Source organism: Rhodanobacter denitrificans (assembly GCF_003335105.1).
GTDB classification, from domain to species: Bacteria; Pseudomonadota; Gammaproteobacteria; order Xanthomonadales; family Rhodanobacteraceae; genus Rhodanobacter; species Rhodanobacter denitrificans_A.
The window spans coordinates 54904-112574 of the sequence record NZ_QFWQ01000008.1; the positions used below are offsets into that span (position 1 = coordinate 54904).

Annotated in this window: 51 protein-coding genes (2 of these 51 only partly in view); 21 read left to right on the forward strand and 30 right to left on the reverse strand. The window is 68.3% G+C overall.

What is annotated here, in order from left to right:
• The 4 genes from DEO45_RS13325 to lgt all read right to left on the reverse strand — a co-directional run.
• Positions 1–465 carry the start of a Nudix family hydrolase gene (locus DEO45_RS13325; RefSeq protein ID WP_114344832.1) on the reverse strand. 465 nt of this gene lie to the left of the window's left edge, so only the first 465 of its 930 coding nucleotides appear in the window; it begins with the start codon at positions 463–465; its stop codon lies beyond the left edge, outside the window.
• Positions 466–494: 29 nt separating this feature from the next.
• A complete protein-coding gene (locus DEO45_RS13330; RefSeq protein WP_114344526.1) occupies positions 495–983 on the reverse strand; it encodes a dihydrofolate reductase in 489 nt (162 codons plus the stop codon).
• Positions 984–1104: 121 nt separating this feature from the next.
• Positions 1105–1899, reverse strand: a complete 795-nt coding sequence (locus tag DEO45_RS13335; protein WP_114344529.1) for a thymidylate synthase — start codon at positions 1897–1899, stop codon at positions 1105–1107.
• Positions 1900–1921: 22 nt separating this feature from the next.
• A complete protein-coding gene (gene lgt, locus DEO45_RS13340) occupies positions 1922–2737 on the reverse strand; it encodes a prolipoprotein diacylglyceryl transferase (RefSeq protein WP_114344531.1) in 816 nt (271 codons plus the stop codon).
• 222 nt (positions 2738–2959) lie between these two features.
• Between lgt and DEO45_RS13345 the strand changes: the two genes are divergently transcribed.
• The gene (locus DEO45_RS13345) at positions 2960–4924 is read left to right on the forward strand and encodes an alpha/beta hydrolase family protein (RefSeq protein WP_114344533.1); all 1965 of its coding nucleotides are present in this window, start codon (positions 2960–2962) and stop codon (positions 4922–4924) included.
• A gap of 114 nt (positions 4925–5038) precedes the next feature.
• Here DEO45_RS13345 and DEO45_RS13350 read toward each other — a convergent pair whose 3' ends face one another.
• The 4 genes from DEO45_RS13350 to DEO45_RS13365 form a co-directional block, all read right to left on the reverse strand.
• A complete protein-coding gene (locus DEO45_RS13350; protein WP_114344535.1) occupies positions 5039–5542 on the reverse strand; it encodes a TPM domain-containing protein in 504 nt (167 codons plus the stop codon).
• Positions 5542–6417, reverse strand: coding sequence for a TPM domain-containing protein (locus tag DEO45_RS13355; protein WP_428992449.1), 876 nt, complete (start codon positions 6415–6417; stop codon positions 5542–5544). The genes DEO45_RS13350 and DEO45_RS13355 overlap by 1 nt, the downstream gene beginning before the upstream one ends.
• A gap of 2 nt (positions 6418–6419) precedes the next feature.
• Entirely contained in the window at positions 6420–7040 is a 621-nt protein-coding gene (locus tag DEO45_RS13360; protein WP_114344538.1) for a LemA family protein, read from the reverse strand.
• An 84-nt stretch (positions 7041–7124) separates the two neighbouring features.
• Entirely contained in the window at positions 7125–7499 is a 375-nt protein-coding gene (locus DEO45_RS13365) for a diacylglycerol kinase (protein WP_114344541.1), read from the reverse strand.
• 272 nt (positions 7500–7771) lie between these two features.
• Between DEO45_RS13365 and DEO45_RS13370 the strand changes: the two genes are divergently transcribed.
• From DEO45_RS13370 to DEO45_RS13395, 6 genes are all read left to right on the forward strand, one after another.
• Complete coding sequence (locus DEO45_RS13370) at positions 7772–9322, forward strand: peptide MFS transporter (RefSeq protein WP_114344543.1); 1551 nt, start codon at positions 7772–7774, stop codon at positions 9320–9322.
• A gap of 48 nt (positions 9323–9370) precedes the next feature.
• A complete protein-coding gene (locus DEO45_RS13375) occupies positions 9371–10645 on the forward strand; it encodes an ATP-binding protein (RefSeq protein WP_114344836.1) in 1275 nt (424 codons plus the stop codon).
• Between the two features lie 58 nt (positions 10646–10703).
• Positions 10704–11288: a response regulator transcription factor gene (locus tag DEO45_RS13380; protein ID WP_114344546.1), complete on the forward strand. Its 585-nt coding sequence runs from the start codon at positions 10704–10706 to the stop codon at positions 11286–11288.
• 210 nt (positions 11289–11498) lie between these two features.
• Positions 11499–13757 carry a TonB-dependent receptor gene (locus DEO45_RS13385; RefSeq protein WP_114344548.1) on the forward strand — a complete coding sequence of 753 codons (2259 nt, stop codon included), beginning with the start codon at positions 11499–11501 and terminating at the stop codon, positions 13755–13757.
• Complete coding sequence (locus DEO45_RS13390) at positions 13757–14923, forward strand: sialidase family protein (protein WP_114344551.1); 1167 nt, start codon at positions 13757–13759, stop codon at positions 14921–14923. The genes DEO45_RS13385 and DEO45_RS13390 overlap by 1 nt, the downstream gene beginning before the upstream one ends.
• Positions 14920–15393: a hypothetical protein gene (locus tag DEO45_RS13395; RefSeq protein ID WP_114344553.1), complete on the forward strand. Its 474-nt coding sequence runs from the start codon at positions 14920–14922 to the stop codon at positions 15391–15393. Before DEO45_RS13390 ends, DEO45_RS13395 begins: the two co-directional genes overlap by 4 nt.
• On the opposite strand, the gene DEO45_RS13400 is transcribed toward DEO45_RS13395, so the two are convergent.
• The 4 genes from DEO45_RS13400 to DEO45_RS13415 all read right to left on the reverse strand — a co-directional run bounded on the left by DEO45_RS13400 (position 15335) and on the right by DEO45_RS13415 (position 20572).
• Positions 15335–17488, reverse strand: coding sequence for a DUF6311 domain-containing protein (locus DEO45_RS13400; RefSeq protein ID WP_147269698.1), 2154 nt, complete (start codon positions 17486–17488; stop codon positions 15335–15337). The two genes, DEO45_RS13395 and DEO45_RS13400, sit on opposite strands and share 59 nt — an antisense overlap.
• Positions 17489–17569: 81 nt before the next feature.
• On the reverse strand, positions 17570–18565 hold the full coding sequence (locus DEO45_RS13405; RefSeq protein WP_114344558.1) for an isoaspartyl peptidase/L-asparaginase family protein: 996 nt from the start codon (positions 18563–18565) through the stop codon (positions 17570–17572).
• A gap of 98 nt (positions 18566–18663) precedes the next feature.
• Positions 18664–20214, reverse strand: coding sequence for a M56 family metallopeptidase (locus DEO45_RS13410; protein WP_114344560.1), 1551 nt, complete (start codon positions 20212–20214; stop codon positions 18664–18666).
• Positions 20201–20572: a BlaI/MecI/CopY family transcriptional regulator gene (locus DEO45_RS13415; RefSeq protein WP_114344563.1), complete on the reverse strand. Its 372-nt coding sequence runs from the start codon at positions 20570–20572 to the stop codon at positions 20201–20203. The genes DEO45_RS13410 and DEO45_RS13415 overlap by 14 nt, the downstream gene beginning before the upstream one ends.
• A 245-nt stretch (positions 20573–20817) precedes the next feature.
• On the opposite strand from DEO45_RS13415, the gene DEO45_RS16795 reads away from it, so the two are divergent.
• Positions 20818–22179, forward strand: coding sequence for a 3-oxoacid CoA-transferase (locus DEO45_RS16795; protein ID WP_114344566.1), 1362 nt, complete (start codon positions 20818–20820; stop codon positions 22177–22179).
• Positions 22180–22290: 111 nt separating this feature from the next.
• On the opposite strand, the gene DEO45_RS13425 is transcribed toward DEO45_RS16795, so the two are convergent.
• The 3 genes from DEO45_RS13425 to DEO45_RS13435 all read right to left on the reverse strand — a co-directional run bounded on the left by DEO45_RS13425 (position 22291) and on the right by DEO45_RS13435 (position 24791).
• Complete coding sequence (locus DEO45_RS13425) at positions 22291–23283, reverse strand: sensor histidine kinase (protein ID WP_223250870.1); 993 nt, start codon at positions 23281–23283, stop codon at positions 22291–22293.
• Between the two features lie 57 nt (positions 23284–23340).
• Positions 23341–24072, reverse strand: a complete 732-nt coding sequence (locus DEO45_RS13430; protein WP_114344571.1) for a response regulator transcription factor — start codon at positions 24070–24072, stop codon at positions 23341–23343.
• Positions 24073–24179: 107 nt separating this feature from the next.
• Positions 24180–24791: an arylesterase gene (locus tag DEO45_RS13435; protein WP_114344573.1), complete on the reverse strand. Its 612-nt coding sequence runs from the start codon at positions 24789–24791 to the stop codon at positions 24180–24182.
• On the opposite strand from DEO45_RS13435, the gene DEO45_RS13440 reads away from it, so the two are divergent.
• Genes DEO45_RS13440 through DEO45_RS13450 form a run of 3 tightly spaced genes read left to right on the forward strand, consistent with a single transcriptional unit; the run spans position 24790 to position 29145 of the window.
• Complete coding sequence (locus DEO45_RS13440; protein WP_114344576.1) at positions 24790–25491, forward strand: ABC transporter ATP-binding protein; 702 nt, start codon at positions 24790–24792, stop codon at positions 25489–25491. The genes DEO45_RS13435 and DEO45_RS13440 overlap by 2 nt on opposite strands.
• A complete protein-coding gene (locus tag DEO45_RS13445) occupies positions 25488–27971 on the forward strand; it encodes an ABC transporter permease (protein ID WP_114344578.1) in 2484 nt (827 codons plus the stop codon). The genes DEO45_RS13440 and DEO45_RS13445 overlap by 4 nt, the downstream gene beginning before the upstream one ends.
• A gap of 55 nt (positions 27972–28026) precedes the next feature.
• Positions 28027–29145, forward strand: a complete 1119-nt coding sequence (locus DEO45_RS13450; protein WP_114344581.1) for an SLC13 family permease — start codon at positions 28027–28029, stop codon at positions 29143–29145.
• A 9-nt stretch (positions 29146–29154) separates the two neighbouring features.
• On the opposite strand, the gene DEO45_RS13455 is transcribed toward DEO45_RS13450, so the two are convergent.
• Positions 29155–29931, reverse strand: a complete 777-nt coding sequence (locus tag DEO45_RS13455) for a DUF4097 family beta strand repeat-containing protein (protein WP_114344583.1) — start codon at positions 29929–29931, stop codon at positions 29155–29157.
• A gap of 140 nt (positions 29932–30071) precedes the next feature.
• Here DEO45_RS13455 and DEO45_RS13460 point away from each other — a divergent pair, with 140 nt between their 5' ends.
• On the forward strand, positions 30072–30563 hold the full coding sequence (locus DEO45_RS13460; RefSeq protein ID WP_114344585.1) for a hypothetical protein: 492 nt from the start codon (positions 30072–30074) through the stop codon (positions 30561–30563).
• 55 nt (positions 30564–30618) lie between these two features.
• On the opposite strand, the gene mazG is transcribed toward DEO45_RS13460, so the two are convergent.
• From mazG to DEO45_RS13485, 5 genes are read right to left on the reverse strand one after another with little or no spacing between them, the layout of a single operon-like run.
• On the reverse strand, positions 30619–31431 hold the full coding sequence (mazG, locus tag DEO45_RS13465) for a nucleoside triphosphate pyrophosphohydrolase (RefSeq protein ID WP_114344587.1): 813 nt from the start codon (positions 31429–31431) through the stop codon (positions 30619–30621).
• Positions 31428–32234, reverse strand: coding sequence for a 3'(2'),5'-bisphosphate nucleotidase CysQ (gene cysQ / locus DEO45_RS13470; RefSeq protein WP_114344590.1), 807 nt, complete (start codon positions 32232–32234; stop codon positions 31428–31430). Before cysQ ends, mazG begins: the two co-directional genes overlap by 4 nt.
• Positions 32231–32788: an ADP compounds hydrolase NudE gene (gene nudE, locus DEO45_RS13475; protein ID WP_114344592.1), complete on the reverse strand. Its 558-nt coding sequence runs from the start codon at positions 32786–32788 to the stop codon at positions 32231–32233. Before nudE ends, cysQ begins: the two co-directional genes overlap by 4 nt.
• Before the next feature lie 23 nt (positions 32789–32811).
• Positions 32812–33588: an inositol monophosphatase family protein gene (locus DEO45_RS13480; RefSeq protein ID WP_114344594.1), complete on the reverse strand. Its 777-nt coding sequence runs from the start codon at positions 33586–33588 to the stop codon at positions 32812–32814.
• Positions 33589–33603: 15 nt separating this feature from the next.
• Positions 33604–34389, reverse strand: coding sequence for a type II secretion system protein N (locus DEO45_RS13485; RefSeq protein ID WP_114344596.1), 786 nt, complete (start codon positions 34387–34389; stop codon positions 33604–33606).
• A 68-nt stretch (positions 34390–34457) separates the two neighbouring features.
• Here DEO45_RS13485 and DEO45_RS13490 point away from each other — a divergent pair, with 68 nt between their 5' ends.
• Positions 34458–35825, forward strand: a complete 1368-nt coding sequence (locus tag DEO45_RS13490) for an adenosylmethionine--8-amino-7-oxononanoate transaminase (RefSeq protein ID WP_114344598.1) — start codon at positions 34458–34460, stop codon at positions 35823–35825.
• A gap of 12 nt (positions 35826–35837) precedes the next feature.
• On the opposite strand, the gene DEO45_RS13495 is transcribed toward DEO45_RS13490, so the two are convergent.
• Complete coding sequence (locus DEO45_RS13495) at positions 35838–36164, reverse strand: hypothetical protein (RefSeq protein ID WP_189339757.1); 327 nt, start codon at positions 36162–36164, stop codon at positions 35838–35840.
• A gap of 161 nt (positions 36165–36325) precedes the next feature.
• Between DEO45_RS13495 and DEO45_RS13500 the strand changes: the two genes are divergently transcribed.
• Positions 36326–37060 (forward strand): 16S rRNA (uracil(1498)-N(3))-methyltransferase, encoded by a 735-nt coding sequence (locus tag DEO45_RS13500; protein ID WP_114344602.1) that lies wholly within the window; start codon positions 36326–36328, stop codon positions 37058–37060.
• A gap of 16 nt (positions 37061–37076) precedes the next feature.
• Here DEO45_RS13500 and DEO45_RS13505 read toward each other — a convergent pair whose 3' ends face one another.
• From DEO45_RS13505 to pilG, 7 genes are all read right to left on the reverse strand, one after another.
• The gene (locus tag DEO45_RS13505; RefSeq protein ID WP_114344604.1) at positions 37077–37586 is read right to left on the reverse strand and encodes a chemotaxis protein CheW; all 510 of its coding nucleotides are present in this window, start codon (positions 37584–37586) and stop codon (positions 37077–37079) included.
• Positions 37583–39238 (reverse strand): chemotaxis protein CheB, encoded by a 1656-nt coding sequence (locus DEO45_RS13510; protein WP_114344606.1) that lies wholly within the window; start codon positions 39236–39238, stop codon positions 37583–37585. The genes DEO45_RS13505 and DEO45_RS13510 overlap by 4 nt, the downstream gene beginning before the upstream one ends.
• Positions 39231–45212 (reverse strand): Hpt domain-containing protein, encoded by a 5982-nt coding sequence (locus tag DEO45_RS13515; RefSeq protein ID WP_114344609.1) that lies wholly within the window; start codon positions 45210–45212, stop codon positions 39231–39233. The genes DEO45_RS13510 and DEO45_RS13515 overlap by 8 nt, the downstream gene beginning before the upstream one ends.
• A gap of 89 nt (positions 45213–45301) precedes the next feature.
• Positions 45302–47332 (reverse strand): methyl-accepting chemotaxis protein, encoded by a 2031-nt coding sequence (locus DEO45_RS13520; RefSeq protein WP_114344611.1) that lies wholly within the window; start codon positions 47330–47332, stop codon positions 45302–45304.
• 128 nt (positions 47333–47460) lie between these two features.
• A complete protein-coding gene (locus DEO45_RS13525; protein ID WP_114344614.1) occupies positions 47461–48000 on the reverse strand; it encodes a chemotaxis protein CheW in 540 nt (179 codons plus the stop codon).
• Entirely contained in the window at positions 47997–48368 is a 372-nt protein-coding gene (locus tag DEO45_RS13530) for a response regulator (protein WP_114344616.1), read from the reverse strand. The genes DEO45_RS13525 and DEO45_RS13530 overlap by 4 nt, the downstream gene beginning before the upstream one ends.
• 22 nt (positions 48369–48390) lie before the next feature.
• Complete coding sequence (gene pilG, locus DEO45_RS13535) at positions 48391–48789, reverse strand: twitching motility response regulator PilG (protein ID WP_114344619.1); 399 nt, start codon at positions 48787–48789, stop codon at positions 48391–48393.
• A 342-nt stretch (positions 48790–49131) separates the two neighbouring features.
• Between pilG and gshB the strand changes: the two genes are divergently transcribed.
• The 7 genes from gshB (at position 49132) to DEO45_RS13570 (ending at position 55475) form a co-directional block, all read left to right on the forward strand.
• Positions 49132–50109: a glutathione synthase gene (gene gshB / locus DEO45_RS13540; RefSeq protein WP_114344838.1), complete on the forward strand. Its 978-nt coding sequence runs from the start codon at positions 49132–49134 to the stop codon at positions 50107–50109.
• Positions 50106–50975 (forward strand): energy transducer TonB, encoded by an 870-nt coding sequence (locus DEO45_RS13545; RefSeq protein WP_114344621.1) that lies wholly within the window; start codon positions 50106–50108, stop codon positions 50973–50975. The genes gshB and DEO45_RS13545 overlap by 4 nt, the downstream gene beginning before the upstream one ends.
• A 52-nt stretch (positions 50976–51027) precedes the next feature.
• Positions 51028–51597, forward strand: coding sequence for a YqgE/AlgH family protein (locus DEO45_RS13550; RefSeq protein ID WP_114344623.1), 570 nt, complete (start codon positions 51028–51030; stop codon positions 51595–51597).
• The gene (gene ruvX / locus DEO45_RS13555) at positions 51594–52043 is read left to right on the forward strand and encodes a Holliday junction resolvase RuvX (protein WP_114344625.1); all 450 of its coding nucleotides are present in this window, start codon (positions 51594–51596) and stop codon (positions 52041–52043) included. Before DEO45_RS13550 ends, ruvX begins: the two co-directional genes overlap by 4 nt.
• 37 nt (positions 52044–52080) lie before the next feature.
• A complete protein-coding gene (locus DEO45_RS13560) occupies positions 52081–53007 on the forward strand; it encodes an aspartate carbamoyltransferase catalytic subunit (protein WP_114344628.1) in 927 nt (308 codons plus the stop codon).
• Between the two features lie 68 nt (positions 53008–53075).
• Positions 53076–54860, forward strand: a complete 1785-nt coding sequence (locus DEO45_RS13565) for a hypothetical protein (protein ID WP_189339758.1) — start codon at positions 53076–53078, stop codon at positions 54858–54860.
• A 237-nt stretch (positions 54861–55097) separates the two neighbouring features.
• Complete coding sequence (locus tag DEO45_RS13570) at positions 55098–55475, forward strand: BON domain-containing protein (protein WP_114344633.1); 378 nt, start codon at positions 55098–55100, stop codon at positions 55473–55475.
• Between the two features lie 118 nt (positions 55476–55593).
• Here DEO45_RS13570 and DEO45_RS13575 read toward each other — a convergent pair whose 3' ends face one another.
• Positions 55594–57671, reverse strand: the 3' portion of a protein-coding gene (locus DEO45_RS13575) for a TonB-dependent receptor (RefSeq protein ID WP_223250871.1). Its footprint extends 928 nt past the window's final position; 2078 of the gene's 3006 nt are visible here — the last part of the coding sequence; its start codon lies off the right edge, out of view; its stop codon occupies positions 55594–55596.

The following is a 57671-nucleotide window of genomic DNA, read 5'->3' on the forward strand; positions in this document are numbered from 1 at the left end:
GCCATGCCCGATCGCCTGGCGGAGCCGTTCGAACCACGCGCCATCCTGCTCGGGCGGCACATCGGCCGGGGTGATCGCGTAGCGCGCCGACAACCGCACGGCGTGCAGGATCGCGCGATCGGCCGGAGCCAGGATCGCCGGGTCGACCTGCTCCGGCGGCAGCCACTGCAGTGCCTGCCCTTCCAGCGACCGCGGCTCGCCGTCCCACTGGCCGGTCTGCCAGGCGTCCAGCAGCAGCTCGCGTCCGTGGCCATGGCATGGCACGCGGATCAGCGGCTCGGCGCGCAGCAGCGCGATGCCGAGCTCTTCCTTCAGCTCGCGCGCCAGTGCCGCCACCGGTGTTTCACCGGGTTCGAGCTTGCCGCCGGGGAACTCCCACATTCCGGCCAGGTGCTTCCCGGGCGGCCGCTGCGCCAGCAGCACGCGCCCCGAGGCGTCGCGCATCACCGCGGCCATCACGTGCATGGCCGGCTTCGGCGCCGCCGGCACAGGCATCAGCTGTTGCGCAGGTATTCGACCATGTCGAAATCGTAGGCGTGTTCGGCGTCGGCCTTGTGGTGCACACGGGAGACTTCGGTCCAGTCGCTGAAATGCACGCCAGGGAAGAACGCATCGGCGCCGTCGATCGCGGCACCCACCCAGGTGAGATACATGCGGCGCGCGCGCGGCAACGCTTCGGCGAACACCATGCCGCCGCCGATCACGATCAGGCCGGTGTTGTCGCAGCGGGCCTGCGCCTCCTCGATCGAGCGCACGGTGATCTGCCCCGGGAACGGCGCCTCGTGGCGGCGCGTCAGCACCATGTTGACCCGGTCCGGCAAGGCACGCCCGATCGACAGCGCGGTGTGGTAGCCCATCAGCACGTTCTTGCCGGTGGTCAGCTGCTTGAACCAGCGCAAGTCGTCGGGCAGGTGCCAGGGCAACTGGCCCTTGCGGCCGATCGCGAAATTTTCGTCGAGTGCGGCAATCAGCGAAATGGCCATGGCGAATCCTTGGAAGGCTTAGATCTGCAAGACGGCCCACGCCTGCGAAGGGCCGCCAGTTGTGTCGGATCTTAACAGGCCGCGGCGACGGCGCGGCGCTCGCGCATGTTTCTGCGCCACGTTACACGGCGACGGCGGCCTTGATCGCCGGATGCGACTGGTAGCCCTCGATCACGATGTCCTCGTAGCGGAAATCGAACACCGAGCGCACCGCTGGAGCGAGTTGCAGCCGCGGCAACGGCAGCGGTTCGCGGCTCAGCTGCAGCCGCGCCTGTTCCCGATGGTTGTTGTACAGGTGGGCGTCGCCCAGCGTGTGCACGAAGTCGCCCACGCCCAGCCCGCAGACCTGGGCGATCAAGTGGGTCAGCAGCGCATAGCTGGCGATGTTGAATGGCACGCCGAGGAAGATGTCGCCGGAGCGCTGGTACAGCTGGCAGCTGAGTTTTCCATCCGCCACGTAGAACTGGAACATCGTGTGGCAGGGCATCAGCGCCATCTTCGGCAGCTCGCCCACGTTCCATGCGCTGACGATCAGCCGGCGCGAGTCCGGGTTGCGCCGGATCTCGTCGACCACCCAGGCGATCTGGTCGACCGCGCCGCCGTCGGCGGTGGGCCAGGCACGCCATTGCCTGCCGTAGACCGGGCCGAGGTCGCCGTTCGCGTCGGCCCACTCGTCCCAGATGTGCACGCCGTGTTCCTTCAGGTAGGCGATGTTGGTGTCGCCACGAAGGAACCAGATCAGCTCGTGCACGATCGACTTCACGTGCAGTTTCTTGGTGGTAACCAGTGGAAAGCCTTCGTTGAGGTCGAAGCGCATCTGCCAGCCGAACACGCTGCGCGTGCCGGTGCCGGTGCGGTCGGTCTTTTCGGTGCCGTGGTCGAGGACGTGGCGGAGCAGGTCGAGGTAGGCGCGCATCCGGCAAGTATAGGCAGGCGCGTCAGGCGGTGGCGAGCGGCAAGGTCGGCGCGCGCCGCGACATGGCGATCAGCACCAGCCCGACCGCGATCAGCGGCAGCGACTGCATTTGTCCCATCGTCACCCATGAGGTGCCGAACAGGTAGCCGAGCTGCGGATCGGGCACGCGCACGAACTCCACCATGAAGCGGAAGCAGCCGTACATCAGCGCGAACAGGCCGGAAACCAGGTAACGCGGCCGCGGCTTCAGCGAAACCAGCCACAGCACCACGAACATCACCGCACCCTCCAGCAGCAGCTCATACAGCTGCGATGGGTGCCGCGGCAGGCGGTCGGGCGCGTTCGGGAAGATCATCGCCCACGGCACATCACCCGGTTTGCCCCACAGCTCACCGTTGATGAAATTGCCGAGGCGGCCGAGGCCCAACCCGATCGGCACAAGCGGCGCCACGAAGTCGATGGTGTCGAAGAAATGCAGCTTTTGCCGGCGCGACCACCACCAGCCCGCCGCCAGCACGCCGAGCAGGCCGCCGTGGAAGCTCATGCCGCCGTCCCACACCTTGAACAGGGTCTGCGGCGCGGTCCAGATCCAGCTGATGTCGGCGTAGAACAGCATGTACCACACGCGTCCGCCCACGATCACGCCGAGCATGCCGTAGAACAGCAGGTCGCCGAGCGCATCGCGGCTGACCGGGAGGCGCCCCTGCCTCCGCCGGTACTCGCCCAGCACGGCGACGAAGAAGAAGCCGAGCAGGTACATCAGGCCATACCAGTGCACCTGGATCGGGCCGAGATGGAAGGCGACGGGGTTGATGTCGACGATGTAGGGCTGGTGCATGGCAACCGGATCGGAGGGCAAAGCCCAAGTGTAACGGGCCGGCAGGGCATCCGCGGCTGCCACTTTCGCCTTCTGCCGCGCAGTGGCTAGAATCCGCGGCAGACAGCGCCATGTGCCGGGGGAAACGGGACGCACATCGCTGCCATCGGAGATTTCGCGTCCGGCCACACCGTGCTCGAGGCGGCCGGATTCCTGCATGGAACGAGCCAGGGGGAAAATACGATGTCCAACCGTCCAGCGCGGATCGTGCTGTCCGCTGCCTGCCTGCTGTTGTCCGCCACCGCTGCCGCGGCCGATCTGATCCCGGTGGAGGATTTCGCGCACCACCCGTTGCTTTCGATGCCGCGGCTCTCGCCGAACGGCCAATACCTCGCCGTGAACATGAACAGCGACGACGGCGATTCGCATGCCCTGGCCGTCTACCACGTGAACGACATGACCCGGCCGATGAGCGTGCTGCGCCTGCCGAAGTTCGAACTGGCCACCGGCATCACCTGGGTCGGCAATACCCGGCTGGTCGTGGAAAAAGGCAAGCAGTACGGATCGATCGACAAGCCCATGGCAACCGGCGAGGTGATTGCCACCGACATCGACGGCAAGCACCAGGACTACCTGTATGGCTTCGAGAGCAAGTACAGCAGCCGTGCCGATACACGCGGCACCGACCGCGGGTGGGGCTTCGTCGACGGGCTTCCCGTCCCCACCAACGGCCACTTCTACATGGCCACGCAGAGCTGGCAAAACGACGACTCCAGCTCCCTCTACGACGTCGACGCCGGCAAGAACACCCGTCGCCTGATCGGCAAGATCAACGTGGGCGGGCTGAGCTTCATGGTGGGCGCCGACGGCCAGGCCCACTACGCCTATGGCCGCAACCACCAGTGGGACTACGTCGTCTACCACCAGCAGGCCGGCGGCTGGGCGCAGTTGAGCCAGGCCCAGATCGGCGGCAGCTTCGCGCCGCTTTTCTTCACCCCGGACCAGAGGCGCGTCTACGCCCGGTACGACGCCGGCGGCGGTCCGACCTCGCTGGTGGAGCAGGACGAGGACGGCGGCAACCGCAAGGCGCTCGCCGGCAGCGGCTTCGGCAGCGTCGGCAACATCGAATGGACCGCGCTGCCCTACCGGCCGTTCGCCACGATGCCCGCCACCGGCCTGCCCATGGTGAGCTACATCGACGCCAACCTGCCGGAGGCGAAGCTGCACCAGGCGCTCAGCCTGAAGTTTCCCGGGAAGCTCGTCAGCTTCGTCAACTACAGCGAGGACGGCGGCAAGCTGCTGTTCTCGGTCATGAGCGACCGCGACCCCGGCAGCTACTTCCTGATCGACACCCGCACCTTCAAGGTGATCAAGCTGTTCGACACCGCGCCGTGGATCGACCCGACGAAGATGGCCACGCGTCGCCCGCTGCACTTCAAGGCCAGCGACGGGATGGAGCTGGAGGCGATCCTGACGATTCCCAACGGCGTCGACCCGGGCAGGCTGCCGATGGTACTGCTGCCGCACGGTGGCCCGATCGGCGTGCAGGACGACTGGTTCTACGAGAACGACGCGCAATTCCTCGCCAGCCGCGGCTACCTCGTGCTGCAGGTGAACTACCGCGGCTCCGGCGGCCGCGGCGAGAGTTTCCGCCAAGCCGGCTACCTGAAGTGGGGTACGCGCATCCAGCAGGACCTGATCGACGGCGTGAAGTGGGCCATCGCGGAGAACTATGCCGACCCGAAGCGGATCTGCGTCTACGGCGGCAGCTTCGGCGGCTACTCGGCGATGATGACCACGATCCGCGCGCCCGGCATGTTCAAGTGCGCGGTCGGCTACGCCGGCGTCTACGACCTGAAGATGATGTATCGGAAGGGCGACGTCCGCGAGAACAAGTCCGGCCGCAACTACCTGAACATGGTGATCGGCAAGGACGACGCCGACCTCGACGCCAACTCGCCCGACAAGCTCGCCGACAGGATCGACGTGCCGGTGCTGCTGGTCCACGGCGAAGACGACGTGCGCGCACCGTTCGCACAGGCCAAGGCGATGCGGGCCGCGCTGGACGCCGCGCACAAGCCGTACGAGTGGCTGAGCAAGCCGGGCGAGGGCCACGGCTTCTACGACGAGAGGAACACCGTCGAGTTCTACAAGCTGCTGCAGTCCTTCCTGGAAAAGCACATCGGGAAGGGCGCCACCGCTTCCTGACCCGCGGCAGCACGCAACTGGAGAAGGCGCTTCGGCGCCTTCTTTTTTTGCGGTCGTGCAGCCGGAGCGCGCCGGCACCCAGTCAACTGCCGCGCCCGCCAGGCATCGCCTTTCTCAGAGCAGTACCGGCCGGTCCGGCAGTTCGTCGGGGTTGGCCTCGCCGTCGCCGGGGAAGTGGCGTTCCAGCAAGGCATGCGCAGCGGCGATGCCGGCAAGGCTGCCGTCGCGCCACTGCCCGCGTGCATAGAAGTCGCGCATGCGGGCGCAGATCGCCTCCCACTCGCCGGTCGCCACTTTCGCCGCGATGCCGCGGTCGGCGACGATCTCGATGCGGCGTTCGGCCATCAGCACGTAGAACAGCACGCCGCTGTTGTGTTCGGTATCCCACACGCGCAGCTGGGCGAACACCTGGCGCGCGCGCGTCGCGGCATCGAGGCCGTCCAGCACGGCCAGCGGCGCCAGCCGCGATTCGACCGCGAAGCGGATCTCGCCCAGATGGGTGCGTTCGCCCGCGGCAATCGCCGCGGCCATCTCGTCCAGCACGCCGGCCGGAAAGCGCCGCGGCAGCTGGAACCAGCCACCGCAGAGATTCGCCCACAGTCGCCGCATGCGCGCCATCACCAGCTCCCCGAGGAACCGCCGCCGCCGAAGCTGCCGCCGCCGCCGCTGAAACCGCCGCCGCCAAAGCCGCCGCCGCTGCCGCCGCCCCAGCCACCGCCGCCGAAACCGCCCCATCCGCCACCGCCGATCGAGCGGCCGGCGCCACCGGGCAGCAGCATCAGCACGCCGCCGACCAGCGCGCCGAGAATGCCGGCGCCCATCGAGATCAGCAGCCACAGCAGCCCGCCGACCAGCACGGCACCCAGCGGCCCCCTGACCAGCGCCGGAATGCGTCCGAAGATGCCGCGCAGGAACAGCGCCACGAACACGGCGATCATCAGCCCGCTCTGCAGATCGGGACCGGAGTGTCCACGCTCGGGCGAGCCACGCACCGGCGGCGGCAGGGACTCGCCGTTGATCAGCTGAGTCAGCGCACCCAAGGCGTCGCTGATGCCGCCGAAGTAGTCGCTGCCGCGGAATTTCGGCGCGATGTATTCGCGGATGATCCGCGCGGTGGCGGCGTCGGGAATCGCTCCCTCCAGGCCATAGCCCACTTCGATGCGCACGCGGCGGTCGTCCTTCGCCACCAGCAGCAGCACGCCGTCGTCGGTGCCCTTGCGGCCGATCCTGTTCGCCTCGGCCACCGCCAGCGAATAGCTTGCGATGTCCTCCTCGCCGGTGCTGCCGATCATCAGCACCACCAGTTGCGCGCCCTTGGCCTTTTCCAGCGCCACCAGTTGCGCGTCCAGCTGGTCGACCTGCGACGCGCTCAGCGTGCCGGTGAGGTCGGTGACGTGCCGCGCCAGCTTCGGCGCGGCATCGGCGGCATGCAGCACCGGCAGCAGCAGGGCCAGTGCCAGCGGCAGCCACCAGCGCGGATGGCGCCGCGACATGATCAATGCGACGAGGCCGCCGGAGCCGGCGCGGCGGTGCCGAAGTCCACCTTCGGCGCGGTGGAGATCGCCTGCTCGTTCTCGACCGAGAAGTTCGGCTTGACCTGGTAGCCGAAGATCTTCGCGGTCATGTTGTTCGGGAAGGTGCGGATCATCCCGTTGTATGTCTGCACCGCCTGCACGTAGCGGTTGCGCGCCACGGTGACCCGGTTCTCGGTGCCTTCCAGCTGTGCCTGCAGGTTCTGGAACAGGCCGTCGGCCTTCAGCTGCGGGTAGTTCTCGCTGACCACCATCAGCCGCGACAGCGCGTTGCCCAGTTCGCCCTGCGCAGCCTGGAACTGCTTGAGCTTCTGCGGATCGTTCAGCGAGTCGGCGTTGACCTGCAGGCTGCCCACCTTGGCACGGGCTTCGGTGACCTCGGTGAACACCTTCTCCTCGTGCTGGGCGTAGCCCTTGACCGTGTTGACCAGGTTCGGCACCAGGTCGGCGCGGCGCTGGTACTGGTTCAGCACCTCGGACCAGGCCGCCTTGACCGCCTCGTCCTGCTTCTGGATGGCGTTGTAGCCGCAGCCGCTCAGGCCGAAAGCAAGCAGCAACAGCACGAGATTGCGCAGAAGTTTCATGGAGTCGCTCCGATCCGGTGGAAGGCCATTCCATCATCCCATGCCGCTCGCCGCAATCGTGTCGGCGCGGAGTGAACGCATGCCTCAGCCGAACAGCCGCGGCCCGAGGATCAGTGCCCAGCTTGCCACCACCAGCAGCAGCAGCAGGAATACCGCCGCGGAGCCCATGTCCTTGGCGCGGCCGGCCAGTTCGTGGAATTCGGGGCTGACCTTGTCGACCACCGCTTCGATCGCGGAATTGAGCAGCTCGGCCGACAGCACCAGCGCCGGCGCCAGGATCAGCGCGAATTTCTCCAGCCCACCCTGGCCGAGCCACAGGCCGAGCGGGATCAGCACCACCGCCAGGCAGGCCTCCAGCCGGAACGAAGCCTCGTGGCGCCAGCCGGCCCTGAGGCCCTTCATCGACCAGAGGAACGCGTTCCAGAGCTGCTTCGGGCCGCGAAAACCTTCGGCGGCCATCAGCGACTCCGCCCGCCCGGCCGCGGGCGCGCCGACAATATCAATGCGTTGGACATGGACGGCAAACTCCCTGGAATCAGGCCGGTTCAGGCGGCCGATGATGCCACAAGCGCCAGCGCCGGGCGCCCGCTGCGGACTCCCGGCTTGCCGCAGTGCAGCTACACCCTGATGGCGAATGGGTTACGCTTCGCCGGTTGTGGCCCATCCAGCGGCTGCATGGCACTGGCGCGTGCCGGCACGCCGCCACGGTTTGGATCACGCACGGAAAACATATGGCAACCCAGAACCCGCCCGTCTCGCAGACGCGGTCCTTCAGCACCGTCTTCCTGATCGAAATGTGGGAGCGTTTCGGCTTCTACGGCATGCAGGTGCTGATGGTCACCTACATGATGAAGAAGCTCGGTTTCGTCGACAGCCGGGCCAATCTGGTCTGGGGTGCGGCAGCCGCCCTCATCTACGCCACTCCGGCGATCGGCGGCTGGATCGGCGACAAGCTGCTCGGTACGCGCCGCACCATGGTGCTCGGTGCGGTGGTGCTGGCGCTGGGCTACGCGATGCTGTGGATCCCTTCGAGCAACCCGACCCTGTTGTACAGCGCGCTGGGCGTCATCGTGGTGGGCAACGGCTTCTTCAAGCCGAACGCCGGCAACCTCGTGCGCAAGATCTACGAAGGCGACGACACCAAGATCGACAGCGCCTTCACCATCTATTACATGGCGGTGAACGTCGGCTCGATGATTTCGATGACCGCCACGCCGTGGATCCGCGACTACGTGGCTGCACGCTACGGCGACAACTGGGGCTGGCACACCGCCTTCGGCGCCTGCGCGATAGGCCTGCTGCTTGGCCTGATCAACTACTCGCTGATGCACCGCACGCTTGCGCACATCAGCTCACCCTCCGACAACCGGCCGGTCAAGGCGACGCGAGCACTGGCGCTGCTGGGCGCGTCGCTGGTGCTGGTGCTGTTGGTGACCTTCATCCTGCAGAGCCTGCTGGCGGCCAAGATCTGCGTGTATCTGGCCGGCGTGGTGATCCTGGGCATCTTCGTGCACTTGATCCGCAGCGCAGACAAAACCGAGCGCGCCGGCCTGGTCGCCGCTCTGGTGCTCACCGTGCAGACGATCTTCTTCTTCATTTTCTACGCCCAGATGGCGACCTCGCTGAACCTGTTCGCACAGCGCAACGTCGATCTCTCCTTCGACCTGTTCGGCCTGCACCTGTTCAACTGGATCCCCGAGCAGTACCAGAACCTCAATGCAATCTGGATCGTGCTGCTCAGCCCGGTGCTGGTGTGGATCTACAACGGTCTGGGCCAGCTCGGCCGCAACCCGTCGGTGGCGGTGAAATTCGCCTGGGGTTTCGGCGCGGTTGCCGCCGGTTTCTTCATGTATGGCGTCGGGGCGGTCTGGGCGGTAAACGGCCAGGTGTCTTCGTGGATCATGGTGTGGGGCTACGGCCTGTATTCGCTTGGCGAGCTGCTGGTGTCGGGCCTCGGCCTGGCGATGATCGCCCGCTACGTACCGGCGCGCATGGGCGGTTTCATGATGGGCGCCTACTATGTGGCCGTCGGCATCTCGCAGTATCTGGGCAGCGTGGTGGCGAACTTCGCCAGCATCCCGACCGACATCAAGGATCCGCTGGTGTCGCTGCCGGTCTACACCGCGCTGTTCAACAAGCTGGGCTTCGCCGGCGTCGCCTGCACGGCGATCGCGCTGGCGATGCTGCCGCTGATGAAGAAGCTTTCGAGCAGCCATTCCGACTCCGTCGCCAACAACCCGCTGCCGGCCGTGCGCAGCGAGGAATTCAACACGCAGTCGTGACCCGACCGGGCCCGCCACGCGGCGGCCCGGCAAGCCTGGATGACCGCCATGCCGCACCGGCACTCCCAACGCATCGGTCCGTTCGCGCTGACGCGCTCGCTCGCCTGGCTGCGGATCTGCGCCATCGCGGGCCAGAGCACCGCCGTGCTGGTGTGTGCCTGGGGAATGCACCTGGGCATTCCGCTGCTGCCGCTGCTGCTCGGCATCGGCCTGCTTGGGGTGTTCTCGGTGTTCGCCGCATGGCGGCTGACCCAGCCGTGGCCGCTGCGCGAGTGGGAGGCGGTCGGCCACATCGCGTTCGATACGCTGGTGCTCGGCTACCTGCTGTACTTCACCGGCGGTGCCAGCAACCCGTTCATCACCCTGCTGCTGGTGCCGATCGCGCTCAGCGCGGCGGCGCTGTCGGGCCGGGCGGTGCTGGCGGTGGCCGCGCTGGCCGGTGTCGCCTATGTGATCCTGCTGTACTCGTACGTGCCGCTGCCGCTGCCGATGCCCGCCGGTTCGCCCAGCCGCTTTACCCTGCACGTGGTCGGCATGGGCGTGAACTTCGTGATCATGGCGCTGCTGCTGAGTTTCTTCATCAGCCGGCTGGCCCGTGTACTGCGGCTGCAACAGCTCGAGGTGCAGCGGGTGCGCGAGCGCGCGCTGCGCGACGAGGGCATCCTGGCGATCGCCACCCAGGCCGCCGGCGCCGCGCACGAACTCAACACGCCGCTCTCGACCATGCGCACGCTGCTGCCCGAACTGCGCCGCGAGCACGCCGGCGATGCGACGCTGGCCGAGGACCTGGCACTGCTGGAAGGCCAGGTCGACCGCTGTCGCACGATCCTTCGCGAGATGGTCGCGTTCGGCAAGGCCCAGCTGTCGCAGGAGCCCGAGCGGCTCACGGTGGCCGCGTTCATCCACGGCTGTCTGGAGCGCTTCCAGCTGCTGCGGCCCGAGGCCGAGCTGGATCTCACGCTGGACCAGGAGATCGCCCGCGTCGTGCTGCGTACGCCGCCGGGCCTGCGTCATGCGCTGCTCAACCTGCTCAACAACGCCGCCGACGCCTCCGCCATCCACCAGTCGCACGCGGTGGCGCTGCGGGTCGCGCGCGATGGCGACTGGCTGCAGCTGAGCGTGCGCGACCACGGCCCCGGCTTCGACGCCACCGGCGAGATCACCCTCATCGGCCACTCGCAGAAGCAGACCGGACTGGGCATCGGCCTGGCCCTCGCCGAGGCGACCGCCGAACGGCTCAACGGCGAACTGGTCGCCAGCAACACCGGGCACGGCGCCGAAGTCTGCCTGCGCCTGCCGCTGGCGGTGATCGCCGAAAAGTGACCCGTCGGGCGCGCTTCCGGCAGAATGAGCCACCGATCCACCTCCAGGAACCACCGCCATGACCGAGTTGCCCCACGCCGCCACGGCCCGTCCGCTGCTGCTGGTCGACGACGATGCCACCTTCCTGCGTGTGCTGGCGCGCGCATTGGCCTCGCGCGGCTTCGAGGTCATCACGGCCGGCAACTTCGACGAGGCCCGCGCGCTGACGCGGCGGCATCATCCGCGCTACTGCGTGCTCGACCTGAAGCTGGGCGAGGAGAACGGCCTGCGCCTGATCCCCGAACTGCACACCCTGGTGCCTGATCTGCGCGTGTTGCTGCTGACCGGCTACGCCTCGATCGCCACCGCGGTGGAGGCGATCAAGCGCGGCGCCCACGATTATCTGGCCAAGCCGGTCGATGCCGACGCCGTGGTGCGCGCCCTGCTCGACGGCGACAGCGACGTCGAGGACAACGATCTACCGGACACCCCCGAACAGCCGCTGGCGTTGCGCCGGCTGGAATGGGAGCACATCCAGCGCGTGCTGACCGAATGCGACGGCAACATCTCCGAAACCGCCCGCCGCCTCGGCATGCACCGCCGCACCCTGCAGCGCAAATTGAGCAAGCACCCGGTGCGCGAACGCCCCGACCGCGAAGAGTGACAGCGTAGTCGTAGGGCGGGCACTGCCCGCCGGCTCTTCATCGCGCCACGACCAAGAGCGGCGGGGAGTGCCCGCCCTACGTTCGCTGCGGGCACCTTTCGCCGTGCCCGCGCATCCCATCGCCGAACCACCGCTGCGACAACGCGCCATCTGTCGTGCGTACGACCGCGGACTATCCTTGCAACCCTAGACCACCATCCAGAGTGTCGCTTGAACACCCTACCGCTCGGCCTTTGCGCAATCGCACTCGTCGTGGCCACCGGCCCGCTGCTGGCCGCCGATGAGCCCGCCCCCGCCACCACCACCCTTGCGCCGGTCTCGGTGCACGCCAGCGACACCATGGTGATGGAGACGCCCAGCGTGCGGGTGCGCGTCGACCGGCAGAAGCTGCAGCAGCAAAACGTCACCGAAAGCGCCGATGCGCTGAAGTACGCGCCGAACATGATGGTGCGCAAGCGCTACATCGGCGACCCGAACGCGGTGATCAGCGGCCGCAACGCCGGCACCCTGCAGAGCGCGCGCAGCCTGGTCTACGCCGACGGCCTGCTGCTCTCCAACCTGATGACCAACGGCTGGGACGGCGCGCCGCGCTGGGGCATGGTGGCACCCGGGGAAATCGGTGCAGTCGACATCCTGTACGGCCCCTACTCCGCGCTGTATCCGGGCAACTCGCTGGGCACCACGGTGCTGATCCACACTGTGCTGCCGCAGCGGTTCACGGCCAGCGCGAGCACCCAGTTCTTCAGCCAGGACTACCGCGACGCGTATGGCGCCGGCGGCCACTACAACGGCCACCAGGTCGCTGCCGCGCTGGGCGACAAGCAGGGGCGCTGGAGCTGGCTGCTGGAATTCAGCCGGCTCGACAACCACGGCCAGCCGATGCAGTACGCCACCGCGAAGGCCGGCGGCAATCCGGCCTCGGCAGTGCCGGTCAGCGGAGCCACCCTTGACCGCAATCCGAACGGTTCGCCGCGGCTGGTCTACGGCGCCAACAGCATCGAGCACACGGTGCAGGACCAGGCCAAGCTGAAAGTCGGCGTCGACCTCACCAACCGCGTCGCCGCGCTGTTCACCGTGGGCTGGTGGCACAACCGTGCCGAGGACCGCACCCGCAGCCTGATCCGCGCCGCCGCCGGCCACCCGGTCGCCGGCGGCGTGATCAGCGCAGCCGGGCGGACCTGGACCCTGCCGGCCAGCGGCCTGGCGCCCTCCTCGGCCAGCGACAGCCACATGCTGTACGGCGTCGAATTGAACGGCCGCCTCGACAACGGCTGGCGCTGGACCGCCGTGGCCAGCCACTACGATTTCCTGCGCTCGCAGGCGGCCACGGCCAACCTCGCCGAACCCGACGCGCCCACGGGCGGTCCCGGCACGATCGCCGACAAGGCCGGTTCCGGCTGGGACACTTTCGACCTGCGCAGTTCCGGCCCGCTCGGCGATCGCCACATGCTGTACGCCGGCGCACACGGCGACCGCTACGTGCTGGACAGCCGCGTGCGCAACGCCAGCGACTGGCGTGACGGCGCCGATGGCGCACGGGTCAGCGCGTTCGCCGGCCGCACGCAGACCCGCGCGCTGTACCTGCAGGACGTGTGGAGCTTCGCCGATGCCTGGACGCTGACCCTGGGCGGGCGACTGGAACAGTGGCGTGCCTACGGCGGCCTGCGCGCGAATGCGGTCAGCACGCTGCGCTACGCCGACCGCCGGCGCACCGACTTCTCGCCCAAGGCGGCGCTGAGCTGGGACATCGCCGATGGCTGGGAACTGCGACTGGCCCATGGCAAGGCCGTGCGCTACCCGACTGTGACCGAGCTGTTCCAGGGCAGCCTGTCGGCCAACGCGATCGTCAACAACAATCCGGACCTGAAGCCCGAGACCGACGAATCCACCGACCTCACCCTGACCCACCACCTGGAGCACGGCCACTGGCGCGTCTCGCTGTACCAGGACCGCATCGCCAATTCGCTGTATTCGCAGACCGACATCACCGTCACCCCCACCGTCACCAGCGTGCAGAACATCGACAGGATGCGCAGCCGCGGCATCGAGGGCGAACTCGGCCTCACCGACCTCTGGCTGGATGGCCTCGACCTGCAGGCCAGCCTCGCCTTCAACGACGCGAAGACACTGCAAGACCGCCAATACCCGCTGGCCAACGGCAAGACCTTTCCGCGCATTCCGAAAGTCCGCGCCAGCATATTCGCCGACTACCGCTTCGCGCCGCAGTGGGACGCCTCGCTCGGCATCCGCCACTCCGGCCGCCAGTACGGCACGCTGGACAACAGCGACTACGTGGACAGCTACGGCGCGGTGAGCCGCTTCACCGTGGCCGACGCGAAACTGCGCTGGAAGTTCGCGCCGGGCTGGACCGCCGCGCTCGGCGTCGACAACCTCACCAACGAGCAGTACTGGGTCTACCATCCCTACACCGGCCGCACCTGGTTCGGCGAACTACGCTGGGAGTTGTGATGCACCGCCTGCTGATCACCCTGCTCTGCCTGTTCTCGCCCGCGCTGCTCGCGCACGACGGCATGCGCATGGAGATGCCGAAAGGCCCCGAGCTGGGCGCCAGCGCGGCGTTCGACAGCCACGGCCGGCTGTGGCTGGTGGACGCGGCGGATGGCCACGTGCGGCTGCGCCATTCCGACGATGACGGCCGCACGCTGAGCGCACCGGTCGAGGTGAACGCCACGGCCGAGCGCATCTACGCCGAGGGCGAGAACCGCCCGAAGATCGCGTTCGGGCCGCGCGACGAAATCTACGTGAGCTGGTCGCAGCCGCGCGCCGAGCCGTGGACCGGCTTCGTGCGCTTCGCCCGCTCGCTGGACCGGGGCGAGCACTTCGGCGAGCCGCTGACCGTGCACCACGACCGTGCCGAGATCACCCACCGCTTCGACGCGCTGACGGTGGACGGCAAGGGCCGCATCGTGATCGCCTGGATCGACAAGCGCGACGTGATCGCCGCCACTGCCGCCGGCAAGCCGTATCTGGGCGCCGCGATCTACTACAGCTGGTCGGACGACGGCGGCGCCAGCTTCGTCCCCGAGCGCAAGCTCGTCGACCAGAGCTGCGAGTGCTGCCGCATCGCGCTCGCGCGCACGCCCGATGGCGAGGTCGCCGCGTTCTTCCGCAGCATCCACGGCGACAACATCCGCGACCATGCCTATGCGGTGTTGCGCACGGACGGCCACGCCAGTCGCGTCGAACGCGCCACCTTCAGCGACTGGCAGATCGCCGGCTGCCCGCACCACGGCCCCGGCCTGGCGATCGGCCGCGACGGCATTCTCCATGCCGTGTGGTACGAGGCCAAAGGCCAGCCCACGATCTGGTACGGCCAGCTCGATCCCGGGCATGCGCCGAGACATCCGCTGGCGATCGCCGGCGTCGGCGCCAGCCATGCCGATGTGGCCGTGCACGAGCGCACCGTGTGGGTCGCCTGGAACCAGGTCGGCGCCGACGGCTACGCGCTGATGCTGCGCCGCTCGACCGATAACGGCGCGCACTTCGACGCACCCCGCGACATCGCCCGCAGCAGCGGTGCGGTGGGTTCGCCGCAGCTGCTGCTGAAACAGGGCCACGCGTTCGTGGCCTGGAACACGGCGGCCGGCTTCCACCTGGCCGAGGTACCACGATGAGGCGCCTCCTGCTCGCTCTCGTCCTGTGGCTGCCCGCGCTGGCCTGCGCCGGCACGCTGCAGCCGCTGGCCGCCGCCGACGTTCCGGCCCTGCTGCGGCCGCCGGCGCACGGCACGCGCATCCTCGCGCTGTGGTCGCTCGACTGCGCCTACTGCGAACCGAACCTCGAAGCGCTGGCCGCGCTGCAACGCGCCAACCCGCAAGGTATCGAACTGGTCACCGTCACCACCGACAGCATCGCGCTGCGCACGGCGATCGAGGCGCGCCTGCACAGCATGAAGATGGACGGCTGGCCCGCGCGCGCCTACGCCGAAGCCTCGCCGGAACGCATCAACTTCCTGCTCGACCCGAACTGGGGCGGCGAGACCCCACGCGTGCTGGTGATCCACGCCGACGGCAGCCACCTGGGCATCAGCGGCGCTCTGACGCCAGCGCAGCTGAAGCAACTGGTGGATGAAGCGTCACGGTGATGGTATCCAGCGCAACGCTCAGCCTGGCCGATGGCTGACCGGAGCGTAGCGACAACTCCCTGAAGCTGGCGCCACGACGGTCATCCGGCACATCCAGCTGCAACTCCCCGCAGCTGCCACCGGCCAATTCACAATCACCAATCAGACGTCCGTCCGCCCATACCTCAAGCCGCTGGGCCATGTCCTTGCGTGAGCTCGCGCGATGCAGGCCCAGCCCGACATGCACTGCCAATCCCGCCGCATCCACGGCGGGTACGAACAGGCTGGCTTTCACGCCAAGCGTGCTCACCTCACCGGCACCGGCACTGTTCCAGCCCGGGCCCAGCAACAGACGCCCGACACCATCCTGGACAAAATCACCACGAAACGGCAGGCGAAACAAAGATGAGGAAGCCTCAGCGCGGCGCAGATCCACCGCCGACGACGGTATTGCCCCCTGCCAACCCGGTGCCAGCACATTGCGGCCATCCAGACGAAACAGCGCGGCCGTGGTTGCCGGCACGGCCACTCTGGCCAAGGCTACTTCACGATCATTCAACAGGTACAACGTGTTCTGGTCCGGCTGCCCCCCTAGCAGCGCTGCCTGCTGATCGTTGTGCAACGACAGGAACCGGTTCCAGTCGAAGCGCGCCAGCATCACAGCATCTGTTCCCATGCGATGCCGCTGCGCATAGGACGCCAGTTGCTCCCAGCCCGGCGCCATCAGAGCAGGCGGCAATTGCCGCAAGACACGATAGTGTGTGCCGGCCGCGTCCCAAAATGGGCCGCGCAGGCCGGCGGCGTTCGTATCGCGACTGCGTTGCAGCAGCGTCGAACGCAGGCCAGACAGACCAGGATACAGATCCATCAGTTGCAGCGTCGCAGCAAGCAGCAATATGCCGATCTGCCAGCGACCATGGAACACGCGCAGTACCGTGAACAATCCCGCCAACAGCAATAGGTAGTAAGGCACCCAGAACATCCGCCCCGTCGACTGCAACGACAGATGGGACAGCTTCAGCCACAAACCATCAGGCATTGGCATGCGCCATTGAATGGCGCCGATCCCCACGTTGCAGGTGATTGCCAGGACGGTGAGCCCTGACGCAACAAGCAACAGCGGCCGGGGCAACATCCGCTCCCGCAACAGATCGCGATGCATGACAGCCGCCAGCAATGCCATGCCCACCAGCACGATGCCGCCCAGCCCGAGGTAGTTGAAGCCTTCGTACTCGCCCGCTCCTTGTGGCAACTTCAGCCCGAACCCGGACCAGCCATCGCCATTGACTAGCGCAAGCAGGTTCATCTTGTAGTAGCCGAAGCCACTGGCCTGCATACCGTGGCCGGACACCATGAAGAATCCAGCCAGCCACGCAGCCATAACAGTGGCGACCACGACCAGGCTCACCTCGGGCAGCCAACGCCGGATGCCTGCGCGCAGCCCGATCGGCGCCTCGGCACGGGTCAGCCGATGACGATGCACGATATCCGCCAGCCATACCGCACCCACCATCGCGAAGAGATAGGCATGAGTGACCATCGCCGCCGCCGCGAGCAAGGCCCAACAGGCAGATTGATGCCGTCGCGATCGCCGCAGGCAGAGGTAGATCGCCGCCAGCAACAGCCAGTGCCCGACCAGGGCCATATGCCCACCCAGGCGCATCAGCATGGGTGGCGCCAGCACGAAAAACAGCACGCCCAGGGCCCGGCTCCACAACTGCGGCGTGACCAGTCCGAGCAGGCGCCAGGCGAAACCTGCCTGCAGGACAAAACACGCTAGCACCCACAACCCGAAGTACTGGAACGGCTGCGGCAACCACGCAGCCAGCGGCTTGAATAGCATCGCCAGCAGCGGAATCGAATCCGAGTAATAGATCGAGGCGTGCAGTCCCAGCCCGTAACCCGGATTGGCACCTGGCGGCAACGCCCACGGTGCGTCCCTGTAGAAAGCCCAACCCAGGTAGCTCTGCGCCAGATCGCCATGCGTGAGCCAGTACACGTTGCCAGGCCACAGCATCGTGCCCCCGGTCACTAGCACGCAGGCAAGTACGCCCAGCAGGAACGGGATCGCCATCGACCACAGCCGCGGCGGCATCCATGAGAATTTGTGTGGCACGGTGATCCTTTCGCTACGCGGACGGGCATCCGCACGGTCTCTTCATCAGCGGTGAAGTGGCTGCGCAGCTGCGATGCGTGTTCACTCCGTCGAGGACGAAGCCGCCGGCTCCGGCAACTCGGCGGTGCCGTCATCCTCGTCGCCGTAGAGCGCCACGTGCGGCACGCCGTCGGCGCCGATCCAGCCACGGTACATGCCGTCGGTGTTGAACGGGATCGAGATGTGGCCTTGCGCGTCCAGCGCGATCGCGCCGCCGTTGCCGCCCATCGAGGGGATTTCCTGGTTGATCACCTCGGCGGCGGCGCGCTTCAGCGGCACGCGCATCTGGGTCACCTTCATGCAGATCTGGTGCGCGGCCACAGTGCGGATGTAGAACTCGCCCCAGCCGGTGCCCGACACCGCGCAGCCGGAATTCGCGTAGGTACCGGCGCCGATGATCGGCGAATCGCCGATGCGGCCCCAGCGTTTGTCGGTCATGCCGCCGGTGGAGGTGCCGGCGGCCAGTCGGCCCTGTGCATCCAGCGCCACCGCACCGACCGTGCCGAAGTGTTTGGCCGTCTCGACGTCCGCATGCGGCTGCTTCGCGGCATCCTCCTTCAGCGCCTTCTGCAGCTGCTGCCAGCGTGCTTCGGTGCGGAAGTACGAGGGATTGACCAGGGTGATGCCCTGCTCCTTCGCGAAAGCCTCTGCGCCCGCGCCGGACAGCATCACGTGCGGCGAATGCTCCATCACTGCGCGCGCCAGCAGGATCGGGTTCTTCACCCGCTGCACCCCGGCCACCGCGCCGGCGCGCAGCGTATTGCCGTCCATGATCGCCGCGTCCAGCTCGTTCTTACCATCATGGGTGAACACCGAGCCCTTGCCGGCGTTGAAGTTCGGATCGTCCTCCAGCACGGTGATCGCGGCGGCCACCGCATCCAGCGCGCTGCTGCCCGCCTTGAGCCGGGCGTAGCCGTTCTGCAGCGCCTGCGTCATCGCCGCACGCACCGCCTGTTCCTTCGCCGGCGTCATGTCCCGCTTGATCACGCCGGCGCCGCCGTGGATCACCAGCACGGGCGAGACGGCGGCGTGGCTCATGGCAGTGATCCCTAAGGCAGCAAGAGCAAGGAACAGGTGGTGCGGTCTCACGTGGGCGTTCTCCGGACAACGGCGCGAGTATACCGGGGTCCGGTTGCTCACTTGGGTGCGAAGCGCACCCGCTTGCCGTCCAGCACCAGCTTCATGCCGGCAAGGTCGGCCACCCGCTGCAACGCCGTGCCCGCAGGCATCTCGTTGAACGACAGCGTGACCGGAGCAGCGCCCAGCGCGTCCGGATTGATGAGTGTCCAGCCCGCCTTTGCCGCTATCGACTCTGCCACGGTGCGAGCCGCGCCGTTGGTGATGTGCTCGGTGACCTTGACCGGGGAAGCTTCGGCCATCACGCGCGCCGGGCAGCCTGCCTGCGGCGTGACGTCGATGGCGTACGCATGCCTGCCGTCCGCTCCCGTACCCTTGGTGTGCAAGGTCTGCCCGAGCACTCCCTGCAGCTGGCTATGTGCAAGCGGCAGGGCGTCGATGTTGCCCACGGCGAGGTCGATGCGTACCTGTCGATCGTCCACGGGGACCGTGGTCGCCTGCACCATCAAGCTGCCCACGTTTGCCATCGCCGCCTTTTCCGGTGCCACGCACAACGCAAGCGCCACTGTCTCTGCATGACGCTGGTGGCCATCATCGGTCGACAGCTCGACCTGCATGTCCAGCTGGTACTCCGGACCCCGGACCTTCCAGGTCGCATGATCCGCCTGGACTTTCCAGGCCGCGCGCTCTGCTTGCGGCGCACTGGCGGCATAGACCGAACCGGCCACGACGATGGCGACTGCGATGCCGGCGATCATTCCGGCATGCCGGCACCGGCGGCTTGGTGAAGTCAGTTTCAACATGGCAATACGCTCCGTCAGTGGATGGCGAGGGGACCACGTGCACCCCACCGGCAACGCAAAGGCGGCCGACTGGGTCTTCAACATCGCATTCGCATAGTTGCGGCGCTGTCCGCCGTGCTCGCGCAACACGGCGGTGTCGCATGCCAGTTCCTGGTCGTGGCGCAGTGCGGCCAGCGCCCACCAGGCCAGCGGGTGGAACCAGAACACCGCGGCGCCGAGCTGCGCCAGCAGGCACCACCAGCCATCGCGGCGGCGCGCATGGATGATTTCGTGGGCAAGGATCAGCATCTGCTCGGTGGCGTCGTAGCGGCATTCGAAATCGGCAGGCAGCACGATGCGACTGCGCCAGGCACCGATCAGGGCGGGGCCGATATCCGCACTGGACGCGCGCAGCACCGGCCAGCGCGACTGCGCATCGACCATGCTCGTGGCACCACGCAGCCGCATGCGGTAACGCGCTTGCGCCAGGGTGGCCAGCAACAGGGTGACCATGCTGCCCAACAGCCATGGCAGTGCGATCCACGCGCGCCAGTCGATCGCACCCGATCCGGCAGCGTACGTCGGCAACGCGGTAGCTGCCGATGTGATCGCGGCCACCGCCGGCGACAACATCATGACCGGTGTCACCGCCGCATGCGGCAGCTGGCTGGCCAGCATCGCCAGCGGCGGCAGCAGCCACAGCTGGAACGCGCGTTCGGTGCCGAACAGGCGGCGGCATGGCTTGCGCAGCGCGGCGACCAGCAGCACCGCCGCGGTGAAGGCGAGCAGCAGCAGCCAGCCGCGACCGATCAGCTCAACGCTGTTCATCGTCGAGCTCCTTCAGCAATTTGCGCAGTTCGGCGATGTCTTTCTTCGACAGCTTGCGCTGCTCGGAGAAATGCGCCACCAGCGGCGCCACGCGGCCGCCGAACAGGCGGTCGAGCAGGCCCTTGCTTTCCTGCTGCACGTATTGCTCGCGCGTCAGCAGGGGCGTGTAGAGGTAGCGGCGGCCGTCGCGTTCGGCGTGCACGGCCTTTTTCCTGAGCAGACGGTTGAGCAGGGATTTCACCGTGCCTTCCTGCCAGTTCTGCGCCGGACCGACTTCGGCCAGGATCTCCTCGGCCGTGCGCGGCGCGGCGCGCCACAGCACGTCCATTACCACTGCCTCGGCTTCGCTGATTGCCATGGGTCACCGTTTACGTATGTAAGTGAATTGATGTTTACATGCGTAAATGATTCTGTCAAGCAGGTGGCGGCTTGCAGGAAAAGCTGACCTTACCCCGGTCCTCCCCTGCGACCGAAGGAAGTCCCTTTGGGGCGAGCAGGGAAGGTGAAAAGCGCCATGCCTTCGCTTGCGACCTTGGTACAAGGCCGCGCCGCGCCAATCCGTCGTATCCTTGGCAGCTGACTCTCCCCGAGGAAGGCACAGCAATGGACAAGGTTTATCCGAGCGCGGCGCAAGCCCTTGACGGCCTGCTGGCCGATGGCATGACGATCGCCGCCGGCGGCTTCGGCCTGTGCGGCATCCCCGAGAACCTGATCGGCGCGCTGCTGCAAGCCGGCACCCGGGACCTGACCATCGTCGGCAACAACGCCGGCGTGGACGATTTCGGCATGGGCCCGCTGCTGAAGACGCACCAGGTCAAGCGCGTCTACGCCTCCTACGTGGGCGAGAACAAGGAGTTCGAGCGGCAGACCCTGGCCGGCGAGCTGGAGCTGCACCTGACCCCGCAGGGCACGTTGGCCGAGAAACTGCGCGCCGGTGGCGCCGGCATCCCCGGTTTCTACACGCGCACCGCGTTCGGCACCAAGCTGGCCGAGGGCAAGGAAACCAAGGTGTTCGGTGGCAAGGAATACGTGCTGGAGGAGTCGATCACGGCGGACCTGTCGATCGTGAAGGCGTGGAAGGGTGACGCCCACGGCAATCTGGTGTTCCGCGAGACTGCACGCAATTTCAATCCGATGATCGCCACCTGCGGCAAGGTCTGCGTGGCCGAGGTGGAACACCTGGTGCCGGTCGGCGAGCTGGACCCGAACAACATCCACGTGCCGGGCATCTACGTCGACCGCATCGTGCAGGGCGCGAAGTACGAGAAACGCATCGAGTTCCGCACCATCGCCGGCGTGGCCGGCGGCAAGGAAAGCCCGCTGCGCGTGGCGATGGCCAGGCGCGCGGCGAAGGAGTTGCGCGACGGTTTCTACGTGAACCTCGGCATCGGCATACCGACCATGGTGGCGAACTACATCCCGGCCGGCGTGAATGTCACCCTGCAATCGGAAAACGGCCTGCTCGGCATCGGTCCGTTCCCGACCGAGGAGCAGATCGACCCCGACCTGATCAACGCCGGCAAGCAGACCATCACCACCCTGCCCGGCTCCAGCTTCTTCTCCAGCGCCGAGTCGTTCGCGATGATCCGCGGCGGCCATATCGACCTGTCGATCCTGGGCGGCCTGGAAGTGTCGGCCACCGGCGACCTGGCCAACTGGATGGTGCCGGGCAAGATGGTCAAGGGCCCGGGCGGCGCGATGGACCTGGTCAGCGGCGTCAAGCGCGTCGTGGTGCTGATGGAGCACACCGCGAAGGACGGCTCGCCGAAGATCAAGAACCAGTGCGACCTGCCGATCACCGGCAAGGAATGCGTGGACCTCATCATCACCGACCTGTGCGTGTTCGAGGTGGCCAAGGGCAAGGGCCTGACCCTGATCGAACTCAACGAGGGCGTCAGCCTGGACGACGTCAAGGCGAAAACCGGCTGCACGTTCACGGTCGCCCCGGCACTGCAAGCCGGCTGATACGTAGGGCGGGCACCGCCCGCCGCTTTGCTCCGGAACCGAAAAGCCGGCGGCCCGTGCCCGCCCTACAAGGCTCCGCAGTGGCCCGCACGCAGGCGGGCCACGCCGGCCCTATAGCTGCTGCCCGCTCCCGCTCATCTCGCCGATCGACAGCGGGCGCGGAAAACGGATGCGGGAGATATTCTCGCGCCCCGGTAAAGTCTGCAACTCCAGCGGCCAGTCAAAACGTTCGCTGATCCGCTGCGCGATCGCCAGCTCGAAACCGTGTCGGTCGGCGCCGCGCGCCCGCAGCGGGCGCGGGTGGTCGCCCGCCATCTGTGGCGGGATCCTGTTGCGCACGCTGACCGCGCCGGGCAGCACGCAGATCACCACGCTGCCCTGCTCGGTCTGCTCGCAGGCATTGCGGATCAGCTGCCAGCACAGCACCGAGAATGCCTGCGGCGAGCCCCGCAGCGCAAAACGGGCCGGCTCGTCCAGCAGCAGTTCGATCGGCCGCCCGGCGATCAACTCGCGGGCGGATTCCACTTCCCTGTGCAGTACATCGTTGACCACGAAGTACTCGTCGTCGATGGCGCTGTCCGTCTCGCGCGCCAGGATCAGCAAGGCCTCGACCAGCACCTCCATCTCGCGGGTGGCACGCTTGATCCGGCGCACCGAGCGCATGCCGAAGTCGGTGAGGCCCTCTTCCTCCGCCAGCATGTCGATGGACATCTTGATCACCGTGAGGGGGCTGCGCAGCTCGTGGCTGGCGTCGCGGGTGAAGTTGCGCTCGCGCTGGTTGTAACCGGCCAGGCGGGTGGCGAAACCGTGCAGGCCGCGCGCCAGCGAGGCCACGTCGGCATCGGTGCCGGCGGACAGCTGGTCCAGGTGCAGCGCCGCCGGATCGAACGGCTGGCCCTCCCAGCGGCTCACCAGCCGGGCGAGCGCCCGCACCGGCCGCCACTCGCGACGGGTGGCCAGCCACGCGAACGCCGTGGCGAGCACGATCACCGCAATCACCACGGCCGTCGGCGCCACGTCGTAGAGGCCAAGAACGCTGACGCCCACCACCGTCAGCGACTGCAGCCCGAAGACCCACCCGATGCGCCGACGGAAAGCGCCCACGCGACAGCGGACTGCGTTGGCCCGGCTATCCATTACATGCAAGTGCCATGTGCGTTGTCAGACTGTCTGGGGCGCGGACGCCACTTCCGATTCGAGATCCGCGAGACGGTACCCTGCGGAATGGATGGTATGTAGCAGTGGCCGTGCGAAGGGTTTGTCGATGACCCGACGCAGGTTGTAGAGATGCGAGCGCAGGGTGTCCGAGTCCGGCAGCGTATCGCCCCAGATCTCGCGCTCGATGTCGCGCCGGCTGACCACCCGCGGCGACTCGCGCATCAGGATCGCCAGCAGCTTGAGGCCGATCGGCGACACGGTGAGTTCCTGGCCGTCGCGGGTCAGCCGCAGCGTGGCGGTGTCCAGGGTCATGTCGCCGACGCTGAGCACCTCGGTGGAGACCTGGCGGCGGTCACGGCGGATCAGCGCGCGCAGCCGCGCCTCCAGCTCGCGCACCTCGAACGGCTTCACCAGGTAATCGTCGGCGCCGGCCTCGAGCCCGGCCAGCTTGTCCTCCAGCGTGTCACGGGCGGTGAGCATCAGCACCGGAGTGGATTTCTTCGCCTCCCGGCGCAGCTTGCGGCAGACATCCAGGCCGTCCAGCCCCGGCAGCATCAAGTCCAGCACCAGCACGTCGTAGCTGTTGGACACTGCCAGGTGCAGTCCGCTCACGCCGTCGGCGGCGTAATCCACCGAGTAGCCGCGACGCTCCAGGAATTCGCCGACCATCTCGGCTATCTGGCGATTGTCTTCGACCAGCAGGATCAACCCTGCCTGTTCGTCATGTACGGTCATCGTCCTTACCTCCGCGTCTTCACGTCTTCACATACGTGAAGAGATAACCGGCGCACAAGTGACGGCCGCGTGAAAGCCGGCGATGACGGTTCAGAGCCGGTTCGGTTTCAATGCAGCAACAGCCGCAACGGCTTCCATACGGTATCCAGCACCCGCGGCTGGGCGGCGGCCACCGGATGCAGGCCGTCGGCCTGCATTAGCATGGGGTCGAGTGCAACGCCTTCGAGCAGGAACGGCACCAGGGCGACGTGGCGGCTTTGCGCCAGTTCCGCGTAGATCGCGCGCAACCCGTCGCGATAGCGCGGGCCGTAGTTCACCGGCAGCTCGATGCCGACCAGCAGCACCCGCACCTTCGCCTGCCGCGCGGTGCGGATCATCGTGTCGAGGTTGTCGCGCAGCGCCGGCAGCGGCAGGCCGCGCAGGCCGTCGTTGGCGCCCAGTTCCAGCACCAGCACGTCCGGCCGGTACTTCGACAGCAGGGCCGGCAGGCGGTTGCGTCCGCTCAGCGAGGTCTCGCCGCTGATGCTGGCATTGATCGCACGCCACTTCGGCACCATCTGGTCCAGACGCGCATCCAGCAGATGCACCCAGCCGGCCTCGAGCGGGATGTTGTGCGCGGCGGACAACGAATCACCCAGCACCAGCACGGTTTTCGGCGCCGCCGCCTGGGCGCTGCCGATGCCGCACAGAAAAACCAGCCACCACAGGCATCGACGCATGAGCGATTCTTCCCGGCCTCTTCTTGAAGCCTGCGATGTTAGCAAGTCGGTCAACGGCCCCGAGGGGAGACTGGAGATCCTCAGCCAGGTCAGCCTGCAGGTGCGGCCGGGCGAGAGTTTCGCCATCGTCGGCGCCTCCGGCTCCGGCAAGACCACCCTGCTCGGCCTGCTGGCCGGGCTGGACACGCCGGACGACGGCCGCATCGTGCTGGACGGCCATGCGCTGCAGCAACTGGACGAGGAGGCCCGCGCCGACCTGCGCCGGCGGCTGGTCGGCTTCGTGTTCCAGTCGTTCCACCTGCTGCCCGCGCTCACCGCCGAGGAGAACGTGATGCTGCCGCTGGAACTGGAAGGCAGCAACGCGGCGCGCCAGCGCGCACGCGACGCGCTCGAAGCGGTGGGGCTGGGCGCGCGCCGGCGGCACTACCCGGCCCAGCTTTCCGGCGGCGAGCAGCAGCGCGTGGCAATCGCCCGCGCGTTCGTGCACGGCCCGCGCGTGCTGTTCGCCGACGAACCCACCGGCAACCTCGACCAGCGCACCGGCCACCACATCTGCGACCTGCTGTTCGCGCTGAACCGCGACCATCGCACCACCCTGGTGCTGGTCACCCATGATGCGACCCTGGCCGCGCGCTGCGATCGCCGGATCGAGCTGGAAGAGGGCCGCGTCGTAGCGTCCGGCACGAACGCGCAGGCATGAAGATGCTGCTGCTCGCCCTGCGCAGCCTGCGCCGCGAATGGCACCTGCCGGAACTGCGCACGCTGGCCGCTTCGCTGGTGCTGGCGGTGGTGGCGCTGGGCGTGGTCGCCACGCTGGCGACGCGAATCGAACGCGGGATGCTGGCCAGCGCCGCCGAGCTGATCGGCGGCGACGCCGGCGTGTCGTCGCCGCAGGCGCTGCCGGAAGCATTCGTCGACAAGGCGCGCCAGGACGGCCTGCAGCTCAGCCGCACCGCCAGCTTCCCCAGCGTGGCATTCGCCCACGAGCAGACCCAACTGCTCGACGTGCAGGCCGTCGATGCGCACTATCCGCTACGCGGCAAACTGGAACTGCGCGATGCCGCCGGCCGCACGCGCAACAGCCACGCCCCGGCCACCGGCGAGGTCTATCTCGACCATCGTGCGCTGGTGGCGCTGGGCCTCAAGGTCGGACAGCCGCTACAACTCGGCGGACGCGAGCTGACCATCGCCGCCGAACTGGTGCGCCAGCCCGACGGCGGCGAACTGCTGGCGCTGGCCCCACGCGCGCTGATGAGCCTGGCCGACGCCGAACAGGCCGGACTGCTCGGCACCGGCAGCCGCGCCCGCCATCGCCTGCTGCTGGCCGGTACACCGGCCGCGGTGCAGGCCTGGCGCGACTGGGCGCAGACGACGACGCTGCCGCAGGGCGCCGAGCTGATCACGCCGGAACAGACCCAGGAACGCATGCGCACCTCGTTCGACCGCGCCGGCGCGTTCCTGCGCCTCACCGCCCTGCTCTCGGCGTTGCTGGCCGGCATCGCGATCGCGCTGTCCGCGCAGCGCTACGCAAGACGCAAAACCGCCGAAGTGGCGCTGCTGCGTGCGCTGGGCACGTCGCGACGGCGCGTGCTGGGCCTGTTGCTGGGCACGCTGGGCGCGCTCGCCGTGCCGGCCGCCGCATTCGGCGTACTGCTCGCGCTCGGGCTGGCGCAACTGGCCTGGCTGCTGGCCAGCCAGCTGTTCGGCAACGTGCCGACCGTGCTGCCGCTGGCGCCATCGTTCGCCGCCGCCGCGATGGGCATCGCCGTGCTGGTCGGCTTCGCACTGCCGCCGCTGGCGCGGCTGGCCGAAGTCGCTCCCGTTGCGGTATTCCGCCAGAGCATGCAGCGACGGGTACGCCGCTTCGATGCGCTGTACCTGATCCCGGCGCTGTTGGCGCTGGGCCTGATCTGGAGCCAGAGCAGTTCACTCGCCCTGGCCGGCATCCTCGCCGCCAGCCTGCTCGGCGTGGCGCTGATCGCAGCCTTGCTGGCCGGTTTGCTGCTGTGGCTGGCCCGGCGCATTGCACCGGGCGCACACCCGGCGTTGCGGCTCGGCCTGGCCGCATTGGCGCGGCGGCCGGCGCTGAGTGTGATCCAGGCCACCGCGCTCAGCCTGGGCCTGTGCGCGCTGCTGTTGCTGGCGATCGTGGCGCCGGCGCTGCTGCAGGGCTGGCGCCAGGAACTGCCGGCAGACACGCCGAACTGGTTCGCGCTGAACCTGCAGGACGACCAGCGTGCCGGCTTCGAGCAGGCGCTCGCCAAGGCTGGCGGCGACCAGCTCAACATGCTGCCGCTGGCGGTGGGCAAGCTCACCGCGATCAACGGCCGCCCGATCGACCAGCTCGCCTTCGCCGACGAGCGCGCGAAGGACTGGGCTGACCGCCAGCTCCGACTGTCCTGGTCCGCCGGACTGCCGCCCGCGAACGAAGTGGTCGCCGGCCGCTGGCAGGGTCCGCAGCCGACCGAGGCCGAGGTGTCGATCGACACCATGTGGCGCGACATGTTCGCGCTGAAGCTGGGCGACACGCTGAGCTTCGACGTGGGCGAAGGCCGCATCGACGCAAAGGTCAGCAGTATCCGCAAGGTCGACTGGAGCTCGTTCCGGGTCAACTTCTTCCTGCTGCTCGACCCGGCCCACGCCGGCGACCTGCCGCATACCTGGCTGGCCAGCTTCCACCTGCCGCGCGGGCATGCCGCCGAACTGGCGCAGCTGTCGCGCGACTACAGCAACCTCAGCCTGGTCGACGTCGACTCGCTGCTCGACCGCGTGCGCGAGATCGTCGACCGGGTCGGCAACGCGGTGCGCTGGATTCTCGGCTTCAGCCTGCTCGCCGGCGCGCTGGTGCTGGCGGCGGCGCTCGCCGCCAGCGCGGCCGAGCGTCGCCACGAAGCCGCCCTGCTGCGCACGCTGGGGGCGCGCCGCGCACAACTGCGCGTGGCCGCCGCCTGCGAATTCGCCCTGCTCGGGCTGGTCGCCGGCCTCACCGCCGCGCTCGGTGCCGCCGGTGCCGGGCTGTGGCTGGGCCAGGCGGTGTTCCACATCGAGAACTTCGTGCCGCCGCTGTGGCCACTGCTCGGCGGTGCCGTCGGCGCTGCACTGGTGGTGATGCTGCTGGGCCTGGCTGGCACCCGCAGGGTCAGCCACACGCCGCCGATGCGGCTGCTGCGCGAAGGTTGAGCCGGCATCGAAGGACGGGCTGATAAAGTACGCCGACGCCCCACCGGACTTCCCGATGATCGCAAGCCGCACACGACAGCGCCTCAAGGAGGAGTGGCTGCTGTGGCTGTTTGCGGCACTGGCGATCGCGCTGGCGGTGTTCGACCCGCAACCGCTGGCGAGCTATCGGCACTGGCTGCAGTTGCCGACCCTGGCCGGCCTGACCGGCCTGCTGATCGCGATCCAGGGCATCCGCGACAGCGGCCTGGTGCAGCATGCGGCGGTGGCCGTGGTGGCACGCGCGCATTCGCTGCGCAGCCTGGGCCTGTTGCTGGTGTCCGCGACGGCGCTGTTGTCGATGGTGCTGACCAACGACGTGAGCCTGTTCCTGATCGTGCCGTTGACCTTGGCGATCGGCGCCATCTCGAATCTGCCGGTGCTGCGCATGGTGGTGCTGGAGGCGCTGGCGGTGAACGCGGGTTCCACCCTGAGTCCGATCGGCAACCCGCAGAACCTGCTGCTGTGGCAGCACTCGCAGCTGCCGTTCCTGCATTTCGCGGCGGCCATGCTGCCGGCCGCGGCGGTGATGTTCGTGCTGGTGGCGACATTCGCCTGGCTGTGGCTGCCGCGCGACCGCGTGGCGTTGAGCCCGGAACGGATCGACGGCATCGTGGCTTCGACCCGCCTCGGCGCATGTTCGATGGCCGCGCTGCTCGGCATGGTGCTGATGATGGAATACGGCCACGCGCCGCTGGGCGCGCTGCTGTTGCTGGCGCTGTTCGCGTTGCTGGCGCGGTCGAGCCTGGCGCGGATCGACTGGCTGCTGCTGCTCACGTTCGCCGCGATCTTCCTGGGCCTGGGCCACTTCGCGAACCTGCCCCTGGTGCAGCAGGCGCTGGACCGGTTCGACTTCAGTCAGCCGCTGACCCTGTACGCCGGTGGCATCGTCGCCTCGCAGCTGATCAGCAACGTGCCGGCGACGGTGCTGCTGCTGGAACGCGCGCCCGATCCGATCGCACTCGCGGTGGCGGTGAACGTGGGCGGCTTCGGCACCGCGATCGGCTCGCTGGCGAACCTGATCGCGCTGCGCCTGGCGAAGCAGCCGCATGGCCTGCGGCTGCTGCACCTGGCGTCGATCCCGTTCCTGCTGGCATGCGCACCGCTGGCATACCTGGCCTGGCTCTGGCTGGGCTGAGCGTCGCGATCAATCGTCGTCGTGCGGCACGCTGACCTTGCCCTTCACGCCGGAGTGGCCGACATCGCCACTGCCCTTGGCGCCGAGGCTGAGATCACCGGCCACGTCGTGCACGTTCAGATCGCCCGAGCCCAGGGTATCGGCATGCACGCTGCCGCCGACGCTGCGCAGCGTGACATCGCCCGAGCCGATGCTGCCGATCCGGGCGTCGCCCCTGACGCCCGTGGCCTTGAAGTCGCCGGAGCCCACCGAGCCCAGCTCCAGGCTGCCGACGTCGGCCGCATCGACATCGCCTGAACCCACGCTGGTGGCGAACTTGCCGGACACCTGGCGCACGTGCAGGTCGCCCGAGCCCACGCTGGTCTGCAGTTGCTGCACGCCGCTGACGTCGGCGTCGCCGGAACCCACGCGCACGGTGACCGGCAGGTTCGCCGGCAGTTGCACGGTAACGTCGAGACTGGTGTAGGAACTGCCGCCGAACAGGCTGAAACCGAAGCCGCCGCTGCCACCGATATCGATCAGCAACTGGTCGCCTTCGCGCCGCTGGGTGACCTGCAGCTTGTCCAGCGCCGCCTGTTCGGAAGCACAGGCGCGGCCGTGCAGGGTAAGGCCCTTGGCGTTGCTGCTGCCGGTCAGGTGAAGATCATGGCTGTTCACGTCGATCTGCACGCCGTGCACACCGGCCAGGTCGAGTTGCAGGTTGCGCGGTGCTTCGTACTTGCACGGCGTGGCGGCAAAGGCGGCGATCGGGGCGAGCAGCAGGGCTGCGGTGAGAAGGCGGCGCATGGAACTCTCCTTGGGTGGTCGACCCGTCTGGGATGCAGCCGGCGGGAGAAAGGTTGCAGGCATGACGGAAGCGTGGGCGCCGCGGTCAACGCACCCGGGCCGGCCGCGTTTCCCTGGTCTACCTGACGAGGAGACCCATCATGCACCGCAAAACCCTGCTCGCTTCCGCACTGGCCGTGCTGATCGCCGGATCGGCCTCGTTCGTGATGGCCCAGAGTACGCCGTCCCCGCCATCGGCTCCCCCCGCAGCGGCCGGCAAGGACACCCGCGTGATTCGCGGCGATCGCGACCACGGCATGCGCATGCACGGCTTCGACCACCGGGGCAGCGGCGTGATCGGCGATCTGCACGGGCTGGAACGGCTGTACGTGCAGGCCGGTCGCGGCAAGGAAATGGCGTCGGTCTACAACGACGTGCTGGCGAAGTCGCAGGATCCGCGCGTGCGCGACTACGTCTACCAGCGGCTGGCCCGCCTGCAGGCGCAGCCGACCAACGTGGACCAGGCCATCGCCACGCTGCGCAAGGGGCTGGACGAGAACCTGGCCAGCGAGGCGAAGATGCGCGCCGAGCGCGAGGAGATGCGCGCCGCCTGGCGGCAGCGTGCCGGGGAGGCCGCACCGGCGGCCAGATAATTTCCACCAAGGTCCGCCATGGCCGGCGCGATGGCATGGCGCCGTCGCGCCGGCTCTAGGGTGGGTGTTCCGTCTGCTTGGCGCGAAGCCAGAGCTGTTCCTGTTCGGTCAGCGTGCGCTCGCCGAACGCGGCGCCCTCGACCGCGGCCAGTTGTTCCATCCGGCGGAAACGCCGCTCGAACTTGGCATTGGCGTGGCGCAACGCCTGCGAGAAATCCACGCCGGCGTGGCGCGCCAGGTTCACCGCCACGAACAGCACGTCGCCGATCTCGTCCTGCAGCCGCGCCGGATCGGCGCCGCTGGCGAATTCGGCACGCACCTCGTCCACTTCCTCGGCCAGCTTGTCCAGCACCGGTTCGGGGCCGGGCCAGGTGAAACCCGTGGTGGCCGCGCGCTGCTGCAGCTTCTGCGCGCGCTTCCACTCCGGCAGGCCGCCGGAGATGCCGGCCAGTGCACTGTCGTCCGCCGGCGCGCCCTTGTCCGCGCGCTCGACCGTCTTGATCGCTTCCCACGCCAGCATCTGCTCGTCGAGATCGGCGTAGCGCGTGTCGCCGAACACGTGCGGATGGCGGCGCACCATCTTGGCGCTGATCGAGTGGGCGACATCGGCGAAATCGAACAGGCCCCGTTCGGCCGCCATCTGCGCATGGAACACCACCTGCAGCAGCAGGTCGCCCAGTTCATCGCGCAGGTCGTGCCAGTCGCAGCGGTCGATCGCGTCGGCCACTTCGTAGGCTTCCTCGATCGTGTAAGCCGCGATCGAGGCGAAATCCTGCCGCACGTCCCACGGGCAGCCGCGCTCGGGGTCGCGCAGGCGCGCCATGATCGCGAGCAGGTCGTCGAGGCTGTGCCGAGTGGTGTCGCTCATGGCGCCGGCAGCCGTGCCGCCCAGTCGATCGTGCCGTCGCCCACCGCGACGAATTCGGGGTTCAGCAGCGACTCGCCGCGGTTGTAGCGGAATGGGCGGCCGGCCAGGTCGAGCACCGCTCCGCCGGCCTCCTCCAGCACGCACTGCGCGGCGGCGGTATCCCACTCGCTGGTGAGGCCGAGGCGCAGGTAGACATCCGCCGCGCCGCGCGCGATCAGGCAGAACTTCAGCGACGAGCCCAGCGGCACCAGCTGGTAGTCGCTGCCGACCAGCGACTGCAGCCGCTCGCCCTGCACACCGCCATGCGAACGGCTGCCGGCCACCAGCGGAGGGTGCGCCAGCGCGCGCGTGTGGATGCGTTGCCAGGGGGCGCCGGCCTCGGCCTGCAGCCACGCCCCTTGGCCGCGTTCCGCGACGTAGAGCTCGCCGGTCACCGGCGCCAGCACCACGCCGAGCGCGCTGCGGCGATCGTCGATCAGGGCGATGTTGACGGTGAACTCGCCGTTGCGCTTGATGAACTCGCGGGTGCCGTCGAGCGGATCGACCAGCCAATAGCGCGACCAGTGCCGGCGCTCGGACCATGGCAACGCCTTCGCCTCCTCCGACAGCACCGGCAGTACCGGGTCGAGCGCGGCCAAACCGGCCATGATGACCCGCTGGGCGGCCAGGTCGGCAGCGGTCAGCGGCGAGGCATCGTCCTTGGTCTGCACCGCGAAGTCGCCGTGGTAGACCTCGAGGATGGCGTCCCCGGCGGCGCGGGCGATCTCGCCGACCTGGCGGGCGAAAGCGGGCGCCGTGCTCATGTGCGCGGGAAGCGCCCGGCGAGGTACTCGCGGGCCATGAACAGCGCGGCGATCGAGCGCCCTTCGGTCACGTCGTCGCGACCCAGCAGCGTGTGCAGCTCGGACAGCTTCCACGGCACCACCTCGAGTTCCTCCGGTTCGTCGCCGGCCAGCTTCTCGGGGTACAGGTCCTGCGCCAGCACCACATGCGCCATGTGCGTCATGTACGAGGGCGACAGCGACAGGTTGTGCAGGATCTTCAGCCGGCGCGCGCCGTAGCCGACCTCCTCCTTCAGTTCGCGCTCGGCGCCCTGCTCGGCCGTCTCGTCCTGGTCCAGCCGCCCTTTCGGCAGGCCCAGCTCGTAGCGGCCGAGTCCGCCAGCGTACTCGCGCACCAGCAACACCGTGTCGTCGTCCAGCATCGGCACGATGATCACCGCGCCCAGGCCGCTGCCCTTCAGCCGCTCGTAGGTGCGCCGTTCGCCGTTGGAGAACTCCAGGTCGAGCTGCTCGACGTGCAGGAAATGGCTGTCGCCGACGTCGCGCGTGGCATGGATGATCGGTAGTTTGCGCATCGGGGCATTCTAGCTCGCGTGGCTCAACGCCGCAGGCGCCGCAGGGCCTGCGCGTGGATCGCCGGCGTGCCGGCCAGCACGCTGCGCGTGTCCAGCGTGGGCGGCGCGCCGTCGAGGTCGGTGAACACGCCGCCGGCCTCGCGCACGATCACCGCCAGCGCGGCGATGTCGAGGATGTTCACGTCCGACTCGATCACCAGGTCCAGGCTGCCGCGTGCCAGCAGGTGGTAGTGGCAGAAATCGCCGTAGCCGCGGATCCGGTTGCTGTCGCGGATCAGCGCGCCGAGCGCGTCCCAGCGCGCGTCGCCGGTGAGCGTCTTGACGTTGCCGGTGGAGAGCGAGGCTTGCGCCATCTCCGCCGTATCCGCCGTCCGCACACGCTCGCCGTCGAGCCACGCACCCTGGCCTGCAACAGCCCACATCGTTTCGCCGTAGACCGGCGCGCTGGATACGCCCAGCACCAGTTCGCCACGCTCCATCAGCGCGATCTGGGTGGAGAAGAACGGCGTGCGGCGCACGAAGCTCTTGGTGCCGTCGAGCGGATCGACCAGCCACAGCAGGCCGCCACGCTCGCCGTCCAGGCCGAACTCCTCGCCGTAGATCGACGCCTGCGGCAACGCGGCCTGCAGGATCCGGCGGATCGCCTGCTCGGCCTCGCGGTCGGCGACCGTCACCGGGGTCGCGTCTGACTTCAGCTCCACCTCGACGCCGCGCCGCCAGTAGTGCCGGATTACCTCGGCCGCGGCCGCCGCCGCTTCGCGTGCGGCCGCCAGGGCGATGGCGGCGGTATCGGAATTCATGTTCGTCTCGCGTCCTCAGTGGGTGGGTGATGCCGGCGTGCCGCCGGCCAGTCCGCCGCTGCGCCGGACATGCACGCTGCCGTCGGCCGCGACCGCTCCCAGCGTGGCCAGCCAGTGGCGCATCGCCGGGTCAGTCTGTCGGGCGCGCAGCGTCGCGTCCAGTCGCCAGCCCAGCGGGCTCAGGTACAGGTCGCCGACGACCTGCAGCGGACCGTGGCCGTCATCCCGCCACTGCGCATGGATCACTCCGCTGGTCGCTTGCGCCTGGCCCTGCCACGTGCCCAGCGCCAGGTTGCCGTCGAGGGTACGTACGGCCGCCTCCGTCCACAACGCATGTGCCTGCAACTGCACAGGCCAGCCTCCCTGCAGCAGCGCGTGCGCGATGGCGAGTTGCAGTTCGCCGCGCGGCTGGCCCAGCGGGGACCTCGTGTAGACATCCAGCGCGGCCAGTTGCACGCGCGCGTCGACGTCGTCGACAGCGATGCGTGCATCGGCGAGACGCCGCAGCTTGCCGGAAAACGACAACTGAGCGCCCGCCAACCGCAACTGCAAGGGTGATTGCCCGAGCAGGCTGCGCCGCGACAGTTGCCATTGCAGTTGCCCCAGCACGCGCCCGTCGGCAGCCACCACGGCGCCGGCGCGGCCATCCCACAGGCTGCCCTGCACTTGCTGCAGTTGCAGCCCGTGCAGTCGCGGCGCGAGCCACGGCAGCGCCCAGCGTGCCGGCAGGAACCACAGCAGCAGGGCAGCGGCCAGCGCCAGCACGCCGAGACCGACCAGGCATGTTCGCAGGGGTTTCAAGGATCACTTTCCGGGATATATCCATGCGCGGGCTTGAGCGCCCGTCGCGCAAGGCCGATCATAGCCGGATGAACGATCCCGCAAGCGGCAACGCCGCCCTCGCCGCGCGCGACCTGCGACACATCTGGCACCCCTGCACGCAGATGCACGATCACGAGAGCGTGCCGATGCTGCCGATCGTGCGCGGCGAAGGCGCCTGGCTGCTCGATGCCGACGGCCATCGCTACCTGGACGGCATCAGTTCGTGGTGGACCAACCTGTTCGGCCACGCCAACCCGCGCATCGCTGCCGCCCTCGCCGACCAGGCGCAGCGGCTGGAGCACGTGATCTTCGCCGGTTTCACGCATGAACCGGCGATCGAACTGGCCGAGGAGCTGGTGCGGATCACTCCACCCGGGCTCGATCGGGTGTTCTACGCCGACAACGGCTCGGCGGCGATCGAGGTGGCGCTGAAGATGAGCTTCCACTACTGGCTCAACCAGGGCCATGGCGAGAAGACCCGCTTCATCGCGCTGACCGGCAGCTACCACGGCGAGACACTGGGCGCGCTGTCGGTGAGCGACGTGGCGCTGTACCGCAAGACCTATGCACCGCTGCTGCTGACGCCGTTCCTGACGCCATCGCCGGATGCGTACGAAGGCGAGCCGGGCGAGTCTGCCGAACAGACGGCCATGCGCCGCCTCGGCGAACTGCGCGCACTGCTGGAACGCCACGCCCACGAGACTTGCGCGGTGATCGTCGAGCCGCTGGTGCAGTGCGCCGGCGGCATGCGCATGTACCACCCGGCCTATCTCGCCGGCCTGCGCCGGTTATGCGACGAGTTCGCAGTGCATTTCATCGCCGACGAGATCGCGGTCGGTTTCGGCCGCACCGGCACGCTGTTCGCCTGCGAGCAGGCGTCGGTATCGCCGGATTTCATGTGCCTGTCGAAGGGACTCACCGGCGGTTTCCTGCCGTTGTCGGCCGTGCTGACCCGTGACGCAGTCTATCGGGCGTTCTACGCCGAATACGGCGCCGGCAAGGCGTTCCTGCACTCGCACAGCTATACCGGCAATCCGCTGGCCTGCCGGGTGGCGCTGGAGACGCTGGCGATCTTCCGCGATGAGCCGGTGCTCGCGCGCAACCGCACACTGGCCGCGCACCTGGCGCGGCGGCTGGAGCCGCTGCGCGAACACCCCCACGTTGCCGACGTGCGCCAGACCGGCATGATCGCCGCCGTCGAGCTGGTCGCCGACAAGGCCAGCCGCCGGCCGTATCCCGCGGCGGAACGGCGCGGCCTGCGCGTCTACCTGCACGGCCTGCAGCACGGCGCGCTGCTGCGCCCGCTCGGCGACGTGGTGTATTTCATGCCGCCGTTCGTGATCACCGAGCCGGAGATCGACCGGCTGGTGGAGATCGCCGCGGCAGGCATCGCCAAGGCCGTGGCCGGTCCGTAAGAGACATCCCGGTCAATGGCCGACGCTGATGCTCGGATCGAGCATCTGCAGGGCGCGCGCCGTGTTGTTGACGCCGGTGCGCCGCACCTCGTCGCCGCTGTAGCTGCGCCCCGCCACCGGCAGGCATTGACCTTCCTTGGCCGGAATCAGGCTGCCGGTGCTGCGCAGGCAATTGCGGTCGCCGGGTTTGAGCGGCGACCTGGCCGCCGCGGCGGCCGCGGATCGGCCGGCCTGGCTAGCCGGTACCTGCCCGGCGGGGGACGCGTCCTGGGCGAATGCCGTCGCGCCGACGGCCATGCCGGCGCACAGGATGAACGAAACGAGAGTCTGTCTGGACATGGCGGGAACCTCCGTTGGCCACGAGGGAGAGGCATCTCCATGCTGCGCCGATCCCGCGCTCCGGGCAACCGCATCCGCGGCGGAAGTCCCGCTGCGCATCGCCGGCGCCGTGCCGCCGCCGGCGGGCTCGGCTATGCTGGGATTTTGCCGCCCATCGTTCCATGCGAAACATCCGCATCCACGTCGACCTGCCGCTTGCCGCCGGCGTCGAACGCATCCTGCCGACGCAGGCCGGCGAGCATGTCGCACGCGTGCTGCGCATGGCCGCCGGCGACCCGCTGACGCTGTTCAACGGCGACGGCAGCGACTACCCCGCCACGATCCTCGTCGTCGGCAAGCGCGAGGTCGTCGTGCGGGTTGATGGCTGCCACTCGCTGGCCAACGAATCGCCGCTGCGACTGACCCTGGCCCAGGGGGTCGCCCGCGGCGAGAAGATGGATCTGATCGTGCAGAAGGCCACCGAGCTTGGCGTGATCCGCATCGTGCCGCTGCTGACCGAGCGCGCCGAGGTGAAGCTCGATGCGACCCGCGCGGAGAAGCGCCTCGCGCACTGGCGCGCGGTGGCGGCCAGCGCCTGCGAGCAGAGCGGTCGTGCGCGCCTCCCGGAAATAGTCCAGGCATTGCCCTTGCCGGCGTGGCTGGATGGCCTGGCCGCGGACGGCGCGCTGCGCCTGGCGTTGCTCCCGGAAGCCGGCCGCTCGTCCCGGGAAGTGCGCTTCGGCGCGGCTGGCGGCCTGCTGGTGGTCGGCCCGGAAGGCGGTCTGGGCGAACGGGATGTCAGTGCGCTGACGGCCGCCGGTTTCGAAGGCCTGCGGCTGGGTCCGCGCATCCTGCGCACGGAGACGGCCGGACTGGCTGCGCTGGCCGCGCTGCAGGCCCTTCACGGCGACGGCTGACCCGCCGCCATCCTGTTCAGTCTTCCGTGGCGGACGATGCCGCAGCGTGCAATGGCTCGGCATCGCCGAACAGATCGAGCAGGGTGGCTTCGATCCACTCCAGGTCCGGGATCATCGCCACGTCGTCGCGCACCAGCACATGGGCGCGCACGCCCGGCGGCAGCTGCCTGCCGTCGTGGGTGGGGATGATCAGCTCCGCATTGAGCGTGGTCAGGCGCGGGAAGCCCTGGGTCTGCACCGCGATGAACGGCATCGCCGGGTTGCCGCCGAGCGCCTTCAGCACGGCCACGCGCACGACCAGTTCGGCGTCGCCCTCTTCGGTGCCGGCCAGTTCGGTGAACGACACCAGCGGCACGCGCCAGCCGCGCCAGGCGATCCGGCCGAGCAGCCACGCAGGGCCGCCGGGCACCGGTTCGGGCCGGCTCTGGGTGATCACTTCGGCGATGGTGGCATTGGGCAGCAGCAGGCGCAGGTTGCCTACCGGCACCAGGACGCAGCGGATTTCACGCGGCAGCGGATCACTCATGGGGATACCTCGATCAGGCGCGCCGCCAGTTCGGGCGGCGTACCGGAGAAACTGACCAGCCGTTCGGCGAGGATTCCGCTGACCATGTCGGCAAAATGCTCACCGGACGACGACTCTACCCAGACCTGGCCGCCGCGGTCATGGATCGCCTGCGCACCGGCCACGGCGTCATTGCCGCGCCCGGCGAACACGATCGCCAGCGCATCGCGGCCGAACGCGATGGCGGCCATGGTGAGGCTGGCATCGATCGACGGCTCCTGCGCGATGTCAGCCTGAAGCTCGACACTGCCGTCGCGACGCAGGCGCACCTGCTGACCGGCAGGTACGACCACCACCTCGCCGCAGCCGAGGCGGCGACCCCGACTGGCCAGCCGCACCGGCAGCGCGCAGTGCGCCGAAAATTTCTCCACCAGGCCCACGTCCGTCCGCCCACCCAGATGCTGGGTATGCAGGAAGGTGAGCCGGGTGGTTGCCGGCAACGCCGACAGGAAATCACACACGGAGTCGACGCCGTCGGTCGTGGCACCCAGCAGCACGATCCGGTTCAGTGCAGTGTCGAGCTCGTCGAGCAGCATCGCGTGATCGTGCTCGTAGACCTGCACCTGTGGCGCAATCGCCTCTTCCATCGACACCAGCTCGAGGCTCATGGTCGGCTCGAGGTCGGGCGCGACCACCTCGACGTCGGGTGCGAGGAAATCGGCGGCGCTCAGTTTCTCGATACCGAACGCCGCGACGTGGGACTTTTCGGCGGCGGCGGGTGCAGCCGAGGGAGGATCGTCATCCAGCAGCGCCCAGCTGTCCGGCGCACGCGCCGCCGAGCCGGCGGCGGCAGGCGCCGGAGCGGCCGCCTCGGGGATTTTCGTGGCGTCCGCCGGATCGACCAGCGGGGACAGCTGCAGATGATCCAGCTGGAACGCCGGCGGCCGCGCGCCGGCCGTGGGCTTCGCCGTCGCGACGGGCGCCGGTTCGGCCAGCCCCACCGCGGGCGACGACTCGCCGAAATGGCCGTCATGCAGCGGCGGCAGCTCGTCGTCGTCGCGGTAACGCAGGCCCGGACCGGCGTCGTCGGCACCGTCGTCCGGCAGTTCGCCCGAGGCCAGCAGGGCCTCCAGTTCCGCCGCCAGGTTCTCCGATTCGGCCGCGGCGACCTGCTCGTGCCGGCCGTCGGGATCGTGGTGGGCGGGAAAGTCGATCCCGGGCTCGGTGACGGGGGCGGCAATCGCCGACTCCACCGCCGCTTCGGCAGCCACGGCAGCGGCCGGCGGCGCAACCGGCGCCTCGACGCCACGGGCGTCCCCCGGACGCGGCGGGTCGATGTCGCCCATCGCCATGACCTTGACCGCGAGATGGCGCGCCCAGCGCGCACGATCCCAGCCGGTCAGCTCGCGACTGGCCTGGGCGTCGTTGAAGACCACCCGCGGCCGGTCGTCGTCGATCACCTCGTACAGGCGATCGAGCGCGTCGTCGGCGCTGTCGTCCAGGTTGACCACCAGCACGTCTGCACCGACCTGCTGCAGCAATTCGCGGCTGAGGCTGGAGACCCCGCCTTCGTGGACGATGCGGGCGCCGCGCTCGTGCAACGCCTCGCGCAGCTGGCCGCCCAGGTCGGTGTCGTCGAAAAGCAGGGCCACCGCCGGAACGGTATCAGTCATGTATCGGCTCCACCGCACGTTGCTCCAGCACCTCGGCGATCTGCGCCAGCAGCTCGGCCTCCTGGTACGGCTTGCCGAGATAGCGATCCACGCCGATGTCGAACGCCCGCTGGCGATGCTTGTCGCCGCTGCGCGAGGTGATCATGATGATCGGCACGTCGCGCAGCCGCGGATCCGCCTTCATGTGGGTGGCCAGCTCGTAGCCGTCCATGCGCGGCATCTCGATGTCCAGCAGCATCAGGTCGGGCACGCGCTCGTGCAGCTTCTCCAGCGCGTCGACGCCGTCCTTCGCGGTGCTGACCTCGTACTCGTGACGCTCCAGCACGCGGCCGGTGACCTTGCGCATGGTGATCGAGTCGTCCACCACCATCACCAGCGGCCGCACCTGCGCCTCCTCGACCACCGGCGCCTGCACCGCGCTGAGGCCTTCGGCCAGGCGTTGCTCGCGACGGATGATGCCATGGCGCACCAGTGGCGCCAGATCCAGAATGATCAGCACCGAGCCGTCGCCCATGATGGTCGCGCCGAGCAGGCCCGGCACCGAGCTGATCTGCGGGCCGACCGACTTGACCACGATCTCGCGCGACCCGAGGACGGCGTCGATGCGGATCGCCGCGCGCAGGTCGCCGGCACGGGTCAGCAGCAGAGGTTGCTGCTCGTCCTCGGCCGGCAGCCCCGGCGGCAGGCCCAGCAGCTCGGCAAGGTCGTGGATGCCGTATGCCTCGCTGCCGTAGCGGAACGACGGCTCATCCTCGGCCATCAGCGCGGCCAGGTCGGCCGGGTTGACTCGCGCCACGCCCTGTACCGAGGTCATCGGGATCGCGAACGTCGCCTCGCCGATACGCACCAGGATCGCCTGGGTCACCGCGAGGGTGAACGGCAGGCGCAGCACGAAGGTAGTGCCCTTGCCCTCTTCCGACTCGATCGACAGCGAACCGCCAAGCTGCTTGATTTCGTTAGCCACCACGTCCATGCCGACGCCGCGGCCGGCCAGCTGGGTGACCTGGCTGGCGGTGGAGAAGCCCGGCTGGGCGATCAGCGAGAGCAACTGGTTGTCGGTCGGCCGGGTCTCCGGGCGCAGCAGACCGCGCTCGACGCCGCGCTTGCGGATCGCCTCGCGGTTCAGGCCGCGGCCGTCGTCGCTGACGCGTACCACCACCTCGGTGGCCTCGCGCGCCACCGTGATGTGCACCGCGCCCTCGGCCGGCTTGCCTAGCTTGCGGCGTTCGGCAGGAGCTTCGATGCCGTGGGCGATCGCGTTGCGCAACATGTGCTCGAATGGCGCCTTGATGCGGTCGAGCAGGTTGCGGTCCATTTCGCCGTGGGCACCGTCCACGTAGAGCTGGGCATGCTTGCCTTCCTCCTGCGCGGCCTGGCGCAACGTGCGACGCAGGTTCGGCACCATCGTGTCGAACGGCAGCATGCGCGTGCGCAGCAAGCCATCCTGCAGCTCGGTACTGACCCGCGACTGCTGGATCAGCAGCGTCTCGGCCTGGCGGGTCAGTTCGTCCAGCATGTTCTGGATCGACACCAGGTCGGATACCGACTCGGCCAGCGCACGCGAGTACTGCTGCAACTGCGAATAGCGGTCGAGCTCGAGCGGATCGAATGCCGCCATGCCCGCTTCGCGATGCTCGCGCTGGAAGCGCGCGATGATCTGCGCCTCGGTCTCGATCTCCAGCATGCGCAGCTGGCTGCGCAGGCGCGAGACGGTCTGTTCCAGCTCGACCAGGTTGAAGCGGTAACCGGCAACCTGCTGCTCCAGTCGCGACCGGTAGATCGCCACTTCGCCGGCATGGTTGACCAGATTGTCGAGCAGATCGGCGCGGACCCGGATCTGCTCCTGCGAGGAACGCACTTCCTCTTCCGCCTCAGGCATCAACTCAGGCAGCTGATCGATGCCGTCCACCGCGGCAGTCGCCGGCGACGGTACTGCCGGCGCCGGGACCGCCGTTGCGGCTACGTGTGGCTCCGCGTCGTGGGCCAGCGCCGTTTCGCCCGCCAACGCCAGCAGGCGGTTGATCATGGCCTGCGGGTAATCGGGCGTGCGACCCTGCGACACCTGCTGCACGAGGGCATGCAGCTGATCGAAGCTCGCCTCCAGTGCGGCGATCAGCGGACCGGTTCCCGACGGGTCGCGGATCGGCTTTTCGAGCAGGGTCTCGGTCGCGTGGCTGAGGTCGCCCACCGGCACCAGGCCGGCGATGCGCGCACCACCCTTCAGCGTGTGCAGGTCGCGCTGCAGCTCGGGCACGTGCGCCAGGTTGCCCGGTTCGGCATGCCACTGGGCCAGCACGCTATCCGCGTGATCGAGGATCTCGCGCGCCTCGTCGATGAATACTTCCAGCAGATCGGCATCGATCTGGCCGGACCCCGCCAGGGCGTAAACCGGATCCTGCGCGACATTTTCGGTGTGCGCCGTCTTGTCCGCAGCGGAGGCCCGTTTGGCCTCCGCACGCTCGGCCGCCTGTTTCGCGGCAGCAACCCGCTCGGCCTCCGCACGCTCGGCTGCCTGCTGCTCGGCAGCAACCCGCTCGGCTTCCGCACGCTCGGCCGCCTGCTGCTCGGCAGCGATCCGTTCGGCTTCCGCGCGTTCGGCCGCCAGCCGCTCGGCAGCAACCCGCTCGGCTTCCGCACGCTCGGCCGCCTGCTGCTCGGCAGCGATCCGCGCTGCTTCCGCGCGTTCGGCGGCCAGTTTTCCGGCCACGGCCTGTTCGGGGTCGAAGGCGCCCAGGGCCGCCATCAACTCCGCCGTCACCGCGTCGTGGTGGGCCTCGTCCGGATGGACATCGGACGCCTGCCCGACGGCGGGCGCAGGCGACGCGACAGGCGCCTCGCCCGACGGCGCGCTGGTGGCTTCAAGCATGCCGGCCTCGAGTGAGGCGGTCATGCCCGTTTCGTCAACGCCGGCATGATCCGTGGCGCCGACTGGCTCCTCGGGCTCCACCTCGTCGGCCCGCGGCTCGTACACGACGTGCGCGACCTTGGATTCGGGATAGCGATCGCGCAGGTTGACGATCTGAGCGGTCAGCAGATCGGCGTCGGGCAACTGCGGCTCGGCGGCGTCGAACTGGCCCATTACGCGGTCGACCACGTCGACCGCCTGGTCGAGCAGGTGCACACCCTCGGAGGTCAGCGGCAGATTGGCCGCGCGCAGGCGCTTGAACAGACCTTCCAGCGGTGACAGCAGTTGCGTGAGCAACGGGATGTCGACCATCGCGATCGCGCCATGCAACGTATGCACGGCACGCAGCAGTTCTTCGCCGATCGGCAACTCGATGTCGCTGCGCTGGACCGCGGCGCGGATGGTCTGCAGGTATTGCGCCACTTCGCTGCGCAGGATCTCCAGCAGCACCGGATCCACCGGCGGCATCACCGGCTCGGCCATGACGGGCTCGGCCGGGGCCCGCGCGGCAGCGGTTTCGGGATCGGTCAGGCCTGCTACCGGCACCGCTCCCGCGGCCGCATCGAAGCGCGGCACGCGCCGGCGCACGATCCGACGGACCGTTTCGGTGGCCCGCGGCGCATGATCCTCCACGCGGGCCGGCTTGCCGGCGGCCAGTTGCTCGGCCGTATGCATGATCGTGCTGAGCGGCGCCAACGGCACGCCGTCGCCCTTGAGCGCAGCAAGCAGCTGCGGCAACGCATCGATCGCATGCTGCACCAGCGCCTGAACGTCCGCGTTCGGCTCGATGGTGTTGTCGAGCACGCGGTTGAGCATGTCCTCCACCTTCCACGCAAACTCGCCCAGCACGCCGGCGCCCACCAGCCGGCCCGAGCCCTTCAGCGTGTGGAACGAACGGCGGATGCCGATCAGGGCCGCGGTCTGGGCCGGATCGGCCAGCCACGCCTGCTCGGCGGTGCGCAGGTTGTCGATCTCCTCCTGCATTTCCTCCAGGAAGATCTCGCGGATGTCGTCGTCGATGCCATCCGCGCTGGTGTTGAAGCGGGTATTCGCGGCCAGTGCGTCGCGCACCGGCACCTGTTCGACGACCTCTTCCTCGACCTCGACCCAGTCGTCCTGGTCGACTGCGGCATGACCCTCCCATCCGGCGGCCGTGGTCGCCTCGGTCGGTGCCAGGCGCAAGCCGTCCAGGTCATGGACGGGCACGGCAGGCGACGCGCTGTCGCCGACGAACAGGTGCCCGAGATTCTGACCCGGCAGCAGGCTGACGGATTCGGACAGCTCCGGGTGCTCTTCGTCATCGATCCGCTGGCTGGCCGGCACGACCGCTTCGGCGGCGGCGACAGACGCCGCGCGCGCCGACGGCACCGGCCAGTAGCCGAGCAGGCCGAGGCTGTGTTCCGCCACGTCGAGGATGTGCTCCAGGCCGCCGCGGTGTTCGCGCGCAGCCTCGAGGTAGTACTCCAGCGCCGCCAGCGCATCGGCCAGCTGATCCATCTGGGCGCCGCTCGGCACGCGCCGGTCATCCAGCAGCTCATGGTTGATGAACCGGCCGATGCCCTGCGCCAGCTCGGCCGGGCGCGGCGACGACAGCATGTTCATGGCGCCGGCGACTTCGTCCATCAACGCCGGTGCGCTGGCAAGGCGATCGTGCTCCCAGCCGGATTCGACGAACGCCACGATCGCGTCCTTGACCCTGCCGGTATTGCCGATCGCTTCCTGCATCAGGGTGGTGACCACCCCCAGCGCCTCGCTGCGCGGCAGCCCCTGCATGGCTTCAGGACCAGGCGACTCGTCCTCGGAACCGAGGCTCTCGATGTGGTCGTCCAGCGAAGCCTCGACATACAGCAACGCGCCGGCGACATCGAGCAGGGCTTCCTCGTCGGCCGGGCGCATGCGGTTGGCGATCTCGTCGAGCACCCGGCGCTGTTCGGTGACCACACGGCGCGGTACCGCCAGTGCCAGCATGCCGAGCGTGTCGCCCACGCGTTCGAGCACTTCGCCCTGTGCGGCGAGTTGTGCCGGATCACCGTCCTGCTGGCGCAGGAACAGATCCAGCGCCTCCTTGACGCGCAGCAGGTCGTCCTTCAGCGCGCGCGATACGGAATCGAGCAGCGCGCGATTGTGCCCGGCCATCGAGCCGCGGGCGTGTTCCAGCTCGCCGGCGTCGGGCAGCAGGCTGTCCAGCGCGTAGGTGCTGCGCAGCAGTTCCATCTGCGGGCTGTGCTGCTTGGCCTGGGCCACGATGTAGAGCAGCTTGCAGGCCACCTCGTCGGCTTCGCCGCCACGCAGGCTGTCCTCGCCGTGCTCGATCAGCTGGCGGATGTTGCGGTCGACCTTGCCGACCAGCTGGCGTATCTCCCCGGCAAAGCCCTTGAGCTGGCCCTGCTCCAGACCTTCCAGCACGCCGGAGGCGATCCACCACAGGCGCCGGCCGTGCACGTAATGGCAGCGGGCGGTGATCGCCAGCAGGGTCTTGCGCATGTTCGCCAGCTGCAGCGCCGGGTTCTGCCCGCGGAACCAGCCCAGCAACTGCTGCTGGAAGCGCAGGCGCAGATCCACCAGCTCGCCGCGATGCGCCTCGGCGTAGGCCTCGCTCATCGCCGCGGGCGCCTGGTCCGGCAGGAACGCGTCGAGGTTGGGGTGGAACATCGCCGATTCGGGCAGCGCCTCCAGTCCGCGACTGGTGCGCAAGTCGTTCAGCAGCGGGAGAAGCACCACCGGCACGTCGCGGTGGCCGCCGGACAGTCGTTCGAGATAGTCGGGCAGTTGCATCAGGCCGCGCATCAGGGCGGCATAGGCTTCCTCGCGCTGGGCGACGCGGTCCCCCAGGAGCGCGAGGGCCAGTTCCTCCATCTCCGCGGCCACCATCGCGGCGCCGTACAGCTCGACCATCTGCAAGGTGCCCCGCACCTGGTGCAGGTGATCGGCGCAGGTGCGCATGTAGTCGCGCTTGCCCGGATTGTCGACGTAGGACTCCAGCGCCTCGCGGGCGATCGACAGGGTATCGTCGAGCTCCGGCTTGACCCACTGCAGCGTGGTGAAATCGATGTGGTCTTGAAGTCTCATGCGCCTCTCTCAGCGGTTGCGCCATGCATGCATCACGCAACCAACGAGACTACTCCCCGTCAAAATGCCCATACCAGCCAGGCCCGTTGTCAGCCCGGCAGCTTGAAGTGCGCCACCGAGCGCCGCAGGTCGCTCGCCAGTTGCGCCAGCGTACCGATCGAGTCGGCCGTCTGGCTCGCGCCCTGCGAGGTCTGCGAGGTGATTTCCTGGATCGCGTTCATCGAATGCGAAATGTCGGTCGCCGCCGCGGACTGCTCGCGCGCCGCGGTGGAGATGTTCTGAATCAGCGAGGACAGATCGTGCGAGACGCGCTCGATGTCGCCCAGCGCGCTGCCGGCGTCCTCCGCCTTGCGTGCGCCGGCGACCACCTCGGCGGTGGTCTGCTCCATCGAGTTCACCGCCTCGTTGGTATCGGACTGAATGGTCTGCACCAGCGCCTCGATGCGCTTGGTGGCGCTGGTCGAGCGTTCCGCCAGCCGCTGCACTTCGTCCGCCACCACCGCGAAACCGCGACCCGCCTCGCCGGCCGAAGCCGCCTGGATCGCAGCGTTCAAGGCAAGGATGTTGGTCTGCTCGGCGATGTCGTTGATCAGTTCAACGATCGAGCCGATCTCCTGCGAGGATTCGCCCAGCCGCTTGATGCGCTTGGAGGTCTCCTGGATCTGGTCGCGGATCGAGTCCATGCCGGAGATCGTCTCGCGCACCACCTCGGCGCCGTGCGAGGCGATCTTCACCGAGCGTTCCGCCACGTCGGCCGACTCGGCGGAGTTCTTCGACACGTCGTCCATCGAACTCGCGATCTGGTTGATCGCCGAGGTCGCGGTGCTGATCTGCTGCGCCTGCTGCTCGGCCGCGTTGGCCAGGTGGCGGGCGGTGGTCTGGGTTTCCTGCGCCGAGGACGACACCTGCTCGGAGGTCTCGTTGATGGTGGTCACCAGGGATCGCAGCTCGTCGATGGCGTAGTTCACCGAGTCGGCGATGGCGCCGGTGATGTCCTCCGACACCGTGGTCTTCACGGTCAGGTCGCCTTCCGCCAGCGAGCCCATCTCGTCCAGCAGGCGCATGATCGCCTCCTGGTTGCGCTGGTTCAGTTCGGTACTCTGCGCGAACCGGCGGCGCTGGTCGCGCACCAGGGCGATGACCAGCAGCAGGGCGAACGCCACCGCGGCGATCGCGCCGAGCAGGCCCCACCACACGTTGGGGAACAGCCGGCGCAACGGCAGCTTGCCGATCTGCTCGGACAGGTCGTTCGCGCGCAGCAGCACGGTCTGCGAATCCAGCGAGGCCTGGTTGCCCGCGCGCTTCACGTCGGCGATGTTGCCGGCGGCGGCGATCAGCCTGGCCACCGGGTCGGCCAGCTGGGCCCAGCCGGCATCCATTTCGGTGAGGATCTTGTGCGCGTTGGCGTCGTTGATCGGCCGCACGCCGCTGTCGGGGTTGCCCTCGAGCAACCCCTTCAGCACGCTGCCGTACAGCTGCGCGTCGCGGGACAGGCCATCAGCCGCGGACTGGGCATTGTCACCACCCTGCAGCACCTCCTGCACGCGGCGGATGATACGGTCGGCGGACAGCATCTGGCGAGACGTGCCCAGCATCTGTTCGGCGCTGCCGTTGCGCTGCTGCAGGATGTTGACGACCTGCTCCATGCTCGAGTTGAGCAGCGGCATCTGCTGCGACAGCGTGGCGGCGCGCTGTCCGGAATCGAGCACCACGGCCTTGTTGGAGAGGATCTTGCCGATGTCGGTGTCGAGCTGCCTCCACGAGGCGTCGAGCGCGCTCACGGCGCGGCCGGCCGGCGTGGCGTTGTTGTCGGCGTAGGGCTTCATGCTGCCACTTGGATCGCCCTTGCCCAGCTTCTGCACGGCCGAATCGATCGCGTTGCGGGTGGATTCGAGCTCCTTGAAGGAGTCGGTGTTGCCGTCCGCCGACTCCAGTGCGAACTTCGCCGTCTGCTGAGACAGCACCTGGATCTGTGTGGTCAGCGCAATCGCCTGGCGGTCCTCGCCGTTCTTCTGGTTGAGCATGAAGAAATCCAGCGCGGCAAAACCCATCGCTATCAGCAGCAGGACAATGAGTACGGTGTAACCGCGCTCCCGGCTGACGCCCCCTGTAGTGCTCATGTTCACCTCATCCGTCTAACTGATTACGTCACCGGCTCCGCAGAGCGCGTACCACCAGGGAATGCCCGTCCCGAGATTGCCGGCCCTGCAGGCGCCGGCCCTTCATGCCACTGCGGCAAGCCGCGGCTTCAGGCCGCGGCTTGCCGGAAATCCGGTGCGCGCACCAGCCGGTTCATGCTGAACATCGCCAGTTGCTGTTCGCCCACGCGGCTGTCGACGAAACGGGAAAGCCGCGGATCATCCTCGGCTCCGGCCTCGCGCCGCTGTTCCTCGTCCACGGTGCGCTGGCCGAACACCTCGTCCACCAGCAGCGCCACGCTGCCGCCGCCCTGGCGCACCACCAGCAGGCGGGTGCGGTCGGTGTACTGCGTGCGTTCGCCGAACAGGAAGCGGCCGAAATCGACCACCGGCACCAGGTTGCCGCGCACGTTGGCCACGCCGAGCAGCCACGGCTGCGTCCCCGGCACCGGGGTGAGCACCGGCACCGCGAGCAATTCGTTGATCTCGTCGATGCCGCTGACCAGCAGCCGCGAGCCGACGCGGAAGCCGATCCCGCGCCACAGGCCGGGCGCCTCGAACTTCTCCTGCGTATCCGATGCGTGCGCCAGCGACAGCCGCTCGTACCGCGCCAGGATCTCGAACGGAGTGCGGTTGACGGGCTCGTTCATGTCGCGCTCGGCAGCAATTCGTTGATGCAGGCCAGCAGTTCCTTTTCGTTCACCGGCTTGGTAATGAACGCGCGGGCGCCCTGGCGCAGGCCCCAGACACGGTCGGTTTCCATCGACTTGGTGGTGATCATCACGATCGGCACTGCCGAGGTGACCGGGTCGCGGGTCAGCGTGCGGGTCGCCTGGAAGCCGTTCATGCCGGGCATGATGACGTCCATGATGACCAGCGCCGGAAGATCGGAGCGCACGCGCTCGATGCCTTCCTCGGCGGTGCTGACGGCGACGACCTGATGCCCGGCCCGTTCCAGCAGCGTGGTGAACACGCGCACGTCGGTCGGCGAGTCGTCGATGATGAGAATATTGGCCACAGGCCCCCCTCAGAATCTGCAGTCAGTGGCTCGAGACCGTGCCGACATGGCGATGGATGGCGCCCAGCAGCTCGTCACGCGTGAACGGCTTGGTCAGGTATTGTTCGGCGCCCACGATGCGGCCACGCGCCTTGTCGAACAGGCCGTCCTTCGAACTCAGCATGATCACCGGCGTGGCGCGGAACTGCGGATTGTTCTTGATCAGCGCGCAGGTCTGGTAGCCGTCCAGCCGCGGCATCATGATGTCGACGAAGATGATCGCGGGCTTCTGGTCGGAGATCTTGGCCAATGCCTCGAAGCCGTCGACGGCGGTCAGTACTTCGCAGCCCTCTTTCTTGAGCAGGGTCTCCGCGGTGCGGCGGATGGTCTTGGAGTCATCGATCACCATGACCTTGAGACCAGCCAAGTCATTAGCACTCATGTTCAAATTCACCTACTCCCCCCTGCGGCTCACTCGAGCTCAGGATAGGCACCATGGCATGCAATGGTCATGCCGGACGGTGCGCAGCAAAAAAGTCGAAACGAACCACCCGATAAGACCGCGCTGTAGCGGGATATCCAAGGCTTTGCTGTTTACTGCCTGCCCGCCGAGACTGTCAAGCAATAATCACCCCTGCTGCCTGCCACCCGCACAACGTGACCCATATTGGCACCATCCGGCCGCCGGCGACAGCGACGCGGCACGGGATTTCCCGCATCCGCCTTAGTATAGCGGCCTGACGATCCCGACCCGCCCCACGGGTCGCCACCCACGGAGAATGTGATGACCCTTTCGGTCGGCGTGCTGATGGATCCCATCAGTGCGATCAAGATAGCCAAGGACACCAGCTTCGCGATGCTGCTGGAGGCCGGTCGCCGCGGCCATTCACTGCACTACTTCGAGCAGGGCGACCTGGCCCTGCGCAACGGCGAACCCTGGGCGCGGATCGCCCCGCTCGAGGTGCGCGAGGACCCGCAGCACTGGTTCACGCTGGGCCCGGCGCAGTGGCGAGACCTGCGCGAACTCGACGTGGTGCTGATGCGCAAGGATCCGCCGGTCGACGCCCAGTTCATCTACGACACGATGGTGCTGGAGGCGGCCCGGCGCGGCGGCGTGGCGGTGATCAACGACCCGCGCTCGCTGCGCGACTGCAACGAGAAGCTGTTCTCGCTGGAATTCCCGCAATGCATCGCGCCGACCCTGGTCTCGCGCGATCCGGGCGAACTGCGCCGGTTCACAGCTGAACACGGCGAGGTGGTGCTGAAGCCGCTGGACGGCATGGGCGGGCGCGGCATCTTCCGGGCCAGGGCCGGCGACGGCAACCTCAATTCGATGCTGGAGACCCTGCTCGGCGGCGATGCCCACGGCGAAGGGCGGCAATTCACGATCGCCCAGAAGTTCATTCCCGCCATCAGCGCCGGCGACAAGCGCATCCTGGTGATCGACGGCGAGCCGGTGCCCTACGCGCTGGCGCGCATTCCGCAAGGCGACGAATTCCGCGGCAACCTGGCCGCCGGCGGCCGCGGCGTCGGCGTGCCGCTGTCCGAGCGCGACCGCTGGATCGTGGACCAGGTGGCGCCGGAACTCCGCCGGCGCGGCCTGCTGTTCGTCGGACTGGACGTGATCGGCGACTACCTGACCGAGATCAACGTCACATCCCCGACCTGCGTGCGTGAGCTGGACGCGCAGTTCGGGCTTAACATTGCCGGCCAGCTGTTCGATGTCGTCGAGCGGCACGTCACCGGAAACCGCAACGCGTGAGCGCCACCGCAACCGTCAATCCGTCGCCCGATCCGATCGGCGCCACCCTGCTGTTCTCGCTGTTGCTGCACGGCGTGCTGCTGCTGGGCATCACGTTCCATTTCGCGAAGCCAGCGCCCAGTCTGCCCACGCTGGACGTGACCCTGGTCAACGTGGCCAACCAGCAGGCGCCGGACAAGGCGGACTTCCTGGCCCAGGCCAACAACACCGGCGGCGGCCGCAGCGACCGCGCCGCGCGGCCGTCGGAGCTGTTCTCCGGCGCCATCCCGAAGCCCGATCCCGGCATCGCGGCACAACCGGTCGAAGCCACCACGCCGCAGCCGCGCGAGGCCACCCCGACGCGCATGGTCACCACCAGCGGCGCCACCGATTTCCGCGTGACCAGCGATACCGCGCAAACCGAGGTCGATCCGCAGGAACCGACGCCCACCGCCGACGAACTGAGGCGTCAGCAGGCGATCGCCCAGCTGGCCGCCGAGCTGAGCAGGAAGAAGGTGGACTACGCCAAGCGGCCGAAGGTGAAGTACCTCACCGCCAGCACCCGCGAATACGCCTATGCCGCCTACATGCGCGGCTGGTCCGACCGGGTCGAGCGGGTCGGCAATCTCAACTACCCGGAAGAAGCCCGCAGCCGCGGCCTGCACGGCGACGTGCTGCTCACCGTGGTGCTGAACCTCGACGGCAGCATCAAGAACATCGAGGTGATCCAGAGCTCCGGCCAGAAGGTGCTGGATGCGGCTGCCGAGCGCATCGTGCGGCTGGCCGCCCCGTTCCCGCCCGCGCCACGGAGCAACGAGCGCATCGACGAGCTCAATATCACCCGCACCTGGCGCTTCCAGCCGAACAACGTGCTGCAGACCCGCTGAACGGCCCTCCCGGCCTGCAGCGCACGCCGCGCCGTGCGCTTACAATGTGCGCATGACCGCCGTGCAGTCCTCGACCCTCACCGGGCACTTCCTGATCGCCATGCCGGGCCTGGCCGATCCGCCGTTCTCGCGCGGTGTGGCGCTGCTGTGCCAGCACGACGAAGGCGGCGCGGTGGGCCTGCTGGTGAACCAGCTGTCCGAATACCGTTTCGGCGACGTGCTGGCGCAGATGAAACTCGAATGCGCAGACAGCGAACTGGCCGACGCGCCGGTGCTGATCGGCGGCCCGGTGCAGCAGGAACGCGGCTTCGTGCTGCACCGCGAACCCGGCGACTGGGATTCCAGCTACCGCATCAACACCGAATGGTCGGTCACCACCTCGCGTGACATCCTCGTCGCGATGGCCGCCGGCGAAGGCCCGCGCCAGGCCATCATGGTGCTCGGCTACGCCGGCTGGGACGCCGGCCAGCTGGAACAGGAACTGATGGCCAATGCCTGGCTCACCGCCGAGGCGTGCGGTCGCGTGGTGTTCGACACCCCGCTGGAGGAACGCTGGAGCGCCGCCGCCGGACTGGTCGGGGTCGACCCGCGCCAGCTGTCCGGCTACGCGGGCCACGCATGAGCTGCGTGTTCGGCTTCGACGTGGGTAGCCGGCTCACCGGCGTGGCCATCGGCAATACTTTCACGGCCAGCGCCCGCGCGCTGGCCGTGCTGGCGGTGCATGACGACGAACCGGACTGGAACCGGCTCGACGCGCTCCACCGGGAATGGCAACCCGACTCCCTCGTGGTCGGCCTGCCGTTGACCCTGGACGGCGCCGAGCAGGCCGCCAGCCGCCGCGCCCGCCGGTTCGCCGCCACCCTGCAGCAGCGCTACGGCCTGCCGGTGGTGCTCGTCGACGAGCGGCACAGCTCGCAGGAGGCCGCACGGCGCTTCGCCGCCGCCCGCGCTGCGGGCTTCAGGCGCCGCCGCGATGCCGCCACCATCGACGCCGAGGCGGCGGCGATCATCCTCGAGCGCTGGCTCGCCGGCGCCGACGCGCCGGTGGCCGAGAACCCCGGCCACTGAACGGATTTCCCCCTTCCCACTTCCAGACCCTGCCGCCATGAGCCCTCGCCTGCGCCACCTGACCACCCTGGAAAATCTCCCGCGCGAGACGATCGAGCGCCTGCTCGACCGCGCCGAGTCCCTGCGCGACGCCTGCGCGCACGGCACCCGCAAGCTCGATGTGCTGGCCGGGCGCACCGTACTGAACCTGTTCTTCGAACCGTCCACGCGCACGCGCACCTCGTTCGAGCTCGCCGCGCGGCGGCTGGGCGCCGACGTGGTCAACTTCGACATCGGGCTGTCCTCCACCAGCAAGGGCGAGGAACTGTTCGACACCCTGCACACGCTGGAAGCGATGCACCTCGACGCGATCGTGGTGCGCCACAAGCGCTCGGGCACCCCGGAAGAGCTGGTGCGCCACGCCATGAGCGGGGTGTCGGTGATCAACGCCGGCGATGGCAACCGCGCGCATCCCACCCAGGGCCTGCTGGACGCGCTGACGATCCGCCAGCACCGGCCGGACTTCGGCAATCTCACCGTGGTCATCTGCGGCGACATCAGGCATTCGCGGGTGGCCCGCTCGGACATCGACGCCTTCACCGCCCTCGGCGTGAAGGAGATCCGCCTGTGCGGCCCCGCCGAGCTGATGCCGGCGGCGGGCGACATGCCGCAGGGCCGCCGCTACGACGACTTCGACCAGGCCATCGACGGCGCCGACGCGGTGATCATGCTGCGCCTGCAGAAAGAGCGCATGGCCAGCATCGAACTGCCGGACGAGGCCGCCTATTTCGCCCGTTATGGGCTGGACCGGCGGCGCCTGGCGCTGGCCGCCCCGGGTTGCCTGGTGATGCATCCGGGGCCGATCAACCGCGGCATCGAGATCGCCTCGGATGTGGCCGACGGCGCGCAGTCGCGCATCCTCGAACAGGTTGGCAACGGTGTGTTCGTGCGCATGGCGGTGCTGAACGAGGTGCTGGCCCGCTGAAACGCCTGCGCCCGACGCAAGCGGGCATAATGGCGAATGCAGCACTCACCATCTCTCTGGGGATCAACATGCGATCGATGACGCGATGCATCGCGCTGGTTCTGGCCGGCACCATGCTGGCCGCCTGCGGACACAAGGACAAGGATGCGCCGCTGGCTTTCGTGCCGGCGGACACGCCGTACGTGGTGGCCAATCTGGAGGTGCTCGACGATGCCACCCGCACCGCCCTGCTCGCCCAGGCGGACGCGCAACTGCCATCCCAGCTGGCCCAGCTCGAGGCGACCGCCGACCGGCTGGCGGTGAAGGATCCCGACGGCGCCCGGCTGCTGCGCGCGCTGCGCGCCGAGTTCGACGGCAAGACGGTCGAGAGCTTCGTCCACGGCGCCGGCCTGAACCTCAAGGGCCACTCCGCGCTGTACGGCCTTGGCCTGGCGCCGGTGCTGCGCTTCGAGCTTAGCGACCCGGCGGCCTTCGAGGGCTTCGTCGGCCGGCTGGAAACCGCCTACGGCAAGAAGCTCGATGTCGCCAAGGTGGGCCAGCAGGGCTACCGCAAATACGCGTTCCCGGCCTCGGGCACCGAAATGATCCTCGCCACGGTCGGCAAGCAGGCCGTGGCCGCGCTGCTGCCCGCCGATGCCACGCCGGCCCTGCTGCGCCAGGCGCTGGGCCTGGACCGGCCGCAGAAAAACCTGCAGGACGATGGCCGCCTGGCCGCGCTGGCCAAGGCCAAGGGCTACCAGAAGTGGCTGGTCGGCGAACTGGACCTGACCCGCGCGTTGCCGCTGGCCATCAGCGGCAAGGATGCGCTGATCGGCGCGATCCAGAAGGCCCATGCCGAAGCCATCGCGGCCAAGACCGGCGAGCCGGTGGCCACCCAGTTGCAGACTTCGCCCAGTTGCACCACCGATGCCGCCCGGATCGCCGCCCGCGTCCCGGCGATGAGCTTCGGCTACACCCGGCTCGACGCCAAGCACCAGGACGTACGCTTCGACGTGGCGCTGGCCGATGACATCGGCAAGGCGTTCGCCGGCCTCAAAGTGGAGCTGCCCGGCCTGGGCCGCGCCGGCACTGCGCCGTTCGACCTGAGCGTGGCCCTGCCGGTCGCCAGCCTGCGCACGTTCTGGCTGGCCCAGGCCGAGGCGGTGGCCGCCAAACCGTTCAGCTGCCCCTCGCTGACCGACCTCAACGACAGCTTCGCCAAGCTCGGCCCGGTCATGCAGAAGGCCGCGATCCCGCCGTTCGGCGACATGCTAGGCCTGCGCGTCGCGCTTGACTCGCTGGTGCCGCCGGCCGCGAACGCCGCCATGCCCACGTTCAGCGGACGCCTCGTGCTGGGCACCAACAACCCTGACGGCCTGTTCGCGATGGGCCAGATGATGGTGCCTGCGCTGGCCCAGCTGAAGCCGGGCCACGACGGCAAGCCGCTGCCGTTGCCGAAAGACATGGTCGGCATACTGGGCCAGCCGGCCTGGATCGCCATAAGCGACAAGGCGCTCGCACTCGGCGTCGGCGCCGGCGAGGATGCGCGCCTCGGCGACACCTTGAAGGATCCGCCCGGCGACGCCGGGCAGCTCGGTCGCATGCACATCAGCGGCGCGATGTACCTCAGCTGGCTGCAGCTGATGGAAGACAAGATCGACAACCTGGCCGCCGTCACCGCCACGCTCGGCAAAAACGACCAGCCCTCGGTCGACGAGACCGAGGATGCCGCCAGCGCGGCCGCGGAGCTGAAGCGCTCCAAGGCGCAGTTCGCCGCGATGAAATTCCAGGCCGAACGCGTCGACCGCATCGATGCGGAAATGCATGTGGAGACCGGCAGCATGGTGATCACCAGCCAGACCACGCTGAAGTAGGTGACCGCACTCGACGAAAAGCCGGGGCGCTTCGGCGCCCCGGCTTTTTCATGCGCGGCATATGGATATCCAACGCGATGCCAACATCGAGAAGACCCGCCCTTCGCATCCGTAATCGCGCGCTGAACCCGTGGCGGTCATGGCCACGCGACGTTCACGACCCGGCTGCTGGCATGGCAGGCACCGCGATGCCTCTCGCTCCCGACAGGCAGCGTCATCCCACCCAAGGAGACCGCCATGCGCACTTCCATCATTCGCCACAGCCTGTATGCCACGACCCTGATGTTCGTCTTCGCAGCCACGCCACTCGGCCAAGTCATGGCTCAGGACGCCGGTGCGCACATGCAACAGTCGTCTGAAAACCGGACCGTACCGGACAAGGCAGCCGATGCCTGGATCACTACCAAGGTGAAGTCCGAGTTCGGCACCACCAAGGGCATCCCGGCCACCGACATTTCGGTTTCGACCCATGACGGTGTGGTCACGCTCAGCGGCACCGTCGCATCGGAGGCCCAAAAAGACCATGCCGAACGCGTAGCCCAGCTCGTCAAGGGCGTGAAGAGCGTGGACAGCAGCGGCCTGACCGTCGGTACCGCCCCGCCCCCGGAGAAGTAGGCGCCCGGACCACCGTGCCGATTTAGCGTCCGAAAAAAAGCCGCCGGGAAACCCGACGGCTAAGGAGCGATGGTTCGGCATTCGGCACGTCAGGCCGAACCTGCGTTATCCGCTACGTTCAGAAGTCGTAGCGCACGGTGAAGCGTACCGTCCGCGGATCGGTGTAGTTCAACACCCGGCCGTAGAGCGGATTGACCGTGCTGCGATTGCTCGCGAAGCGCATGTTGTAGTACTGCGGCGTCTGGCGGTTCAGCAGGTTGAACACGTCGACCTGCAGCGTCAGCTTGTTGTCCGCCCAAGCCGGCGTGTACGCCGCATTGAGGTCCAGCTTGTAGGTCCAGGGCGTGGTCCCGCTGGTGCCGCGCGGGGCGTACACGACCTGCGAACCGGTGATGGCCAGGCCGCAGTAGTGGTAGCTCGACGAGTTGTAGATGCCCTTGGTGGTCGGGTCGGGCCAGAAGCTGAGGCAACTCTTGGGCCGGCCGGAGGCCACCTGCACGGTGGAGCCGACGCGCCACTCCTTGCTGAACTGGTAGTAGCCGAACGCGCGGATCTGGTGCTTGCGGTCATTCGGCAGCGAGCCGTTGGAGCCCACCATCAACTGCGGCTTGTCCCAGTCCTGGGTCACCGACACATCCGACTGTCCACCGGTACCGGTATCCAGATCGGAGAGCAGCTGACCTTCGGTGTTCCCGTAGTTGTGCGAGAAGGTGTAGCCGATCTTGCCGTACCAGTTGTCAGCGAACGGATGCTCCACGAACAGGTCCAGCGCGGCGTACTTGCGCTTCAGCTTGGGGAAACCAAGCTGGCCGTTGGTGTAGTGCGCCTCGACGAAGCTGCCGTCAGGCTGCTCCAGCAGGAAGGTATTGGCCTGGCCGGGGTTGAACAGGAAGCAGCGGCCGCCCAGCGCCTGGGTGCAGGTATCGTCGATCGCGCTGCGCAGCTTGCGCACGGTGACCTTGGCGCCCGTCACGAAGGTCGGGCTGACCTGGTATTCCGCGCCCAGGATGTACTCGTCCTGGAAGTGCGACTTCATGCCCTTGGCCGCCACCGTGCGCGGGTCGGGCGCCTGGCCGCACTCGAGGTTGGTCGAGACCAGGTTCGTATTGCCGCAGGTGGCGCCCTTGCTGCGGTCCACGGCGACCGGGCTGAGGCCGGTCGGCGCACCGGTGCGCGGGTCGAGGCCGGTGTAGGTGAAGTACTCGCTGGTGATCAGCGAGCCGGAAGCGCCGCGCACCGCCACGTTGTTCGGCATCGCCAGGTGGTAGCGGCCGGCGTTGGCGAATACCTTGAGGCTGGAATCGCCGAACACGTCCCACGAGACACCCAGCCGCGGTGCCAGCTGGTGGCGCTGACGCGCGTAGGGCTGGTTGTCGCCGTTGTAGTTGGTGAACTGCTCGTTGCGCAAGCCGAGTGACAGCAGCAGGTTATTGTTCACCTGCCAGCGGTCCTCGATGTACTGCGCTTCCTGCTCGGTCTTCACGCGGGCCAGCTGGGTGTTGTAGTAGCGGTAGACGTAGTAGCCCTTCGTGCCGAGGCCGCCCGCGTCTTGCGGCGAGCCCACGCCGTTGCCGCCGTCGATCGCCGCCGCCGGATCCTTCTGCCAGCCGTAGGTCCAGCGATAACCGCCGGCGATGCTGCCGCCGGTCAGCGAATCGGCGATCTGCTTGTCGAAGCCCACGCGGACGTCGTGGTCGCCGATGCGGTACTCGATGTCCAGGCGGCCGCCGTGGGTCTTGTCGTTCGCACCCGGCACCAGAATGGTGGAAGTGGCCAGCTGGCAGGTGTTGTAGGTCAGGCCGGGGGCCGCGGTCTGGGCAGTCACCGAGATTTGCGGGCAGCTCGGATCGTATTGCCAGGGCGTGCTGACGTGGGCGATCTTCTGCGTGCCGTACAGCGCCGACACGGTCAGGTCGTCGGTCAGGTAGCTGGTGTACTTGCCGACGTAGAGCTCGCCGCCGTCCTTTGTGTAGACGCCGCCGGTCTGCGTGCTGCTGTGGCTGTCGGTGGTGTAGCTGTACGGCGAGTACTTGGCGTCATACTGGGTCTTGTCCGAGACGCCGGTCAGCTCGACGATGTTGCTGTCGTTGATGTTCCAGTCGATCTTCGCGGTCCAGCGCGGCTTCTTGTAGGCGTAATCGCTCCAGGCTTGCTGGAGGTTCAACGCAGTGGAGTTGGTGTAGTAGCGGACGCTGT

Coding starts and splice junctions, on each gene's coding strand:
- DEO45_RS13330 (WP_114344526.1), bottom strand. CDS start 983: ATGGCCATTTCGCTGATTGCCGCACTCGACGAAAATTTCGCGATCGGC.
- DEO45_RS13335 (WP_114344529.1), bottom strand. CDS start 1,899: ATGCGCGCCTACCTCGACCTGCTCCGCCACGTCCTCGACCACGGCACC.
- lgt (WP_114344531.1), bottom strand. CDS start 2,737: ATGCACCAGCCCTACATCGTCGACATCAACCCCGTCGCCTTCCATCTC.
- DEO45_RS13345 (WP_114344533.1), top strand. CDS start 2,960: ATGTCCAACCGTCCAGCGCGGATCGTGCTGTCCGCTGCCTGCCTGCTG.
- DEO45_RS13350 (WP_114344535.1), bottom strand. CDS start 5,542: ATGGCGCGCATGCGGCGACTGTGGGCGAATCTCTGCGGTGGCTGGTTC.
- DEO45_RS13355 (WP_428992449.1), bottom strand. CDS start 6,417: ATGTCGCGGCGCCATCCGCGCTGGTGGCTGCCGCTGGCACTGGCCCTG.
- DEO45_RS13360 (WP_114344538.1), bottom strand. CDS start 7,040: ATGAAACTTCTGCGCAATCTCGTGCTGTTGCTGCTTGCTTTCGGCCTG.
- DEO45_RS13365 (WP_114344541.1), bottom strand. CDS start 7,499: ATGGCCGCCGAAGGTTTTCGCGGCCCGAAGCAGCTCTGGAACGCGTTC.
- DEO45_RS13370 (WP_114344543.1), top strand. CDS start 7,772: ATGGCAACCCAGAACCCGCCCGTCTCGCAGACGCGGTCCTTCAGCACC.
- DEO45_RS13375 (WP_114344836.1), top strand. CDS start 9,371: ATGCCGCACCGGCACTCCCAACGCATCGGTCCGTTCGCGCTGACGCGC.
- DEO45_RS13380 (WP_114344546.1), top strand. CDS start 10,704: ATGACCGAGTTGCCCCACGCCGCCACGGCCCGTCCGCTGCTGCTGGTC.
- DEO45_RS13390 (WP_114344551.1), top strand. CDS start 13,757: ATGCACCGCCTGCTGATCACCCTGCTCTGCCTGTTCTCGCCCGCGCTG.
- DEO45_RS13395 (WP_114344553.1), top strand. CDS start 14,920: ATGAGGCGCCTCCTGCTCGCTCTCGTCCTGTGGCTGCCCGCGCTGGCC.
- DEO45_RS13405 (WP_114344558.1), bottom strand. CDS start 18,565: ATGAGCCACGCCGCCGTCTCGCCCGTGCTGGTGATCCACGGCGGCGCC.
- DEO45_RS13410 (WP_114344560.1), bottom strand. CDS start 20,214: ATGAACAGCGTTGAGCTGATCGGTCGCGGCTGGCTGCTGCTGCTCGCC.
- DEO45_RS13415 (WP_114344563.1), bottom strand. CDS start 20,572: ATGGCAATCAGCGAAGCCGAGGCAGTGGTAATGGACGTGCTGTGGCGC.
- DEO45_RS16795 (WP_114344566.1), top strand. CDS start 20,818: ATGGACAAGGTTTATCCGAGCGCGGCGCAAGCCCTTGACGGCCTGCTG.
- DEO45_RS13430 (WP_114344571.1), bottom strand. CDS start 24,072: ATGACCGTACATGACGAACAGGCAGGGTTGATCCTGCTGGTCGAAGAC.
- DEO45_RS13440 (WP_114344576.1), top strand. CDS start 24,790: ATGAGCGATTCTTCCCGGCCTCTTCTTGAAGCCTGCGATGTTAGCAAG.
- DEO45_RS13435 (WP_114344573.1), bottom strand. CDS start 24,791: ATGCGTCGATGCCTGTGGTGGCTGGTTTTTCTGTGCGGCATCGGCAGC.
- DEO45_RS13445 (WP_114344578.1), top strand. CDS start 25,488: ATGAAGATGCTGCTGCTCGCCCTGCGCAGCCTGCGCCGCGAATGGCAC.
- DEO45_RS13450 (WP_114344581.1), top strand. CDS start 28,027: ATGATCGCAAGCCGCACACGACAGCGCCTCAAGGAGGAGTGGCTGCTG.
- DEO45_RS13455 (WP_114344583.1), bottom strand. CDS start 29,931: ATGCGCCGCCTTCTCACCGCAGCCCTGCTGCTCGCCCCGATCGCCGCC.
- DEO45_RS13460 (WP_114344585.1), top strand. CDS start 30,072: ATGCACCGCAAAACCCTGCTCGCTTCCGCACTGGCCGTGCTGATCGCC.
- mazG (WP_114344587.1), bottom strand. CDS start 31,431: ATGAGCGACACCACTCGGCACAGCCTCGACGACCTGCTCGCGATCATG.
- cysQ (WP_114344590.1), bottom strand. CDS start 32,234: ATGAGCACGGCGCCCGCTTTCGCCCGCCAGGTCGGCGAGATCGCCCGC.
- nudE (WP_114344592.1), bottom strand. CDS start 32,788: ATGCGCAAACTACCGATCATCCATGCCACGCGCGACGTCGGCGACAGC.
- DEO45_RS13480 (WP_114344594.1), bottom strand. CDS start 33,588: ATGAATTCCGATACCGCCGCCATCGCCCTGGCGGCCGCACGCGAAGCG.
- DEO45_RS13490 (WP_114344598.1), top strand. CDS start 34,458: ATGAACGATCCCGCAAGCGGCAACGCCGCCCTCGCCGCGCGCGACCTG.
- DEO45_RS13495 (WP_189339757.1), bottom strand. CDS start 36,164: ATGTCCAGACAGACTCTCGTTTCGTTCATCCTGTGCGCCGGCATGGCC.
- DEO45_RS13500 (WP_114344602.1), top strand. CDS start 36,326: ATGCGAAACATCCGCATCCACGTCGACCTGCCGCTTGCCGCCGGCGTC.
- DEO45_RS13505 (WP_114344604.1), bottom strand. CDS start 37,586: ATGAGTGATCCGCTGCCGCGTGAAATCCGCTGCGTCCTGGTGCCGGTA.
- DEO45_RS13510 (WP_114344606.1), bottom strand. CDS start 39,238: ATGACTGATACCGTTCCGGCGGTGGCCCTGCTTTTCGACGACACCGAC.
- DEO45_RS13515 (WP_114344609.1), bottom strand. CDS start 45,212: ATGAGACTTCAAGACCACATCGATTTCACCACGCTGCAGTGGGTCAAG.
- DEO45_RS13520 (WP_114344611.1), bottom strand. CDS start 47,332: ATGAGCACTACAGGGGGCGTCAGCCGGGAGCGCGGTTACACCGTACTC.
- DEO45_RS13525 (WP_114344614.1), bottom strand. CDS start 48,000: ATGAACGAGCCCGTCAACCGCACTCCGTTCGAGATCCTGGCGCGGTAC.
- pilG (WP_114344619.1), bottom strand. CDS start 48,789: ATGAGTGCTAATGACTTGGCTGGTCTCAAGGTCATGGTGATCGATGAC.
- gshB (WP_114344838.1), top strand. CDS start 49,132: ATGACCCTTTCGGTCGGCGTGCTGATGGATCCCATCAGTGCGATCAAG.
- DEO45_RS13550 (WP_114344623.1), top strand. CDS start 51,028: ATGACCGCCGTGCAGTCCTCGACCCTCACCGGGCACTTCCTGATCGCC.
- ruvX (WP_114344625.1), top strand. CDS start 51,594: ATGAGCTGCGTGTTCGGCTTCGACGTGGGTAGCCGGCTCACCGGCGTG.
- DEO45_RS13560 (WP_114344628.1), top strand. CDS start 52,081: ATGAGCCCTCGCCTGCGCCACCTGACCACCCTGGAAAATCTCCCGCGC.
- DEO45_RS13565 (WP_189339758.1), top strand. CDS start 53,076: ATGCGATCGATGACGCGATGCATCGCGCTGGTTCTGGCCGGCACCATG.
- DEO45_RS13570 (WP_114344633.1), top strand. CDS start 55,098: ATGCGCACTTCCATCATTCGCCACAGCCTGTATGCCACGACCCTGATG.